The organism is Gordonia sp. Swx-4, from assembly GCF_030316175.1.
In the GTDB taxonomy this organism is placed as follows: Bacteria; Actinomycetota; Actinomycetes; order Mycobacteriales; family Mycobacteriaceae; genus Gordonia; species Gordonia alkanivorans.
In genome coordinates this window covers 3,678,559-3,735,691 of record NZ_CP128197.1, presented here as the reverse complement: position 1 = coordinate 3,735,691, position 57,133 = coordinate 3,678,559, and the positions used below count along the sequence as shown (strand labels likewise).

Sequence of the window (57,133 nt, the reverse complement as noted above, 5' to 3'; positions counted from 1 at the left end):
GCCTACCGTGTACAGACGCTGTTCAACGCCGACCGGACCGCCGCGGTCGTCGGCCGCAAGATCGGGGCCACCTCGGTGGCCGTGCAGACCCAGCTCGGCGTCGACCAGCCCGACTTCGGAGTGCTGTTCGCCGACATGGCCTTCGGCGACGGTGAGACGATCCCGATGGGGACACTCCTGCAGCCCAAGGCCGAGGCTGAGGTCGCGTTCATGTTGAAGAGCGACCTGGCCGACGGCGACCTCGACATCGAGCAGTGCCGCGCCGCCATCGACTACGCCGCGCCGGCCCTGGAGATCGTCGACAGCCGGATCACCGGCTGGGACATCACCTTCGCCGACACCGTCGCCGACAACGCATCCGCCGGGCTGTACGTGGTCGGTGACGCTCGCCGCACCCTCGACGAGTACTCGCCGGTCGACTCGACGATGACCATGACGATCGACGGCGAGGTCGTCTCGGAGGGCAACGGGGCCGCGTGTCTCGGGGATCCGCTCAACGCCGTCGCGTGGCTCGCGCGCCGGGCCCGCCAGTTCGGGGAACCGCTGCGCGCGGGCCAGCTGATCCTGTCGGGTGCGCTGGGACCGATGCGGCCGATCGCCCCCGGTGCCACGGTGACCGCCGAGATCGGCGAACTCGGTTCGGTGACAGCACATTTCACCTCCAATTGACTCTTCCGCACATCCAAGGAGAAGGACCATGACAACAGACACGCCACGGACCAAGGTGGCGATCATCGGCTCGGGCAACATCGGTACCGACCTGATGATCAAGGTGCTGCAGCAGTCGCAGTATCTCGAGATGGGGGCGATGGTCGGTATCGACCCCGATTCCGACGGCCTCGCGCGCGCCCGCGCAAAGGGCGTGCCGACGACGCACGAAGGTGTCGACGGCCTCACGCGCATGGAGGGGTTCGACGAGATCGAGATCGTCTTCGACGCCACCTCGGCCAAGGCTCACGTCGCCAACGACGCCCTGCTCCGCCCACTGGGCAAGCGGATGATCGACCTGACCCCGGCGGCCATCGGCCCCTTCGTCGTGCCCGCGGTCAACCTCGCCGACCACATCGACGCGGAGAACGTGAACATGGTGACCTGCGGTGGGCAGGCGACGATCCCGATCGTCGCGGCCGTCTCGCGTGTCGCGCCCGTCGCCTACGCCGAGATCGTCGCCTCCATCTCGTCACGTTCGGCCGGGCCGGGTACCCGCGCGAACATCGACGAGTTCACCGAGACCACGTCGAAGGCGATCTGCTCGGTGGGCGGCGCACAGCGCGGCAAGGCGGTCATCATCCTCAACCCCGCCGAGCCGCCGCTGATCATGCGCGACACCGTGTTCTGCCTCGTCGACGCGCCCGACGAGGGCACGCACGAGGAGATCCGGTCCTCGATCGAGAAGATGATCGGCGACGTCGCCGCCTACGTGCCCGGGTACCGCCTCAAGCAGGAGATCCAGATCGCCGCGATCCCGGCCGATCAGCCCGTCCACACCCTGCTCGAGGACGGCACCGAGATCACCCCGACGCACCAGGTGTCGGTGTTCCTCGAGGTCGAGGGCGCCGCACACTACCTGCCCGCCTATGCGGGCAACCTCGACATCATGACCTCCGCCGGCCTGCAGGTCGCCGAGCGGATCGCGCAGCAGAAGGACAACGCACGATGAGCAAGATCTTCGTCCAGGATGTGACCCTGCGCGACGGCATGCACGCCGTCCGCCACCGCATCACCCCGGAGAACGTCGGCAAGATCGTGCGCGCCCTCGACGCGGCCGGTGTCGACGCCATCGAGGTCGCCCACGGCGACGGTCTCGCCGGCGGCTCGGTCAACTACGGGCCGGGCAGCAACACCGACTGGGAGTGGATCGAGGCGGCCGCGGCCAACATCACCAACGCGCGCCTGACCACCCTGCTGTTGCCGGGCGTGGGCACCATCGAAGAACTGCAGCACGCGTACGACCTGGGTGTGCGGTCGGTGCGCGTGGCGACTCACTGCACCGAGGCCGACGTGTCGGCGCAGCACATCGCCAAGGCGCGCGAGATCGGCATGGACGTCTCGGGCTTCCTGATGATGAGTCACATGGCCGAGCCCGCGAAGCTGGCCGAGCAGGCCAAGCTGATGGAAAGCTATGGCGCACATTGCGTCTACGTGACCGACTCGGGTGGCCGATTGACCATGGACGGAGTGGCCGACCGGGTTCGGGCGTACCGCGACGTTCTCGACGCGGGCACCGAGATCGGCATCCACGCGCACGAGAATCTGTCTCTGTCGGTGGCCAATTCGGTGGTCGCGGTGGAGAACGGTGTCTACCGCGTCGACGCCTCACTCGCCGGACACGGTGCGGGAGCGGGTAACTGCCCGATCGAGGCCTTCATCGCGGTCGCGAACATCAAGGGTATGCAGCACGGTTGCGACCTCTTCGCCCTGCAGGACGCCGCCGACGACATCGTCCGCCCGCTCCAGGACCGTCCGGTGCGTGTCGACCGCGAGACGCTGACCCTCGGCTACGCGGGTGTGTACTCGAGCTTCCTGCGCCACGCGGAAGCCGCGAGTGCCCGGTACGGCGTCGACGTCCGGTCGATCCTGCTCGAGGCGGGCAACCGCAAGCTCGTCGGTGGCCAGGAGGACATGATCGTCGACATCGCACTGGATCTCGCGGCAGCGGAGACTGCGCAGGCGGGCTGAGTTCGTCCTTTTGATTCAGGTTGCGTTCTGTCCCGGGAAGCGGGACAGAACGCAACCTGAATCAGGGGCTACCCGGCGAGGATCAGCGGCCCTTCCACTCCGGAGCTCGCTTCGTCACGAACGCCATGATGCCCTCGAGGGTGTCGCCGCTGATGATCAGCGAGTCGAGCACGTTGGTGCTCGCGCGGACCGCTTCGACGGTGTCGGTGATCGCGTCCGACTGCTCCATGGTCGCGATGGACGCGCGGACCGAGGTCGGCGACGCGGCGAGGATCTCTTCGGCCACCTCGCGGGCGGTCTCGAGAACCTTTCCGGCCGGGGCGATCCGGCTGACCAGTCCGGCGGCAGCGGCCTCGGTGGCCGAGATCCGGCGACCGGTCAGGATCATGTCGCGGGCCAGTGCCGGCGGGATCAGCCGCGGAAGGCGGACCAGACCGCCTGCGGCGGCGGCCAATCCGACCTTCACCTCGGGCAGACCGAACGAGGCCTCCTCGTCGGCGACGATGATGTGGCAGGCCATGGCGATCTCACACCCGCCGCCGAGAGCGAAACCGTTGACGGCGGCGATGACCGGCTTGGGCAGGCTCGCACGTGCGGTGAGCCCGGCGAATCCGTTCTTGGGCACGGACAGTGCGGCCGGGCTGGCCGTCGCGGCGAGGTCGTTGCCCGACGAGAAGGCCTTGTCGCCCTTGCCCGTCAGGATCGCGACCCAGAGGTCGTCGTCGGCGAAGTAGGCGTCGAAGATCGAGTCCAGTTCGGCGTTGGCGGCCGGGTTGAGTGCGTTGCGCGCGTCGGGCCGGTTGATGGTCACCTCGAGCAGGTGTCCGTCGCGACGGATCTCGACGTGCGCGTAGCTGTCCCGGAACGCCGGTGCGACCACGGGGTATTTGGCGTCCATCGCCGCCTCGGTCAGCTTGACCCGGTTGCCCTTGTCGAAGGAGCGCACCACGATCTCGGTGCCGGCGGGATCGTCCGACGTCAGCAGGAGGTCGAAGAACTCGTCGTCGTCGGAGTCGAGGTTGGCGACGAACCGGGCGCCGAGGCGATCCGGCGCGGCGTCGTCGATGAGGCGGCCGATCACGACGCCGGTTCGCTTGCCGCTCTTCGACGGGATCACCGTGTAGGTCTCGATGATCGCCGGGCCGTCGGCGTCGCCGACGGTGGGAACGGTGGGCACCGCGTCGAGCTGCGCCTGGACCTTGGCGCTGTTGTCGGCGCGCCACGGTGCCGGGGTCGTCGAGTAGACGCCGGCCGCGTGCTTGCTGAGCACACCGCCGTTGGCGATGACGAGACCGAAGTCTCCGGGGGATTGCCTTACGCGCGAGACGACCTCTGCGATGGCATGCAGCGAGTAGTTGTTGCCCGGACCGCCGAAGAACGGCAGGCCGCCGGTGACGGTGAGTCCGCGCGGGTCGTCGGCGGAGAGGCCGAGCCCGTCGAGGATGTTGAAGACCGCGATCGGGAAGCAGCTGTAGATGTCGATGACCGAGACGTCGTCGAGACCGATCTCGGCGACCTCGAGCGCATGCTTCACGGCAGCGGGGGCGGCCGGTGCGGCGCCGAGGTCGGGGCGGTCCAGCGAGGTGCGCTCGACGGTCTCGGCGTGGCCGTGCAGGAAGACCCACTTCGACGGGTCGATGCCGGCGGCCTGCGCGGCCCGGATCGACATGACGACCGCGGCGGCCGACTGGTTCACCTGGTCGCGGGCGACGATGTAGCGCGTGAACGGATCGGCGACGACCCGGTTCCCGTCGGTCGGGGTGACCAGCTCGGCGGCGTCGCGTTCGGTCGGGGCGGCCGAATGCGGGTTCGCCGCGGCGACCTTCGTGAAGGGTGCGAACAGCTCGCCCATCGCGGTGGCGTACGCCTCGCGGCCCAGGCCGGTGTTGTGGCGGCGGGCGTTCTCCAGCAATGCGTACTGCGGGATCACGGAGGCGAGACCGTGACGCATCTCGGCGACGGTGATGATGCCCTTGAGGCCGAAGCCGCGGTCCTCGAGTTGTCCGCCGACGGTCTCGGCGAAGCTGGGACGCTCGTTGTCGGGCTTGGATTGCAGGTGACGCACGGTCGACATGACCTCGACGCCGAAGATGACCGCGGCGTCGGAGTCGCCCGCGGCGATGACGCCGGCGAGTTCGGTGAGCATCGTCTGCGGGGTCTGGCCGCCGGTGACGGCCTGCACGGCGCGGCGGGGGTCGGCGCCGACGCGCTTGCCCACGGCGCGGGGCATGTTGTCCGGGCGGCCGAGCGGCGACGAGGACAACGGGCTCGAGATCTCGAACGAACGGATCGCCGCGATGGTGTCGATGGAATACGCGAGGTCGGAGGCACCTGCGTCGTCGAAGGCGGCGGTGACGGCGCGCGCCGCGAGGTCCGCTTCACCCAGCGCTTCGTATCCGGGATCGGTCAGACGCTCAGAGGCCTGGCCGACACCGACCACGACGGGGGTGTTCGGATCGAGATCAGCGATCGAGATTGGCATACGCCCACAATGGCACAAACGCGTGATCGGCGTCTCAACGTGGTCTCGGATGCGCCATACCTGCGGGTTCGGCCTTCAGTGTGGCGGTGGATCCGGGCCTTGGGAACGTTGCGTTCAGCGCGGTTTCAATCGTGGCCGAAGGGCGGGGCGGCGGCGACACTTCTCGCCGAGAAGTCTGTACCGAAAGGACCATGTGATGACCGCAACCGTGCCCACGAGCACGTCGGCCGCCGGCACCACCGACGACCGGCTCGACGAGGTGTTCGCCCCGATCTTCGCTCGCATCGCCGAAGGCGCAGTGGCTCGCGAAGACGATCGCCGCCTCGCACACGACGAGGTGTCGTGGCTGCGCGAGGCGAAGTTCGGCGCGTTGCGCGTGCCGGTCGAGCTCGGCGGGTACGGCGCGTCGGTGCGTCAGGTCTTCCGGCTGCTCATCGACCTGGCCACCGCGGAGTCGAACCTCCCGCAGGCGTTGCGCGTGCACTGGTCGTTCGTCGAGGATCAGCTCAACGCGTTGCCCGATCCGGAGGCCGAGCGCTGGCTGCGCAAGGTTGCGGAGGGCACGCTCGTCGGGAACGCCATCACCGAGCCCGGTGTCGGCGCGATCGACCGCTACCAGACGCGCCTGACCCGGGACTCCGACAGCGATGACGCATGGCGCCTGGACGGCACCAAGTACTACAGCACCGGCAGCCTGTACTCCCACCACATCCTGGTCGCCGCCGACCAGGACGGTGAGCGCGTCTCGGTGCTCGTCGACGCCGACGCGCAGGGCGTCATTCAGCACGACGACTGGGACGGCTTCGGTCAGCGTCTGACCGCCAGCGGGACCACCGAGTTCAGCGGCGTGCAGGTGTCCGCGGACCGCATCCTCGGCCCGGGTTACGGCGTCTCCGGTCGCACCTACGCCACCTCGTACCTGCAGCTCGTGCAGCTGTCGGTGCTGGCGGGCATCGCGCAGCGTGCCACCGAGGACGTGAGCGAATGGGTGCGCGAACGCAAGCGCACCTTCACCCACTCGACCGCCGACCTGCCCCGCCACGATCCGCTGGTGCAGCAGGTCATCGGCCGGTTGACGGCGGCCGCCTACTCGGCGCGCACCATCGTCCTCGAGATCGCCGATCGGCTCGACCGGCTCGCCGAGACCGGCTGGCAGGACGAGAAATTGCTCGACGAGGTCGAATTCGACGTCGCCCGTGCGCAGGCGACCGTCATCCCGCTGGTGCTCGACGCGACCACCCAGCTGTTCGAGGTCGGCGGCGCGTCGATCACCTCCGAGCGGCTGCGCCTCGATCGCCACTGGCGCAACGCCCGCGTGATCTCGGTACACAATCCGCTGATCTTCAAGCTGCAGGCCATCGGCGACCACGTGCTCAACGGCACCGAGCTGCCCTACGCCTGGAGTGCCGGCCAGAAATAGGGGGCTACCCTGGCCGCATGCAGCGGATGGCGGCGGCGGACGCCGCGTCGTACTGGATGTCGGAACGCATTCCGAACGACCAGCTGCTGCTGTACTGCTTTGCCGCACCGTCGATCTCGCTCGACGAGTGCGCCCGGCGACTGTCGGCGCGGGCGAGGCACGTCGACGACCTGTGTCTACGGGTCCACGACGTCCCGGCGACCGCCGACCGTCCGTACTGGGTCTCCGCCGAACCCGCACCCGACCAGGTCCGCGTCGACACCACGACGCGGACCTGGTTGTCGTGTCTGGACACCGTCGGCGACCTCGTCGCAGATCCGCTGGTGCCGTCCCGAGCGGCCTGGCGTCTGCATCTGTTCGGTCCGGTGACCGACCTTCCGGCCGGTTGTGGTGAGTCGGTCACGGGAGTCGTTGTCGTATTGCAGATCTCGCATGCGATCGGTGACGGTCGGCGCGCATCGCAGATCGCCCGGGACCTGTTCACCGCGCCGTACGACAATCGCCGTGGTGGCGGCTTCGGAATGCCCGGGCCGGTTCGCGATGTCGGAACCCTCGCGCTGGGTGCACTGCGGTTCCCCGGAGAATTCGTCTCGACGGTCCGACGCGGAGTACAGGTCGCTCGGATTGGGAAACCGGCGAATCCGGGAAAGCCGGGTTATCCGCTGACGACACTGAACCGCAGCCCCGGGTCGCGGCGACTCCTACGGGTCATCGTGCTCGACCGCGAGCGTCTCACCGCAGCCGGGTCTCCGGTCACCGTCGCCGTGCTCGTTGCCATCTCGCAGGCGCTACCGCGATACCTGGGCGACGATTGCAGACGTCTCGGTGTAGAGCTCACGGTCGGACGATCAAATAAATCGGAAGCGCGCAACAACTTTCGCAATGTGGGGATCGATCTTCACCTCGAAGTCGACGATCCGCATGAACGAGCACGACTCGTCCGCGCCGAGATCGACGCCGCCCGTGCGGCCGACGCCGACCCCGCACGAGTCGCGCAGCGACGCGTATCGGAGGTCACTCCGGCGATCCTCACGCGCTGGGGCATCCGGGCCTTCGACCTCGACACCCGACCCGAGACGGTCACCGGCGTGACCGTGGTGTCCTCCGTCGACCGCGGTGCCGCCGACTTCGACCTCGATGGCGGCGAGATCCTGTTCACCACCGGCTTTCCCGCCCTGTCGCCGGTACAGGGCCTCACCCACGGGGTGCACGGCATCGGCGACCGCGTCGCGGTGTCGGTGACCACGAGCCCGGACGTCATGCCCGACGTCGACCGGTATGTGGAGTTGCTGCGGGCCGGTTTCGATACGACTCGTCGCTAGGGTCAACTGGAAATCGGACGTGTTGACGTTGGGGCGAGTAGGAAGGGCCGGGTTCACACGAACCCGGCCCGGGTGTTGGTCTAGCGGTGGTTTGGTTCCCGCTCAACCGCTTCCTTCCCGCGGTGTCTGTTTCCTTCCCGCGGGTGCTATCCGGTAAGCGGGAAGGGATCGGCCACGCGGAAACATCTACTACCGAAAGTCGTTGACACATCCAACGATTCGACGATCTCAGCGATCACCGTCGTGGCTAACCGTTGGTGTCTGCATCTGCCGGGGAGGCCCCGTTGCCGTTGCCGCCGGAGCCCTTGGGGCCGCGCGTGAGTCGCTTGGGCAGACGGTCGGCGAGACCGCCGAGGGGAGCCACCGTCTGATTCAGGAGGTCCACGGTCTCGGCGAGTTCGTGGACGGTGTCCTGCATGGCGATCAGGTTGGGTGCGAGCTGACCGATGACCTCGGTCAGCTCGGTGATCCGATCCAGCGGACCGCCCGGCGCGATGGCGCGTTCGACCGCGCCGCCTTCGCCGACCAGCTGATCGAGCAGACCGGCCTCGGCGGCGAACCGGTCCAGGATGCCTCCGGGCGCGGTGACCTTCTCCAGCATGCCGTCGGGTGCGGTGAGCTTGTCGACGACGCCGCCCTCGGAGGTGAGACGTTCGAGGATGCCCTCGTTCTCGGTGAACTGGTCGACGACCCCGCCGGGGCGGGTCAGGCGGTCGAGTGGGCCGTCCTTCGCGGTCAGGCGCATCAGGATGCCGCGTTCGTCGGCCATCTGGTCGAGGAGTCCGCCCTTGGCGGTGAGCTTCTCCAGCGGACCGTCGGATGCGGTCAGCCGGTCGATGACCCCGCCCGGGTTGAGGAGCCGTTCCAACGGCCCGCCCGCGGCCAGGATGCGTCCGAAGGGGCGGTCCGGACCCAGCAACTCGGACAGCTGGTTGAGAAGGGCGAGGGGGGTACGGGCCGCACTGAGTTCGTCCTCGACTCCGAAGGCCTGGGTGATCTCGTGCTGGACGCTGCCCGCGGTGATGCGTGCGATGGTGACGGCGGACTCGGCTGCAGCGAGGACCACACCGGTCACGGTGAACCCCAGCCGCAGCGGCATCTGGAGGAGCGCACGAGTCGGGTCGGTCCCGTAGGGTGCGCTTCGGTCGGGAAGAGACTCCATGGTTCCCGACACTAGGCCACCGGCTCGCGATCGTGGGTGAAGCCTGGGCGATTCGTGGGTCAGGTGACCCACGTCGGCGTCTCTACTCCGTCGCGGCCTTCGCAGCGGCCTTGGCCGCCTTCTTGAAATCGCGGACCTTCTGCAGCGAGTCGGGGTCGACGACGTCGGCGACCGAGCGGTATCCCTGCTTGCTGTAATCGCCGGCGACCTTGGTCCAACCGGACGGCTTCACGTCGAGCTGCTTGGCGACGAGCGCGACGAAGATCTTCGCCTTCTGCTCACCGAAGCCGGGCAGATCACGAAGGCGCTTCATCAGGTCGGCGCCGCTGCTCGCCTCGGTCCAGATGCGGGAGGCGTCGCCGCCGTACTCCTCGGCGACGACCTTCGCGAGCGCCTGCACGCGTCCGGCCATCGAGCGGCCGTAGCGGTGGATGGCCGGGGGAGTGGAGCAGAGGTCCGCGAAGGCCTCGGGGTCGGCGTCGGCGATCTCCACCGGGTCCATCGTGCCGAAGCGGTCGCGGATCTTGGCCGGACCGGCGAAGGCACGCTCCATCGGGAACTGCTGATCCAGCAACATCCCGACGAGCAGGGCGAACGAATCGGTCGAGAGCAGTTCGTCGGCCGCGGGTTCCTGGGCGATCTGGATCTTCGGCATGGGATCGATTCTGGCAGACGCGGTGCGCGCGCCGCTCTAGACTGCCCCCATGATCAGCGGGGAGAGCATGACGGGGCGAGCAGGATCACGAGGCGCGTTCCGCGCGGGTGTCGGAGCGGTCATCGCGGCGGTGGTGGCAATGCTCATCGGCGTCGTCGGGCCGGGGAGTGCGAACGCGATCCCGGACTACACCGAGCCGAACTTCGTCACGACCCTGAACTGCACCTCGGCGAACCCGTGGCCCGCAGGACCGGTGAAGATCCGCGTCGACGTGTTCAACAACATCCGGTTCCCGGCCGACGGTCTGCCCGGGCCGGCGATCGCGCTCATCGGCACCGATCGTGCGAAACCCGTCGCACTGGAATACACCTACGACATCACGGTGTCGTGGCGGAACCTGCGGACCGGGCGCACCGGCACCGTCTTCGTGCCGGGACGCGGATTCACCGTCAAATGGCAGGTCGACATCCATCCCGGTCGTGGTCCGGTCGCGTTCACGATCAAGCAGAAGCTCGGCGCCCTGGCGTTCAACCCGATGGTCAACCCGCAGTACTCGTCGTGCAGCGGGCGCGCGACCGCCTGACCGGTCTCGATCAGCGTCGACGCAAGCGTTCGGCGAGTCCGCCTATGAGCAGGTACTGCGCGGCGAAGTAGCTGGCGAGCACCCACGCCTCGCCCGCCACCCGGACGCGCGGGTCGGTGACGAGGTGGCGGCGGTTGATGATCGCCAGATCCGACAGCAGGAACGTCACGCCGCCGATCCGCAACCGCGGCTGCGGATCGGACATGGCGCTCGCGGTCGCCGACATCGTCGCGAGGGTGTTGCCGTACGTGCCCAGGACGGGCAGCAGCGCCGGCCGGTGACGGGCCAGCACCGCGGCCGATTCGGCGAGCACCCCGACCCGGGGGAGCAGCTGTCTCGCCGACGGCCGGGCACCCGCGCGCCACATCGTCGCGACGTAACTCAACTGGGCTCCGGCGAACAAGGTCGCGCCGAGTCGCAGGTAGCGGTCCTTGGCGACCGGCTCGGTCTCGAACTCCTCGAGCAGCATCAGTCGGTCGCCGGCCATCGAGAATGCCAGTGCGCCCGCCAATCCGGCGTTGTCGAGGGCGTCGCGCTCACGTGCCCCGGCCGCCGCCTGTGCCACCAGCAGCAGCATCGGCAGTGGCTTGGTCAGGCCCGCCGCCCGCCGGTGACCGAGAGCGCCGGTGACGGTGGCCGCCGCTGTCGTCGCCGCATAGGCGAGATCGAACGCCCGTTGCTTAGACAGGCGACGGTCCGGAAGACGGCGACCCATCATCGACTCACTTCAGGACTTTGGCGATGAAGGCGCGGATGTCGTTGTCGGACAACTTCGCCGACTGCGCAGCGTCGAGGGTGAGGTAGGTGCGGGCCTGCACCTTGCGATCGGCACGCGCCTGGTTCAGGTACTTCAAGGACAGCGGCACGACGACCGACGTGTCCTGGAGCGACTGGGTCATGATCACCGGCTTGACGAAGCCACGGCTCGGCAGGGCGGTGGCCTCGGTCAGCAGATTCGTCAGATCCGTGTTCTCCGACACCGGCTTGGCGAAGAGGGATCCCATGGCGAGACCGTCGACGTTCTTTCGGAACTCGGTGATGCATTCGTTGGCGGCCTTGGCCATCCACTTCTTACCGGTGTCGGTGAGCAGCGAGTCGACGTCGAGTCCCGGACGCACATTGCGGATCGCGCTGAGCGTGTACAGCGCGTCGGCGGCGAGACCGGACGGGATGCTCGCCGACGACGGTCCGAGATTGGCGAGGAGCGCTCCGAACTCGGCGGGGATCGACGTAGCCGCCGCGCCCTTGAAGTCCAGCGAGCTGCGCGCCTGCAGCTTCGGCGCGAGGCGAGCCAGCGTGATCGCGGCCGCGGCACCCTGACCCTCGCCGACGACGGCCCACGAGCGCGACACGGTGTCGGAGACGTCGTGTGCGGCGCTCACCGCGTCGACGATGTTGCGGGCGGTGGCCTCGAGGTCGTAGTACTGCGGGGTTCCCGGTGTGCCGACGCCCGCGTAATCGGTGGAGACGACGGCGTAGCCGCGGCCGAGCCACCGGCTCAGTTCAGTGGTGTCGTCCTTGGTCGGACGCTCCGACGGTGCGCACTTGTCGGCGATGCCGCGCGAGCCGTGCGCCCACGCGACGACCGGCCAGCCGCCGGCAGGTGCCCGGCCGGCCGGGACCATCAGCACGCCGGACGACAGGTGCGCCTTGCCGTCGGCGCCGGTACTCCAGTAGGTGAAGTCGTTGCCGGCGGCGGAGCCGGCGACCATGCGGTTACGGGGCAGGTCACGGTTGGCGTAGACGGCACCCGGCGCCTGGCCGGGGCCACGGGTGTCGATCGTGCCCGCGTTGTCGTCGGCGGGTGCGCCCGTTTCCTCGTCGGTGGCGTCGGTGGTTGCGCCGGGCGAGGGGGTGCTGGTCGACGGGGTGGTCGTGGTGGGTTCCGCGGCGGCCTCGGCAACGAGGCCGAAGGAGGTCAGGCCCATGGTGAGGGCTGCGGCGACCGCGACCGTGCGGGCGATGGAGGCACTCCGACGGGTGGAAGAGATGCCGTGCGTGTTCATGTGTCGTCTATTCGTTCGGTGTGGCGGTGGGGGTGGAAAGGTCAACGGCGAGAAGAGATCTCACGCGTAGACCGGGAGTCAGGCGTTGACGATGCCGACGGCCGGGAGGAACCAGCAGTTCTGGGAGCCGTTCTGCGCGGTGCCGAAGACCGCGGACAGGATGGTGCCCTTACCGGTCTTCACCGGGGCGAGACGCACACCCGAGAGCAGGGGCAGGGCGGTGAGGGTGGCGCCGTTCTTCAGCGGTTCGAGGTCGGCGAAGCCGCCCTGCAGAGTGCTGGTGTTGAACCAGGCGACCTGCATGGTGCCACCCTTTCCGGCCTTCGGGGAGGCCGGCACGAAGGCGTATGCGGTCTCGCCGTTCTCGACCACGTTCATCTTGTCCGGGATGCCTGCGATCGGCAGCATGTCGAGGAGCGGCTTGAGCCCGGCGATCGGATCGGTCTTCAGCGGCCACGGGCCCGCGACCGCGCCGGCGCCCGCGGTGACCAGACCGAGCGGGTTGTCGGGGGTGGGGGTCGTGCAGAAGGGGGCGACGGACGGGGTCAAGGTCTGGATGCCCAGGCTCTTCAGCAGTGCCAGCGGATCGGTGGAGGCCACCGGTCGGGGTGTCCCCGCAGCGGGAGCGGCGGCCGGCTGGGGCTGCGATGCGTCGAAGGGCAGCGCACCGGCACGTCCGACGACGTCCTGGACGGACAGCTGTCCGGAGCTGCCCATGACCGCCTGTGCGGCCTGGAGGGCCATCTGGTCGACGCCCGCCGACTTCAGCAGACGGACCGCGCCGGCCAGTTCTGCGTCGAACGGGATGGAATACGCGCTCAGCATGTTCGGCGGGAGGAGGGGGAGCGATGGGGCGGCCGAGGCCGGGGCGGTCGAGGTGACCGCTGCTGCGGCCATCGCCACGCCCACCAGGCCCACGCCGCAGCGCCGGATTCCGCGCCGACCGATCAGTGGACGTGTGAATCGAGACGTGATGGACATGGCACTCCTTCGAACAGCCGAACACCCCGCCACGTGTGGCGGGTGTGACAGATGGGACTTGAGTTAAAAGAGACCACGTGTGAGACGACTGCGGCAAGTCGCGAGTCCGAGCTGTGACATGCGCGCGATCGGTGAGATACCGACATTTCCGACGACCTGGGGTTTTGTCCTCGTAGCGAGTGAGACCGCCGCCACAGTCGGTTCGCGACACGTGGCGCGCGGGACGTCGCCGAGCGGATAACGGTCACAGAGACAACGACACCCCGGCGAAGTGCCGGGGTGTCGGTGAAGGAGAAGTCGACCGCAGGTCAGATGACGGCGAGGCCGATCACCGGCACGATCGTGCAGGACACGACCTGCTCCTTGGTCTTGGTGGTCACGTTTCCGTGGATCGCGGAGATGACGCGGCCCTTGCCGGTCCGGGCGATGCCGGTGAAGGTGCCGGGGCCGTCCTTGACGTTGATCTTCGGGTTCCGCTTCAGCGTGGTGGTACCGGTGCGGCCGGTGTCGACGTTGAGCCAGCTCACGATCAGCGGCTTCGCCTTGTTGTCGATGGCGGGGCCGGTGCCGAGTGCGGTGTAGACGTAGCCGCCCTCGCCGCGCTTCGGGCCGGGTGCCGGTGCTTCCTGGGGGCCTGCGGTGACCAGGGCGCGGCCCAGCGAGCCGCCGCCGGGGATGCAGCCGAGACCGAAGGTCGGGTACAGGAATTCCTGGATCTTCGGAGCGTTGGGGCCCTTCGGGATCTCCGGATCGCCGGGCTTGGGCTCGGCGGCCAGCTGGCGTGCGGCGGCCTTGCGTCCGGGCTCACCGAGGAAGTCGGCGACCGAACGCCAGACCTTGGAGACCTCGGCGGGCATTCCCGGCGTGTTGGCGAAGGCTTCGGCCTGCTGGAGGAGCTGGGCGTTGACCTTGCCGTCGGGGCCGGGGGTGGCCACCGAGCCGATGATCGCCGGGGCGAACGCACCGAGCGAGTCCAGCACGCGCTGGTCGACCTTGGGAGCGGGCGCGGCGCCGGCGACCGCCGGGAGTGCGAGGCCGGCCGCGGCGACGAGGGCCGAGGCGCTGAGGAACAGGCGGTTGCGCCGGGTCCGGTGCGGGCGAGAGGTGGTCGAACGCAACCTCGACGGCCGTGTGAAACGCACTGGTGGTGTCCTATCGGTCGTGGCGCTGCGTCGGCTGGGAGAACAAGCTTCGTGCGCCTCGTGGTCGTGTGGATCCTGGTCGTGGAAATTGCCCGGGGATTGACGGGTGTTCATCGATCTTCCCACCCCGGACGTCGCGGGTCATTCTAAGCCCCTCGATGTCTTCTGTGTCCAGGTAGTCCGGCGGGTTGCGACTGTGACGTATGTGGTTATTGATGCAATTGTTACAGAAGTGATCTTTCGGGCGGCAAATCGTGCGTCGCGACGCCACCTGGTTGGATATGGGGGTGGATGGGACAGGGACAGCGAGTCGCAAGGAGTCGGATGTGACCCAACTGCCGGGCGTGAACGAGCTGCAGGCCGAGAGTGGCGGCCGTCGGCGTGGGTGGTCGGGGATCGCCTCCCGGGCCGTCGCACTCACCGTCGGAGTGGGACTGGTCTTCACGACGGCGGTTGCCTGCGCCGACGAGTCGACGACAGGCGGACAGGTCACCCTGCTGACTCACGAGTCCTTCGAACTGCCCGAATCGGTCATCGACGGGTTCCGCCGGCAGACCGGGCTCACCCTCGAGATCGTGCGCTCGGGCGACGCCGGACAGCTGGCGTCGACCGTGTCGTTGACCCCCGGCGCACCCAAGGGTGATGCGGTCTACGGCATCGACAACACCTTCGCGTCCCGGCCGATCGAAGCGGGAGCCCTGGAGTCCTACGAGTCGCCGCTCGCCGTCGACGGGGCCGACGAGTACGCGGTGCCCGGTGCGGCCGACAAGCTGACCGCCGTCGACCGCGGCGACGTCTGCCTCAACATCGACGACGCCTGGTACGAATCACGATCGCTGACTCCACCGGCGAGCTTCCGCGACCTGGTCAAGCCGGAGTATGCGTCGCAAACGGTGCTGACCGATCCCGCGACCTCCTCACCCGGCACGGCCTTTCTGCTGACGACGGTCGGTGCCCTCGGCGACGGCTGGCAGGACTACTGGAAGCGGGTCGTCGGCGGTGGCGCGACCATCGTCTCCGGCTGGGAGGTCGCCTACAACCAGTTGTTCAGCGCGGGGGAAGGGAAGGGCGACAAGCCGATCGTGCTGTCGTACGCGTCCTCGCCCGCCGCGACCCCCGACACCAGCGCCCTTCTCGACAGTTGCTTCCCGCAGGTCGAGTACATCGGCATCCTCAAGGGCACCCGCAACTCCACCGGTGCGCGCAAGCTCGTCGACTACATGCTGAGCCCGGAGGTGCAGTCCGCGCTGCCGGAGTCGATGTACGTGTACCCGGTGCAGCGCGACGTCGAACTGCCCGAGGGCTGGCCGGCCCGCGCGGCCGTGCCGGAGTGGATGTCCTCGCTGCCGCCCGCCACGATCGCGGAGAACCGCGAGAGCTGGCTCGATCAGTGGCGTGACGCTGTCGGCAGGTGACAACCCGGTGAGCCGGGCAGGGGCGCGGCCCGCGGGCCGGACGGCGACGGTCGCCGGCCGGGTGGCACTACGTCTGATCCCGGCTCTGTTCATCGCAGTCCTCTTCGCCTGGCCGGTGCTCGCTCTCGTCCGCCGCGCGGTGAACCTGGCCGCGGCGTCGGGGGAGCGACTCGGTGAACTCCTCACCCGCACAGACGCACTCGCGCTCCTGGGGGTGACCCTCGGGCAGGCGGCGGCCTCGACCGTGCTGGCGCTCGTCGCGGCCGCACCGATCGCGTGGCTGTACGCCCATGTCGGCGGGCGGGCCTCGGTCCTCCTCGCCGTCGTGGTGACGGTGCCGTTCGTGTTGCCGACGGTGGTCGTCGGCGTCGCCTTCCGGTCGCTGCTGACCGGCCCACTGTCCTTCCTGCACATCCAATCCGGTCTCGGTGCGGTGCTGGCCGCGCACGTGTTCATCAACGTCGCCGTCGTCGTCCGCGTGGTCGGCGCGGCATGGCGGAACCTCGACCCCCGGTTGCTCGAGGCGGCGCGCACGCTCGGCGCCGGGCGGCTGCGTGCGACGCTGACGGTGGTGATCCCTCGACTGCTGCCCGCCATCGCCGGTGCCGCCGCACTGATCTTCTTGTTCTGTTCCACCAGCTTCGGCGTCGTGATCATCCTCGGTGCGGGGGAGTTGCGCACCCTCGAGACCGAGATATACACCCAGGCAATCGGCTACTTCCGTATCCCCGAGGCGGTGGTGCTGTCGATGGTGCAGATCGTCGTCGTGTTCGCGGCGCTGATGCTCACCCGCGTGTTCGCCGACCCCGCCGGGACGGGTTCGGCCCGTGGCGGTGTCGAACGGCGTCGGCGTGATGCGGCATTCGTGCACGGGCGGTTCGTGCGCCCGGCGATGTGGCTGGTGAGCGTGTGGACGGTGGTGCTGCTCGTCGGGCCGGTCGTTGTTCTGATCGCGCGGTCGGTGCGGCCGACGGTCGGCGGGGAATGGACGCTCGCCGGGTATCGCGCCCTCGCCGAACCGGTCAACGGGGTCACGCCGCTGGAGAGTCTCGAGTACTCGCTGGTGTCGGCGGCGTTCGCGACCGTCATCGCGCTGGTGGTGGGCGTGCTCGCCGCCGTCGCGCTCCATCGCTCCCGCGGGGTGGTCGGCGCGATCGCCTCGGCCATCTCCCTGGTTCCGCTCGGGATCAGTGCTGTCACATTGGGATTCGGATACCTGATCGTGCTGGCGTCGATGCCCTATGCCATCGCGGCGTCGCCGGCGATCATCCCGTGCGTGCAGGCGCTGATCGCCATCCCGATGGTCATCCGCATCATGCTCCCCGCGCTGGAATCGGTACCGGTCCGGCTGCGGCAGGCCGCCGCGACGCTGGGCGCCCGGCCCGCCCGCGTGTTCGCGACCGTCGACCTGCCGATCGTCGGCCGTTCGATGGGTGCGGCCGCCGGTTTCGCCTTCGTGATGGCGCTCGGCGAGTTCGGGGCCAGCAGCTTCCTGGCCCGTGCCGACACGACGACCCTGCCGGTGCTGATCGGCTCTGCGCTCAACCGGCCGGGCGCCGCCAACCTCGCGACCGCGATGGCCGCGTCCGTGGTGCTGGTCGCCGCGACGACCCTCGCCGTGCTGGTGGTCGAGGCGTTCCGTCCCCGATCGGAGGTGCCGCTGCTGTGAACGGAGAAGGCCCCGCGACGAGGTCCCATGCCCTCCTCGAGATCTCCGACCTCGCCGTCGCCTACGGCGGGCACACCGTGATCGACGGATTGTCCTGGCAGGTCGGGGGATCGGGGTCGCTGGTGACCGCCGTCCTCGGGCCGTCAGGGTGCGGAAAGTCGACGCTGCTCCGCGCCGTCGCCGGGCTGGAGCAGCCGACCCGCGGGGTCGTGCGCTTCGACGGTCAGGACCTCGCCGGGGTGGAGGTACACCGACGCGACTTCGGGGTGGTCTTCCAGGACGGACAGCTTTTCGGCGGACGCAGCGTGGCGTCGAACATCGGCTACGGACTGCGGATGCGGCGCTGGTCGCGTCGCCGGATCGCCGATCGCGTGACCGAGCTGCTCGACGTCGTCGGTCTCCCCGGCTTCGAGAAGCGTTCCGTCGACACCCTTTCCGGAGGGCAGGCGCAACGAGTCGCACTGGCGCGTGCCCTCGCTCCGCATCCGCGGCTGCTCCTGCTCGACGAACCCCTGGCCGCACTCGACCGACGCCTGAGAGATGAGCTGGCGGTGGAGATCTCGGAGATCGTGCGCGCGGCCGGCGTACCGACCGTCGTCGTCACCCACGATCACGCCGAGGCCGCGACCATGGCCGACGAGATCGCGGTCATGCGCGACGGCGCGATGGTGCAGGTCGCCACGCCCTCACAGCTGTGGCGACGTCCGCTGGACGAGTGGACGGCACAGTTCCTCGGCGTCACCACCGTCGTCGACGCGCAGGTGCGCGCCGGAATCGCCGACACCGTGCTCGGCGAGATCGCCCTCGACCTGCCCGACGGTTCGCGCCGGCTCGGGCTCCGCCCGGAGTCGGTCGAGGTCGTGGGTCCGGCAGGCACGGACGATCCGGGCGGGAGCCTCGCGACGGTCGTGCTCGTCGCCGAACTTCCGGCCGGTCCACGCGTGCGCATCGAGACGGCGGTCGGCGAGATCGACGCCGTGGCAGACGAATCCGTTGCCATCGGCGACCGGGTGCGGATCCGCCTGGTACCCGAGCGGGTCGCGGTCATCGGGTGACGACGGCCGCCTGATGACGGATACCGCGCGACGCGACCTCCTGCTCCCACCGGGATTGATGGTGCTCGGCGCGACGTCGATGTATCTCGGTGCGGCGGTCGCCGTCGGCCTCTTCGACGACGTCGCTCCATCGGCGGTGGCGTGGCTGCGCATCGCCGGCGCCGCACTGGTGCTGCTGATCTGGGTCCGGCCGCCGCGGCAGGCGTGGCAGTGGTCTCGCCTGCGGCTTGCCGGATGCTTCGGCCTGATCACCGCGGGAATGAACATCACCTTCTACGAGGCGCTGGCACGCCTGCCGATGGGTACGACCGTCGCGCTGGAGTTCCTCGGCCCGATCACGGTGGCGGCCTTGGGTTCCCGCACCCGACGCGACATCGCGGCACTCGTGCTCGCGGGGCTCGGCGTCGTCCTCATCGCCGACGTCCGATGGTCGGGGACCGGCGTGGGAGTGCTGCTCGCGCTGGCCGCCGCTGCGTGCTGGGCCGGTTACATCGTGCTGGGGAAGCGGGTCGCGGCGCGCGGGGCGGGCGTCGAGGACCTCGCCACGGGCTTCGTGATCGCCGCCCTCGTGACCTCGCCGCTGGCGTGGTGGGTGCTGGAGGCGGTAGCCGGTCGGGGTTCTTCCGAGGCGGTGGGCGATGGGGTCTCTCCGGTCGCGCTGATCGGCCAGGGCCTGGTCCTGGGCGTGGCGTCGACCGCGATCCCGTACGCCCTCGACCAGGTCGTGCTGCGTCGCGTCGGGCGAGCGCGGTTCGCGATCCTGCTCGCGCTGCTCCCGGTGACGGCCGCGGTGATCGGCCTGATCGTCCTCGGTCAGGTTCCGCGGCCGCTGGAGGCCGTCGGGATCGCGGCAGTCGCGCTGGCGGTGGCGGTCCGATCGGTCGATGAGGACGAGATCCCGCCGAGCTGAGTGCTCAGGCGGCGCGTGCCTTCTTCAGCGCCTTGCTGAGTTCCTTCTTGCTCATGTCCGAGGTGTCGAGCTTGCGCATCCGGTGGATCACCACGGGACACCGCACGCACCGCGTGGTGCTCTTGCAGCATTTCTTCTTGGGCTTCAGAGAGCCCACCTTGGCCGCGTCGACCTTACCCATGCGGCGAGGTTAGCAGACCCTAATAACGGGTGCTCGGAAGCCTGTGATCGCGGTCTCACCACATAAACCGATACTCTGTAGCGTTGAATCCCTAGGTGATCTGCACTTGTCGCCGGTCAGAGCTGTTCGGCCGCGAGCTGAATGCCTGCCGCCGAGGCGGTCCCCATCAACACGAAAGAGAGCCTGTGAGCGCTGCCCCCACCTTCCGGAACGTCGCCATCGTCGCGCACGTCGACCACGGAAAGACCACCCTCGTCGACGCCATGTTGCGCCAGTCCGGCGTCTTCGGAGAGCGCGCCGAGGTCGTCGACCGGGTGATGGACTCCGGCGACCTCGAACGTGAGAAGGGCATCACCATTCTCGCCAAGAACACCTCGGTTCACCGGCGCCAGCCGGATGGCACCGAGGTGGTCATCAACGTCATCGACACCCCCGGCCACGCCGACTTCGGCGGTGAGGTCGAGCGCGGCCTGTCGATGGTCGACGGGGTCGTGCTGCTGGTCGACTCGTCCGAGGGGCCGCTCCCGCAGACGCGCTTCGTGCTCCGCAAGGCCCTCGCCGCCGAGCTTCCGGTGATCGTGGTCGTCAACAAGACCGACCGCCCCGACGCGCGCATCCAGGAAGTCGTCGACGAGACGCAGGACCTGCTCCTCGACCTCGCCTCCGACCTCGACGAGGAAGCCGCGAAGGCAGCCGAGCTCGTGCTCGAACTCCCGGTGCTCTACGCCTCCGGCCGCGCTGGCGTGTGTTCCATCGAGCAGCCGGCCAACGGCGAGATCCCGGACGCCGAGAACCTCGACGCATTCTTCGACGTCCTGCTCGAGCACGTCCCGGCGCCCAAGGGCGATCCGGAGGCCCCGCTGCAGGCCCACGTCACCAACCTCGACGCGTCGGCCTTCCTCGGCCGTCTCGCGCTCGTCCGCATCCACAACGGCACCCTGCGCAAGGGTCAGCAGGTGTCCTGGTGCCGCGAGGTCGACGGTGAGCCCGTCGTCGAGCGCGCCAAGATCACCGAACTCCTCGCCACAGTCGGCGTCGAACGCGCACCGGCGGAGTCGGCGGTCGCCGGCGACATCGTGGCCGTCGCGGGTATGCCGGAGATCATGATCGGCGACACCCTCGCCGACCTCGAGAACCCGAAGCCGCTGCCGCGCATCACCGTCGACGAGCCGGCCATCTCGGTCACCATCGGCACCAACTCCTCGCCACTGGCGGGTCGCGTGTCCGGTCACAAGCTGACCGCCCGCATGGTGAAGCAGCGCCTCGACTCCGAGCTCATCGGCAATGTGTCGCTGCGCGTGCTCGACATCGGCCGCCCGGACGCCTGGGAGGTACAGGGTCGAGGTGAGCTCGCGCTCGCGATCCTCGTCGAGCAGATGCGTCGCGAGGGCTTCGAGCTGACCGTCGGCAAGCCGCAGGTGGTCACCCGCAAGGTCGACGGCAAGGTCCAGGAGCCGTTCGAGCACCTGACGGTCGATGTGCCCGAGGAGTACCTCGGTGCGGTCACCCAGCTGCTGGCCGCCCGCAAGGGCCGCATGGAGCAGATGAACAACCACGGCACCGGCTGGGTCCGCATGGAGTTCATCGTCCCGTCGCGCGGTCTGATCGGCTTCCGCACCGACTTCCTCACCGAGACCCGCGGTACCGGTATCGCCAACGCCGTCTTCGACGGTTACGACGCCTGGGCCGGCGAGATCCGCGCCCGCCACACCGGCTCGCTCGTGAGCGACCGCTCCGGCACGGTGACCCCGTTCGCGATGATCCAGCTCGCCGACCGCGGCACGTTCTTCGTCAACCCGGGCGACGACAGCTACGAAGGTCACGTCGTGGGTATCAACCCGCGTCACGAGGACCTCGACATCAACGTCACCCGCGAGAAGAAGCTGACCAACATGCGTCAGTCCTCCGCCGACGTGATGGAGACGCTGGCCAAGCCCATGCAGCTCGATCTCGAGGCCGCCATGGAATTCTGTGCCGCCGACGAGTGTGTCGAGGTCACCCCTGAGGTCGTACGGGTGCGTAAGGTGCACCTGGACTCGAACACCCGCGCCCGTGAGCGTTCGCGGGCCAAGTCCCGGGACGCCGCGGTCAGCTGACCGCCGAGCCGGTCTCTCGCGCGAGCGGGAGACCGGCACTCGTCCGATCGACCGAGAAGCATCTTCATGGGGGTATCCGAGGTGAAACGCGCGAGGCCACAGGGTCGCGACGCCACGAACCGGACCCGGGGCCGTGTGCTCGGGTTGCTCTCGTGCGGCGCCGCTCTGCTCATCGCCCTGACGGCGTGCACGGCGGATCCGCCGCCGCCCGTCCGCGACACCGGTCCGCCGCCGACGCCGACCGAGTACCCGGTCGCGAAGACGGTCTTCATCGCCACCGACTCGGTCGGCAACGGGTTCAACCCGCACATCGCGGCCGACCAGAATCCGGTGACCACCGCGGTCGCCGCGATGACACTGCCGAGCGCCTTCTCGCCCGTGCAGACACCTGCCGGACCTGTCTGGGAACTCCAGCGCCACTTCGTCACCACCGCGGAGGTGACGTCGCGGCAGCCGTTCACGGTGACCTACCGGATCCACACCGACGCCCAGTGGTCCGACGGCCTGCCGGTCACCGGCGACGACTTCAGCTACCTGTGGCAGCAGATGTCGCGTCAGCCCAACGTGGTGGCCCCGGCCGGCTACCGCCTCATCGACTCCGTGCAGTCCCGCGAGGGCGGCAAGCTCGTCGAGGTGCGCTTCGAGCGGCCGTACCCGGCCTGGCGCGAGCTGTTCACCGGCCTGCTGCCCAGTCACGTCCTCAAGGGCGCCCCCGCCGGCTTCCAGACCGGCATGGACACCGGCAAGCCGGTGTCGGCCGGCCCGTACGCGATCGTCGGGATCGACAAGACCCGCGACGAGGTGCGGCTGGCCCGCAACGACCGCTACTGGGTGACACCGCCCCGACTCGACCAGGTCGTGCTCCGCCGCGCGGGCAACAACGCCCAGATGCTCGACTCCGTCCGTTCCGGCGACTCCGAGATCGTCGCGCTCGGGGCCTCGCCGGCGACCGCCGCCGAACTCTCGGCACTACCCGGCCTGGAGACCGAACGCAGCCTCACCTCGAGGTCACTGGGGATCAGCGTCAACGCCCGCACCGACGCGATGAGCTCGGTCGAGCTGCGGCGCGCGATCCTCGGCCTCGTCGACGCGCGGCTGACCACTTTCGCCGGTGCGGGGGACTGGATCGTGGAGCCGTACGCGAACACCGTCTTCGCGCCGTCCGACCCCGGGTACACGCCCGTCTCGCGGGCGCGACCCGATCGTGCCGCGGTCGACGCGCTCCTCGCCGACGCCGGATACCGCCGGGCGGACCCGGAGACGGCCGGAGAGGCCTCGCCCGTCCCCGAGCCATCCACCGGTGCGCCTGCGTCGGAATCGCCTTCTGCGTCGGGCTCGTCCACGCCGTCGACCCCGGCGGCGACGCCGACCCCCGGTGCGGTCGAGGTCGCCAAGCTGCCCGAGGGCGTCCTGCCGTTCCAGAAGGAGGGCCAGGACCTCCTCGTGCGTGTCGGCGCCGTCGCCGGTGACCCCCGCGCCACGTCGGCCGCGGCGAGCGTCGTCGACCAGCTCCGCAGCGCCGGAATCCGTGCCCAGGTGGTGACGATGCCGAACAGCGAGCTGTACGGCTCGGCGCTGACCCAGAAGCGCGTCGACCTCGTCGTCGGCTGGACCGGACTCGGTGTGCCGCCCGCGGCGTCACTGGCATCGCAGGTCGACTGCAACCAACCCAAACCGAGCACCGAGCCGTCGCCCGCCACACCGCCGACCCCGACCAGCATCGCGCCGAGCGGTGGGGACGTCGGCGACAGCTACGCCAGCAACATCTCCGGTCTCTGCGATCCCACGCTGATCGAACTCGCACGCAACGCGATGTCCGAGAACGACCCGATCTCGACGCTGAAGCAGGCGGAGCCGCTGCTGGCCGCGCAGGCCATCTACCTGCCGCTGTACCAGGATTCGATGATCGTCGGCGTCACGCCCGAGGTACGCGATGTGCCGCTCACCGGCCCGATCCAGGAGTCGATCTTCGGGACCGCGGTCAACTGGGAACTCTCGTGACCGACGCTTCTCCCACCGCCGACCGGCGGCTGCTGCTCGTCCACGCCCACCCCGACGACGAGACGATCATGACCGGCGGGACCATCGCCCGCTACCTCGCCGAAGGCGTCGACGTTCGCGTCCTGACCTTCACCCTCGGTGAAGAGGGCGAGGTCATCGGAGACGAGTTCGCACAGCTCGTCTCCGACGGCGGCGCCGACCAGCTCGGCGGGTACCGCATCGCCGAACTGACCCGTGCCCTCGCCGCACTCAGCCCGGCCGACGGGCCGGCCCTGACGCCCCGCTTCCTCGGCGGGGCCGGCCGCTGGCGTGACTCCGGCATGGCCGGGGCGCCGTCGGCGGACCACCCGCGCGCGCTCGTCCGGGCGCCGTTCGACGAGCCGGTCGGCGTGCTGTTCGACCTGCTCCTCGGCTTCGCCCCGCAGGTCGTCGTCAGCTACGACGCGTCGGGCACCTACGGCCATCCCGACCACAAACTCGTCCACGAGGTCACCGCGGCCGCGGTCGCGCGTGCCCGGGAGGCCGGTGCGGGCCCGGCGAAGCTGTACGAGTCGGTCACCGAGCGCAGCGCCCTGGAGAACGGTCTCGCGGCGGCTCGCGCCGTGCCGGACGGTTGGCGGATGCCGCGGCCCGGCGAACTGCCGAGCTACCCCGACGACCGGATCACCACCGAGGTCGACGTGCGGGCGTACTACTCGCACAAGGTCGCCGGACTCGCCGCGCACGCCACGCAGGTGACCGTCGCGCCGTCGGGGACCGAGTACGCGCTGTCGAACAACATCCTGCAGCCGATCCACGACCACGAGCACTTCATCCTCACCGACCACGATCCGCGTGAGGCCCCCGGCGGCGACCGGGAGACGGACCTCTTCGCCGGGATCGGATAGCGAAGATGCCAGCGCTCGATCCGCATGTCCGCGACCGGCTCCTGCTGGCGCTGCTGACCCTCGACGGCTTCGTGGTGGGCCTGCTCAGCGTTGCCTTCGCGTACCTGCGGTTCGGCGGGGTCGCGTTGCCTGTCGCGGCTCTGATCGGCGGACTTCTCAACGCCGTGCTGCTGTGGCTGGCGGCCGGATACACCTCGTCACCGCTGCGCTATGCACCGCTTGCCGCATGGGGGCTCGTCGTCGTCATCGCCGGCGGGATCCCGGGGCCGGGTGGCGACGTCATCCTGAGCACGTCGGGAAACTACCTGGTGCAGACCCTTTTTCTGCTGGTGCTGGGTGTCGGCCCGGCGGCGTTTCTCGGCTGGACCCATCGGCTTCCCGAAGCCGACGACTGACTTTCCCCGCCGCCGTTCCCTCGGGGCGAAGGGTGTAACCGAACGAGCGTTAGAGTGTGGTCATGGTTCTGCGCGCGTGGGCCGAAGACATCACGGCCCCGATCGAGCGCGTCACGGCGGCCCTGAGTCGTCTCCGTGACGACCCGACAGCCCTCGGCCCCGATGCCCTCGACGACGAGGGCTGGGTCGCGCTGCTGGGCGCCTCCGGCACCCGGCTGGAAGAACTGTGCGAACTCGCCGACACCGTCCGGGCGAGGGTCACCGATCCCGACGCCGTGACCTTCGTCGTGAACCGCAATCTGGACACCGGGGTCGCCGCCCGACTCATCTCGGATGAACGCCGCCCCGGCGAGCCCGCGCTCGCCGAGCTGGTCGGGGAGGCCGTGGAACTCGGAGCCACCGAGATCTGCATGCAGGGCCCGTTGCCCGCCGACCGGCCGGCCACCGACTACGTCCGCCTCGTCGCGGAGATCACCGATGCGGCAGCCGGTCTGCACCTGCACGCGTACCGCGCTGCGGAGATCGCCGACGGTGCGGTCCGGACCGGGGTGCCGATCGTCGAACACCTCCGCCGCCTCCGCGCCGCCGGGCTCGGGTCGATCCCCGGGACCGCCGCCCAGATCCTCGACGACTCCGTCCGCGGGTTCCTGTCACCGACCGGCTCCGCACCCGCCCGCGAGTGGATCGAGGTCATCGAGGCCGCGCACGGCGTCGGACTCTTCTCGACGGCCACCATCGTCTACGGGCACGTCGAGACCCCGGAGCATCAGGTCGCGCACCTGCGGACACTGCTCGGGATCCAGCGCCGCACGGGTGGATTCAGCGAGCTGATCTTGATGCCGATGGTCGCCTCCAACACGCCGCCGCATCTGACCGCCGCCGCGACGTCGACCGCCTCGCAGCGGGAGACCCGCGCACTGCACGCGGTCGCCCGGCTGATGTCCGTCGGTCTCATCGACCACGTGCAGGTCGCCTGGACGAAGCTCGACCCCGACACCGTGGACCTGCTGTTGCGCGGCGGCGCCGACGACATCGGCGGCCTGCTGCTCGACGGTCGGCTCATGCCGGATGCCGGTCCGGAGGTGGGCCGGGTCCTCGACGCCGACACCCTCGTCGCCATCGCCGAACGCGCCGGTCGTACACCGAGTCAGCGCACCACGCGTTATGCCGAGCCGGAAGCCCATCGGTTGCTCCCGATCCCGCAGGTACGTTCGTGACGGTGACGACGACGCAGGGGGGTGAGCGGGTGGACATCGACATGTCGCAGGAGATCGATGTCGCCATCATCGGTGCCGGCTTCGCCGGTCTCGGGATGGCCACGCAACTCGCCCGTCGCGGCCGCGAATCCTTCGTCGTCCTCGAACGTGCCGACGCGGTGGGCGGCACCTGGCGCGACAATGTCTACCCCGGCATCGCCTGTGACATCCCCGCACACCTGTACTCGTTCTCGTTCCGTCCGCCGGCCGACTGGGCCTCGCGGTATCCGAGTGGGCACGAGATCCGCGACTACCTCGAGCTGACCGTCGCCGAAGAGGGCCTGGCCGAGCACATCCTGCTGAACTGCGAACTGCGGCAGGCGGCCTGGGACGAGGCCGCGGCCCGCTGGACGATCACCGCAGGCAACGGTGACGGACCGGGCCGGGCGTTCCGCGCGCGTAGTCTCGTCCTCGCCGTCGGCCGGTTGTCGGAGGCGAAGATCCCCGACATCGAGGGTCTCGGCCAATTTCCCGGTCAGGTCGTCCACACGGCGGCCTGGCACGACGACGTCGCCGTCGACGGTGCCCGGGTCGGTGTCGTGGGAACCGGTGCGTCGGCGGTGCAGCTCATCCCGCACCTGGCCGACGCCGCCGAGGAACTCGTCGTGTTCTGCCGGACCGCTCCCTACGTGGTGCCGCGCGAAGACCGCCGGTACTCGGCCGACGAACGCGCCGCCCTACTCGATCCCGAGGTCGCCGGCGAGGTCCGCCACCGGCTCCTCACCGAGGCCGACGGGGCGTTCCGGCAGCGACTCGGCCTCCACCCCGACATCGACGAGATCCGGGCCCGCGCCCGCAACCATCTTCACGAGCAGGTCGACGATCCGGAGCTGCGTGACCACCTGACACCGGGTTACGAGATCGGTTGCAAGAGAATCCTTCTCAGCGACGACTTCTATCCTGCGTTGCAGCGGCCGAACGTGGTGTTCGAGCCGAGTGCGCTGGAGTCCATCACCGAGTCCAAGGCCACCGCGCGCAGCGGACGCACCTTCGACCTCGACCTCCTCGTCATGGCAACGGGTTTCGAGTCCGCGCGTCCGCCGGCCGCGAGCCGGGTCGTCGGCCGCGCGGGACTGCACCTCGCCGAGCACTGGTCATCGGGCATGACCTCGTATGCCTCGACCGTCGTCAGCGGATTCCCGAACATGTTCGTGCTCGACGGGCCGAACGCGGCGCTGGGCCACAACTCGGCGATCTACATGATCGAGACGCAGCTCGACTACGTGCTCGGTGCGCTGGAGTTCATGGGCGACACCGACGTCCGGGCACTCGAGGTCTCGGCCGAGGCCGAGGCCGCCTACACCCGCGAGATCGACGAGCGCAGCGCGTCGACCGTGTGGCTGACCGGTTGCGACAGTTGGTATGTCGACCCGGAGAGCGGCCGCCTGACGCTGCTGTGGCCGGGGACCGCGGCGTCGTTCCGAGAACGCAACGGCACGTTCGATCCCGCGCCCTATCTGACCATCCTCGATTCATCGGAGGGGGAACGATGACCGACCTCAGCATCCCCGTGGTGCGGACCGAACCGGTGGAAAGTGTTGCCGGGGAACGTCCTTCACGTGAGGCGATCGATGCCGCCCTTGCCGCCGCCGAGGCCCGGGAGTCGATCGACATCGACCGGGCCGTCACGCTCCTGTCCTGTGCCGGAGAGGATCTCGTGCGCCTGCAGTCGCTCGCCGGCGCGATCCGCGACGAGGGGCTCGCCGCGGTCGGCCGGCCGCGGCAGGTCACCTACTCGCGCAAGGTGTTCATCCCGCTGACCCGTCTGTGCCGGGACCGGTGTCACTACTGCACCTTCGTGACCGTGCCCGGCAAACTCGCCCGCGCCGGCGAGGGGTTGTACCTCGAACTCGACGAGGTCGTCGACCTCGCCCGCCGCGGAGCCGACCTCGGTTGCAAGGAAGCCCTGTTCACGCTCGGTGACCGTCCCGAGGATCGGTGGCCGGAGGCCCGCGAATGGCTGGCCGAGCGCGGATACTCGTCGACCCTCGACTACGTCCGTGCGGCCGCGGTGGCCGTGCTGACCGAGACCGGCCTGCTGCCGCATCTGAACCCCGGGGTGATGAGCCTCGAGGAGCTCCTGCACCTGCGGCCGGTGGCCCCGTCGATGGGCATGATGCTCGAGACCACGTCGCGTCGTCTTTTCACCGAGAAGGGGCAACCACACTACGGCAGCCCGGACAAGGACCCGCTGGTCCGCATGCAGGTGCTCCGCGACGCCGGTGCCGCGCGAGTCCCGTTCACGACCGGCATCCTCGTCGGGATCGGCGAATTACTCCACGAGCGAGCCGAATCCCTGCTCGCAATCGCGGAGGTGCAGGCCGCGGGCGGCCACATCCAGGAAGTGATCGTGCAGAACTTCCGGGCCAAGCCCGACACCGCGATGCGATCCAACCCCGATGCGGAGATGAGTGAGTTCCTGGCGGCGGTGGCCGTCGCACGTATAGTGCTCGGGCCGCACATGCGGGTGCAGGCACCGCCGAACCTGGTGTCGCCGGCCGAATGCGCCGCGCTCATCGCCTCCGGAATCGACGACTGGGGCGGGGTGTCGCCGCTGACTCCCGACCACGTGAACCCCGAACGTCCCTGGCCCAACCTGGATGCGCTCGCTGCGCGGACCGCGGAGTCGGATTTCGTTCTCACCGAACGCATCACCGCGCAACCGACGTATGTGCTCGACGCCGCGGACTGGATCGACCCGGCCCTCACGCGGCATGTCGCCGCGTTGGCAGACCCGGCGACGGGCCTCGCCGTGGACACGCGGCCGGTGCCGCGGCCCTGGCCGGCCGTCGCCTAGCGGAGCACCGGCGCGAGCGCCTCGTACCCGCCGATCACGTCGGTTGCGCGATGCAGCCCGAGGTCCTGCAAGGCGGCTGCGGCGAGGCTCGACGTATAACCCTGCTGGCACAGGATGATCCACCGCACGTCGTGGTCGACGGCCTCGGGGATTCGGGCATCGCTGGCGGGATCGCACCGCCATTCGAGGACGTTCCGCTCGATGACGAGCGCCAGATCCGTCTCGCCCTCCTGGGCTCGCTGGGCGGCCGGCCGGATGTCGACGAGGACCGCTCCGTCCTCGAGTTCGGCGGGGACCGATGCGGCGTCGATGCGCTGCAGTCGTGAGCGTGCCTCGGCGAGGACGTCGTCGATGGTGCGTGGAGTCGGCTTGCCGCTCATTCGGGTTCGTCGGTCAGGATCGTGCGGGTACGACGCAGATGGCCGGCGTCGGCCACCTCGTAGTAGGACATCGCGGTGAGCGGCGGGGAGTAGGCGTGGACGCTGAGCGTCGGCCCGGCGACCTGGGTCGTCGGGTTCTTCACGACGTCGTGGACCCACCCGAGAGGGAAGGCCGCCTGGTCGCCGGCGTCAAGGACGCGCACAGCCAGATCGTCCCCCGTCCAGTGGTACTCCCGCAAGGACCCCGAGAGGACGGTCAGTGCGCCGAGCGAACCGGCGTGGTCGTGGAGTTCGGTGGCTTCGCCGGGCGTCCAGCTGATGAGCCAGACGTCGAGATCGTCGTCGGCGTAGAGGCGCGTCGACCAGCGGTGCGTGGTGTCCCATTCGGTGGGGAGCAGGGCGTCGTGCCGGCCGTCGAGGACATCGGCGACACCCTGGTCGGTGATGCGCAGCAGGTCGGCGGGACGCAGATGCGTCGGCAGGTGGGTCCGCGGGCGCGGTGCGTCGGCCGCCACCCGAGTCCGGGCGAGGGGAGGGACGTTCGGCGAGCGAAGAGAGGCAGACGTGGTGCGGGCAAGGGTCGAGGTCATGAAGAGATCCTTGAGGGAAATGGATGTGTGGGTCGGGAGCCGAGGATCAGCGACAGCGCATACACATGTCCCGCGACGCCGGCTCGAGCCCCGACACAGCGCAGAGGCTGGTGCGAGGGCGGCCCACAGCGACCGGATTCACGACGAACATGCCGCCGAGGATGCCCGACGGATCGGCGCTCGTCGAGAGTTGTCGGCACACTGAGCGAAAGTCCGAGTGTCGACGCGAAACGGGGGCGGGCAGCCTGCGACGTCGACTCGGGTTCGATGTGACCGTTCGACCCGTCCGTGATGTGATTCTCGTTACAGCAGGGCCTTATGTGCGCCCTGGAGCCGGGGGTGATTTCGTCGTGGGCACCGCCGGGGCGGATACTCTGGGTTGCGGTTCGACCAGCCCTCGGACCGCAACCGGCGCCGACGCCGGAGAGTCGTTCGACGCCGAACTGATCCTCCGCCTCGCGCCGACAACGATCTTCCTAGCGAAGGAGTGAGTGGTGACCTACATCATCGCGGAGCCTTGCGTCGATGTCCTGGACAAGGCTTGCGTGGAGGAATGCCCCGTCGACTGCATCTACGAGGGTGGACGCATGCTCTACATCCAGCCGGATGAGTGCGTCGACTGCGGTGCGTGCGAGCCGGTGTGCCCGGTCGAGGCGATCTTCTACGAGGACGATGTCCCGGATGAGTGGGAACCCTACGTCAGCGCCAACGCCGACTTCTTCGACGACCTCGGCTCGCCCGGTGGCGCGAGCAAGGTCGGCAAGACCGACGCCGACCCGGCGTTCATCAAGGGCCTGCCGCCCATGAACGAAGAAGACTGACAGCCCGACGACTCACCGTCTTCGAAGTAGACCGCCCGGACGGATAGGACTGACCTCGCAGTGAGCACTCCCACCTCTCGCGCAGCAGCGCCGCTGCGTGTGTCGGCGACGCGCGTGAGCGGTCGGCTGCCCGATTTCCCGTGGGACACCCTCGCGGGTGCCAAGGCCACGGCGCAGTCCCATCCCGACGGCATCGTCGACTTGTCGGTCGGCACGCCGGTGGATCCGGTGCCGGAGCTGATCCGAAACGCCCTCGCCGACGCCTCCGGGTTCCCGGGGTATCCGACGACCATCGGCACCACCGAGCTGCGCGAGGCCGCTGCCGAGTCGCTTGTCCGCCGCCACGGCGTCACCAACCTCGACCAGTCGGGCATCCTCCCGGTCATCGGCACCAAGGAGGCGATCGCCGGCCTGGCGTCGACCTTCGGTCTCGGCCCGGGCGACGACGTGGTGATCCCGGAGGTCGCCTACCCGACCTACGAGGTCAGTGCGTTGCTGGCCGGTGCCCGCGCCATCCGGGCCGACTCGACCGTCGCCCTCGGCCCGATGAACCCGGCGCTGATGTTCATCAACTCGCCGTCGAACCCGACCGGCAAGATCCTCGGCGTCGACCACCTGCGCAAGGTCGTCGGCTGGGCGCGCGAACGCGGCACCGTCGTGGTGTCCGACGAGTGCTACCTGGGGCTGAGCTGGGAGGGTGAGTCGCTCTCGATCCTCGACCCGCGGGTCTGTGACGGCGACCACACCGGTCTGCTCGCGGTGCACTCGCTGTCGAAGATCTCCAACCTCGCGTCCTACCGGGCAGGTTTCTTCGCGGGCGACACCGAGCTCATCGCCGAACTGCTCGCGGTTCGCAAGCACGCCGGCTTCATGCTGCCCTTCCCGATTCAGGGTGCGATGACCGCAGCACTCCGCGACGACACGCACGTCTACGAACAGCGTGAGCGCTACGCGGCTCGGCGTCGTACTCTGCTCGCCGCAGTGCAGTCGGCCGGTTTCCGCGTCGACCACTCCGAGGCCGGCCTGTACCTCTGGGCCACCCGCGACGAGCCGTGCCGCGATACCGTGGCCTGGCTCGCCGACCGCGGAATCCTCTGCGCCCCCGGCGATTTCTACGGACCGGCAGGGGAGAAGCACGTCCGCATGGCAATCACCGCCACGGACGAGCGCATCGCGGCCGCGGCCGCGCGACTCACCGCATGAACCCATCCCTTTCACGTGGAAACGCCACCCCGCGGGGTGGCGTTTCCAGGTAAAGAAGGCGGGTTTGCGGGGGCGTCAGTTGTGCTTGTGCAACGCCTCGTTGAGCGCGATGCCGTCGCCCTTCCACGGCACGACCTCGACCGCGCCGGTCAGGCTGTTCCGACGGAACAGCAGGTTCGACTGGCCCGCCAGGTCGCGCGCCTTGATCTGCGTGCCGTCCGGGCCGGTCACCTTGGTGCCGGCGGTGACGTAGAGACCGGCCTCGATGACGCAGTCGTCGCCGAGCGGGATGCCGCAGCCGGCGTTCGCGCCGAGCAGGCAGCGCTTGCCCAGCGAGATGATCTCCTTGCCGCCGCCGGAGAGCGTGCCCATCGTCGACGCGCCGCCGCCGATGTCGGAGCCGTCGCCCACGACGACACCCGCCGAGATGCGACCCTCGACCATCGACGACCCGAGAGTGCCTGCGTTGAAGTTCACGAAGCCCTCGTGCATCACCGTGGTGCCGGCGGCCAGGTGGGCGCCGAGACGGATGCGGTCGGCGTCACCGATGCGGACGCCGCCGGGGACGACGTAGTCGACCATGCGCGGGAACTTGTCGATCGAGTACACGGTGACCGGACCGCGGGCGCGCAGCTTGGCGCGCACCGACTCGAAGTTCTCGATCGCGCACGGACCGTGATTGGTCCAGACGACGTTGGTGAGCATCCCGAAGATGCCCTCGAGGTTCGCGCCGTGCGGCTCGATGAGCCGGTGGGAGAGCAGGTGGAGTCGGAGGTAGACGTCGTAGGCGTCGACCGGGGCGACCGACAGGTCGGCGATGCCGGTGCGGACCGCGACGGTCTTGACGCCGCGGGCCTCGTCGACACCGACCAGTTCGCGCAGTTCCGCCGGTGTCGACTCCTCGTCGAGGACGACGGTCTCGGCGGTCTCGACGCCGTCGAGTTCGGGTGCGGGGAACCAGACGTCGAGCACGACTCCCGGAGTCGACCCCCCGTCGATCACCGTTGCGATGCCAGTTGCGTGTGCGCCAGTAGTTGTCACGGCACCCGAGTCTAGGCGATCGGCCCGGGTGAACGACGCCGCGCCTCCCGCCGCCCGCCGCCGTCGGCGCATCGGGGCCGACGGGTGCCCGCCCGTCATCCGAATGGCTCAAAGTCCTGGTGGGGGCAGGTTCGGGGCTCGTATCGTCGCTGCCATGACCGGCCACGACCGACCTTCCCCACCCGCCCCGCGGCGCAGGCGTCGCTGGCCCTGGGTGCTCGGCGGCGTGGGCGTGCTGATCGTCGTCGCTGTCGCGGTCGCCGCGGTGATCTTCCAGCCGTGGCTGATCTTCGTCGACACCGAGGTCGACGACGAGATCCCGGTCGCCGTGACGCCGTCGACCTCGCAGGTCGGTCAACCGCCGCCCGCCGCGCCCGTCGTGCTGTCCGAAGGCCGGCTGATCAGCCACGAGCATTCGACCTCGGGAACCGTCACGATCATCGAGAAGCCGGACGGTACACGGGTTCTCGCCATCGAGGACCTCGACACCACCACCGGACCCGACGTCCACGTCTGGTTGTCGCAGGCCGAGGTCGTCGAAGGCTTCAGCGGTTGGCGGACCGCCGCCGATCCGCCCCACGTCGACCTCGGGACGATCAAAGGCAACAAGGGCAACCAGGTCTACGAGATCCCTGCCGACGTCGACCTCGACGCCTATCCCGCGGTGTTCCTGTGGTGTGTGAAGTTCAGCGTCTCCTTCGGCGCCGCCGAGCTGGCCGCACCGAACGCCGGCTGATCCATGTCGGTGGAGCCGAACCTTGCCGGTGGAGCCGAACCTTGCCGGTTGAGCTTGTCGAAACCCCAGATACGGTAGGCGCGTGAGCACCGCACTCGACCTCGCCGCCGATCCCGTCGAACTGACCGCCGCCCTCGTCGACATCGAGAGCGAGTCGCGCAACGAGTCGGCCATCGCCGACGCGGTGGAAGCGGCACTGCGGGAACAGACGACGGGCTTCGAGGTCCTCCGGCACGGCAACCGGGTACTCGCCCGCACCAACCGGGGGAAGGCGCAGCGCGTCATCCTCGCCGGGCACCTCGACACCGTGCCCGTCGCCGGCAATCTGCCGTCGCGACGCGAGAGGCATCCCGAGGAGGGCGACGTGCTGCACGGCTGCGGCACCGTCGACATGAAGTCGGGCGACGCCGTATTCCTGCACCTCGCCGCGACGCTCGAGGATCCCGCCCACGACCTGACGCTGATCTTCTACGACTGCGAGGAGATCGCCGCCGAGTTCAACGGCCTCAACGACATCGAGCGGGAACTGCCGGAGTGGCTCGCCGGTGACGTCGCCATCCTCGGCGAACCCACCGCCGGTCTCATCGAGGCGGGTTGTCAAGGGACGCTGCGCGTTCGGCTCTCGACGTCGGGAACGCGATCGCACTCGGCCCGCTCGTGGATGGGGGACAACGCGATCCACAAGCTCGGGGGAGTGCTGACCACGCTGGCCGCCTACGAGCCGCGCCGCGTCGACATCGACGGCTGCGAGTACCGCGAGGGACTCTCGGCGGTCGGGCTCGGCGGCGGCGTCGCAGGCAACGTCATCCCCGACGCCGCGCACGTCGACGTGAACTTCCGCTTCGCCCCGGACCGTTCCGTCGAGCAGGCCCTCGACCACGTCGGCGAGGTCTTCGCCGCCGACCTCGCCGACGGCACGGTCACCCTCGAGGTCACCGACGCCGCGGCCGGTGCGCTCCCCGGCCTGGCCCACCCGGCGGCCGCCGCGCTCGTCGAGGCCGCGCAGGGACGCTTCCGCGCCAAGTACGGCTGGACCGACGTCTCACGGTTCTCCGCCCTCGGCATCCCCGCGGTGAACCTCGGGCCCGGCGACCCGAACCTCGCGCATCGTCGGGACGAGCGCGTCCCGGTCGAGCAGATCCGCACGGTCACCGAGCTGCTGCGCGCGTACCTGTCCTGAGCCCGGCCGACGCCGGCCGGGAGCCGCATCGCACGCTGCTAGCGTGAGCCGCATGTCGACCGATCCGGAACCTCTCGCCACCGACTCCGCCGCTGACGACGTCTGCTACGTCGGCCCCATCCGCATGCGGCCGGAGCAGCGCGGCAAGACCACGGACCGGCGGCTTCTCGAATGGGTCGACCCGCGCGATGCGGATCGTCGCGCCGAACGCACGATGCGCGACTCGTGGCGGGTCCTGCGCATCCAGTCGGAGTTCGTCGCGGGCTTCGACGCGATGAGCGAGGTCGCCGAGGCGGTGACCGTGTTCGGCTCGGCCCGGCTGAAGCCGGATTCGCCGGAGTACGCACTCGGCGTGCGCGTGGGTCGTGCGCTCGGCGAGGCCGGCTACGCGGTGATCACCGGCGGCGGGCCCGGCGCGATGCAGGCGGCCAACCAGGGTGCGCACGAGGCGGGTGCCCAGTCGATCGGGCTGAACATCGAGCTGCCCTTCGAACAGGGCCTCAACCCCTGGGTCGACCTCGGCATGAACTTCCGCTACTTCTTCGTCCGCAAGACGATGTTCGTGAAGTACGCGCAGGCCTTCGTCTGCCTGCCGGGCGGCATGGGCACGCTCGACGAGCTGTTCGAGGCGCTCACCCTGGTACAGACCAAGAAGGTGGTGCGATTCCCGATCGTGTTGGTGGGCAGCGACTTCTGGGGCGGCCTGCTCGACTGGATGCGCGACGTGCTGGCCGCGCGCGGGATGATCTCGCCCGAGGACCTCGACCTGCTGACCGTCGTCGACGACCCGGACGACGTCGTCGCGACGATCGAGGCCGCCGCCCCGACGCAACCCGGCGTGAACCAGTCGGGAGTCGATGGCACGATTGCCCGGTGAGTGCCGTCTGTGTCTACTGTGCGTCCGGTCCCGTCGAGCAACGCTTCCTCGATCTCGCCTCCGAGGTGGGGGCGGCGCTCGCGCGTGCCGGTCACGTCGTCGTCTCCGGCGGCGGCAACGTCTCGATGATGGGTGCGCTGGTCACGTCGGCGCGCGCGGCGGGCGGCAACACCATCGGCATCATCCCGAAGGCGCTGATCGAGCGCGAGGTGGCAGACCTCGGGTCCGACGAACTCGTCATCACCGAGACCATGCGTGAGCGCAAACGCATCATGGACGAGCGTGCCGACGGTTTCATCACGCTCCCCGGGGGTATCGGAACTCTCGAGGAGCTGTTCGAGACCTGGACGGGTGGGTACCTGGGCATGCACGAGAAGCCGGTGGTCCTGCTCGATCCTTTCGATTTCTACGCGCCGCTCCTCGGCTGGCTGCGAGAGTTGTCGACAACCGGTTTCGTCTCCCAGCGGTCGTTGGATCGACTGCTGGTCACGGCCTCTGTCGACGAGGCGATCGAGTTGGCGACACAGCGGTAGAAACTTCCTACCGGCCGGTAAGGTGGCGCGGTGAGTGCGCGGGGCACTCACGACGCCCAGCGGAGAGCGGAGGCCACATGCCAGAGACCCAGCCCAAGGACGTCCAGACGGACTCGACGACAGACGGTTCGAATCAGGACACGGTGAAGACGGTCGGGGTGGGGGATCTCCTGCGCGGCGTGGCCAGGATGGCGCCACACGCGACCGGGATGATCAAGCACGCGCCGGGCCTGATCCGGCGGCCGCCGGAAGCGAAGAAGACGATCGGCTCGGTCTTCCAGAAGCATGCGAGTGCCCATCCGGACCGCCCGTTCGTCCGGTTCGAGGGCCGCACGACCACCTACGGCGAGGCCAATCGCCGGGTGAACCGTTACGCCGCAGTTCTTTCCGAGGCCGGTGTGGGCAAGGGTGACGTGGTCGCCCTGCTCTCCAAGAACAACACCACCGATCTGCTGCTGATGCTCGCGACGGTGAAGCTCGGCGCGATCGCCGGAATGCTGAACTACAACCAGCGCGGCGAGGTCCTCGAGCATTCGGTCAAGCTGCTCGGGGCCAAGGTCCTCGTCCACGACCCGGACTGTGCCGAGGCCTTCGAGTCGATCCCGGAGTCGGCGCTGCCCGACCATGTCTTCGACTTCGCCGAGTTCGACGCGGTCGCCGAGGGCAAGGCGGACACCGACCCGGAGGTCACCGCACAGCTGCCGGCCTCGACCAAGGCCTTCTACATCTTCACCTCGGGCACGACCGGGATGCCCAAGGCCAGCGTGATGAGCCACAACCGATGGCTGGCCAGCTTCTCCGGTATCGGCGGTCTCGCGGTCCGCCTGCGCCACAGCGACACCATGTACGTGCCGCTGCCGCTCTACCACAACAACGCACTGTCGGTGTCCCTGTCGTCGGTGCTCGCGTCGGGGGCATGCTTCGCGATCGGCAAGTCGTTCTCGGCGTCGAAGTTCTGGGACGACGTGATCCTCAACCGCGCCACCGCCTTCTGCTACATCGGTGAGTTGTGCCGCTACCTGCTGGCGCAGCCGGAGAAGCCCACCGATCTGCAGCACTCGGTGCACACCGTGGTCGGAAACGGGATGCGCCCCGACATCTGGGACGAATTCCGTGAGCGGTTCGGCGTGGACCGCGTTGTCGAGTTCTACGGCGCCAGCGAGCTCAACCTCGCCTTCGTCAACGCCTTCACCGTCGACAAGACGGCCGGGTTCTGCCCTCTGCCGTACAAGATCGTGGAGTACGACGAGGAGGGCAATCCCAAGCGCAACTCCGAGGGCCGGCTGACCGAGGTCGGCAAGGGCGGTACGGGCCTGCTGCTCGCGCAGATCTCCAACCGGGTGCCGGTCGACGGCTACACCGACGAGGAGGAGACCGAGAAGAAGATCGTGCGCGACGCCTTCAAGGAGGGGGACTCGTACTTCAACTCGGGCGACCTCGTCCGCGATCAGGGCTTCGCGCACATCGCCTTCGTCGACCGCCTCGGCGACACCTTCCGGTGGAAGGGTGAGAACGTGGCCACCACCGAGGTGGAGGGTGCCGTCGACTCATACGACGCGGTGGCCCAGTCGGTGGTCTACGGCGTCGAGGTACCCGGCACCGATGGCCGCGCCGGGATGGTGGCGATCAAGCTGCGCGACGGTGCCGACCTCGACCCGAAGCGGCTCGCCGAACACCTCTACAAGGCGCTGCCGTCCCATGCGGTGCCTCTGTTCGTGCGGATCGTCGACGACTTCGAGCAGACTTCGACGTTCAAGAACCGTAAAGTCGAACTCCGTAAGGAAGGTTATGCCGACGCCGAGGCCGATCAGGTCTACGTGCTGGTCGGCAAGGAGAAGGGCTACGTGGAGTACTACGAGGATTACCCCGACGACGTGGCAGCCGCCAAGGTCCCCAAGGGATGACCGTTTCGCCGACCCTGTGCGGTCGTCCGGTGGCCGTCGACCGTGCGCTGGTCATGGCGATCGTCAACCGCACCCCTGACTCCTTCTACGACCGTGGCGCCAGCTTCGACGACACCGCTGCACAGCGGCGCGTCGACCAGGTGGTCGCCGAAGGTGCCGACATCATCGATGTCGGCGGGGTGAAGGCAGGGCCCGGCGAAGAGGTCGACGCGATGACCGAGGCGGCTCGCGTGGTGCCGATGATCTCGTGGATCCGGGAGCGCCACCCGGATGTGCTGATCAGCGTCGACACCTGGCGCAGCGAGGTCGCCGACCAGGCGTGCGCGGCGGGGGCCGACCTCATCAACGACACGTGGGCCGGAGTCGACCCCGAGGTCGTCGCGGTCGCGGCCGAACGGGGTGCGGGGATCGTGTGTTCGCACACCGGCGGTGCCGTCGTCCGGACCCGCCCGCACCGCGTCTCCTACGGCGATTCCGTCGACGCGGTGGTGGCCGACGTGCTCGACGAGGTGACCGGGGCGGCGGAGCGGGCCCTGGCAGCGGGCGTACATCGAGACGCGATCGTTATCGACCCGACGCATGATTTTGGCAAGAACACTCACCACGGGCTCGCACTGTTACGCCGTGTAAAAGATCTTGTTAATACGGGTTGGCCAGTCCTGATGGCGCTGAGCAACAAGGACTTTGTGGGGGAGACTCTGGGTACAGACCTGGAGCAACGGTTGGAGGGAACCCTCGCCGCGACCGCTCTGGCCGCCGCCGAAGGCGCCCGGATCTTTCGCGTACACGAGGTCGCCGCCACCCGTCGTGTGGTCGACATGGTCGCTGCCATCGCGGGAACGAGACCGCCCGCCCGAACAGTCAGGGGACTTGCATGACCAAGCAGAAGCGACGTAACCCCATCGGTCGCGATAAGGCCGCCGTCTGGCCGACGCCGGCCGAGGAGCTCGGTACCAAGCGGCAGTGGTCGGCGACCCACACCTGGGAGCAGCCGGACTGGACCATCGACGAACTCGTCGCCGCCAAGGACGGACGCACCGTATCGGTGGTGCTGCCCGCCCTGAACGAGGAGGAGACCGTCGCCGACGTGATCGCCTCGATCATGCCGCTGTACGGCACGCTCGTCGACGAACTGATCGTCCTGGACTCGGGCTCCACCGATGCCACCGCCGAGCGTGCGCTCGCGGCCGGTGCGCAGGTCATCAGCCGTGAGGAGGCGGTGCCCGAGCTCGAACCCGTCAAGGGCAAGGGTGAGGTGCTGTGGCGTTCGATCGCCGCGACCACCGGCGACATCATCGCCTTCGTCGACTCCGACCTCATCGACCCGGACCCCATGTTCGTGCCGAAGATGCTCGGCCCGCTCCTGGTGAATCCGGAGATCCACTTGGTGAAGGGCTACTACCGCCGTCCGCTGCGTACCGGCGGCACCCAGGACGCCAACGGCGGCGGCCGCGTCACCGAACTCGTCGCCCGCCCACTGCTGGCCTCCCAGAAGCCCGACCTCACCGCGGTCCTGCAGCCGCTCGGCGGTGAATACGCCGGCACCCGCGAGATGCTGTCGTCGGTGCCGTTCGCGCCCGGCTACGGCGTGGAGATCGGTCTCCTCATCGACACCTACGATCGGTACGGCCTCGGCGGCATCGGACAGGTCAACCTCGGCGTCCGCACCCACCGCAACCGTCCACTCATCGAGCTCGGCGTCATGAGCCGGCAGATCGTCGGCACGCTGATGCGCCGATGCGGCATCGAGGACTCCGGCGTCGGACTCACCCAGTTCACCGCCGAGCCCGACGGCTCGTTCACCCCGCACACCACCGAGGTCTACCTCGAGGACCGTCCCCCGATGAACACCCTCCGCTCCATCGACTCCAAGGTGATGGCCTCCTAGGCGACTTCGTCCGGGAACCGACCACTCCTCGACTCCGGCGACACGTGACACGCCCTCGGCGTGACGCAGTGTCGCCGGTGTCGTGTGCGGACCGGTCGTCCGACGAGACGGCCGGGTGCCGCGAGGGCCGCCCGACGCCGGTCTGTCAGGATGGGACGTATGCAGACCCTGCTGCTGTACCTGCTGATCATGGCGCTCGTCGCCGGGGCAGTGTTCGCCATCGTCTGGTTCGTCTTCGGGCGCGGGGAGGAACTCCCCCCGGTCGAACCCGGCACCACCCTCACCCGTCTGCCGACGGTCGGGATCAGTGGCGACGACGTCCGGGCGCTGCGCTTCATGCAGACGTTCCGGGGCTACAAGCAATCCGAGGTCGACTGGGCGCTCGCGCGTCTCGCGCGCGAGGTCGACGACCTCCGAACGGTCATCGCGCGTCTCCGCGAGCGCGAGTCGGGTACAGGTGTGACCCCCGGCACGACGGGCGTTCCCGACCTTGCCGCAGAGGGTGTCGACAACCCCGAGAACGGCCGGGAGCAGGCGGTTTACGACGATCAGGACCCCAATCCCGCCTCGCGCGAAGCTGGTCCGTCGACAGCCTTCGACAGGTAGTCGGGGCACCTCGGAACAGAGCTTGTGTCGCGCACTCGCATTCGATCGAGACGACGACACGTATCATGTTCGAAGCAGGACACTGTGAAGGGAGCTTGAGAATGGCGGCAATGAAGCCACGTACTGGGGACGGCCCCCTCGAAGCGGCCAAGGAAGGGCGTGGAATCGTTGTCCGGATTCCGATCGAGGGCGGAGGTCGCCTCGTCGTCGAGCTGACCGCCGACGAAGCCGCCGCACTGGGTGAGGAACTCCGCGGGGTCACCGGCTGAACGGAGATCTCGCCGACGTCGTCGAGCTGCTTCGATGCCCGGTGTGTGCCGGGGCTTTCGAGACCGCGCCGCCCGGGACCGGGCACGACGAGACTTCCCCGGCAGGAGCCGGGTCCGGGCCGTCACCGCGTGGAGGATCACTCCGCTGCGGTGGCGGTCATTCCTTCGACGTCGCCAAGCAGGGTTACGTCTCGCTGCTCGACGGACGTTCGGGTTCACTGCGTGCCGACACCGCGTCCATGGTCGCGGCCCGCGCACGTGTCCACGACGCCGGATTCTTCACGCCGGTGCTCGACGCGGTGGCCGACCGGGCATGCGAATTCGGTGCCGGCGTGGACAAACCCGTCGTCCTGGACGCGGGAGCCGGTGGCGGCCACTACCTTCGCGCCGCGGTCTCCGCGCTGGCCGAATCATCTGCGGTCGAGGCACGGGGAATAGGCATCGACCTCTCCAAGTTCTGTGCGCGGGCGATCTCCCGCGGCACCCCACGTCACGCGGCGATCGTCGCCGACATCTGGCGCGGCCTACCGATCGCCGATGACGCTGTCACCGTTGCGCTCTCGGTGTTCGCACCACGCAATGCCGCGGAGTTCGCGAGGGTACTGCAGCCCGGCGGAGGCCTCGTCGTCGTCAGCCCGGCCGCAGATCATCTCGCCGAGATCATCGAACCGATGCAGATGCTGCGCGTCGACTCCGGCAAATCCGAACGACTGCAGGCCGCCTTCGCCGACGGATTCGAGGTAGTCGACTCGTCTCCGATCCGTTCCGTCACCGAACTCGACGCACAGACCGTGGGCGACCTCGTGGCGATGGGCCCGTCGGCCTTCCACGCCGACGACGCCGACATTCGCTCGCGTGCAGAGGCATTGGTAGGGGACGGCACGGTCGATGTGACGCTGTCGGTCGTCGTCACGACCTGCCGGCCGACCGTCCGGAGCTGACCGCCTGCTGCGCGGGCGGTGCGTCAGCGCAGTGCGGAGCGGTACACCCCGAGGGTCTGTTCGGCAATCGTCGCCCAGGAGAACTCGGCCTCGGCACGTTCGCGGCCGGCCACACCCATCGCCGTTGCCATGACCGGATCGGCGACGACGGCGTTGACCGTCTGGGCGAGATCGTGCTCGAAGGCCTGTGGATCGACGGGGTCATACGGCACCAGCCGGCCGGTGACGTGATCGCGAACCACCTCGGGGATGCCGCCGACCTCCGACGCCACGACCGCGGTCCCGCAGGCCATGGCCTCCAGGTTCACGATGCCCAGCGGTTCGTACACCGACGGACACACGAAGACCGATGCCGCGGTGAGGATCTCGCGGATTCTGGGGAGCGGGAGCATCTCCCGGACCCAGTGCACACCGGGCCGGGATGCGGACAGCTTGCCGACCGCCGACTCGACCTCGGCGCCGATTTCCGGGGTGTCGGGCGCACCGGCGCAGAGCACCAGCTGGACGTCGGGGTCGAAGTCGTGGGCGGCCGTGACAAGATGTGCGACACCCTTCTGCCTGGTGATGCGCCCGACGAAGGCGACGATCGGGCGCCGGGGATCGACGCCCAGCGCGGCCAGCGTCGACTCCGGTCCGAATGGGTCGTCGACGGGATACCACTGGGTGGTGTCGATGCCGTTGCGCACCACGTGGACCCGCTCGGGATCCAGCCGCGGGTAGGTGTTGCAGACGTCGTTGCGCATGCCCGAGCTCACCGCGATCACCGCGTCGGCGTATTCGACCGCGTTGCGTTCGACCCAGCTCGACACCCGGTAGCCACCGCCGAGTTGCTCCGCCTTCCACGGGCGTGAAGGTTCCAGTGAATGTGCCGTGAGGATGTGCGGTACGCCGTACAGCTGCGCGGCGACGTGTCCGGCGAGCCCGGTGTACCAGGTGTGGGAGTGCACGACATCGGCGCCTTCGGCTCCGACAGCCATGCGCAGGTCGGCGGAGAGTGTCGTGATCGCCGCATTCGCACCGGCCAGGCCCGGATCCGGTGAATAGACCGCTGCGGTGTCGCGTTCGGCGCCCATGCAGTGCACGTCGACGGTCGCGAGATCTCGTAGGTGGCGGACCAATTCGGTGACGTGTACACCGGCGCCGCCGTACACCTCGGGCGGATACTCCCGTGTCATCATCGCCACCCTCATGATGACGACGCTAGTGGCATCGCGGGCAGTTCGCCATCGCTGTGCGAACACGGCCGCGAATCCGTTGGTGCCGTCATCTGGCCGAGGCTCTCGATCGCGGTTAAGTTGGGGGAGTGAGATCACAGCCGCACGTCCTCGGCATCGTCCTCGCAGGCGGCGAAGGTAAACGCCTCTACCCGCTGACGATGGACCGGGCCAAGCCTGCGGTGCCCTTCGGCGGTGCCTACCGGCTCATCGACTTCGTGCTGTCGAACCTGGTCAACGCCGGATACGAGCGCATTTGCGTGCTGACGCAATACAAATCGCATTCGCTGGACCGGCACATCTCGCAGACCTGGTGGACGTCGGGTTTCCACGGCGAATACATCACGCCGGTGCCCGCGCAGCAGCGCCTCGGGCCCCGCTGGTACACCGGCAGCGCCGACGCGATCTTCCAGTCGATGAACCTCATCACCGACGAACAGCCCGAGTACATCGTGGTCTTCGGCGCCGATCACGTGTACCGCATGGACCCGTCGCAGATGGTCGAGGCGCACATCGCATCCGGTGCCGATGTCACCGTCGCCGGCATCCGCGTACCGCGTGCGGAGGCGGTCGCCTTCGGCTGCATCGACTCCGACGCCTCCGGCAAGATCACCCGTTTCCTGGAGAAGCCCGCGGACCCGCCCGGCACGCCGGACGACCCGGACTCGACCTTCGCCTCGATGGGCAACTACGTGTTCACCACCGAGGCACTCGTCGAGGCGCTGCGCGAAGACGCCGCCGACTCCGACTCCGACCACGACATGGGCGGCGACATCATCCCGGCGTTCGTCGCCCGCGACACCGCCTACGTCTACGACTTCAAGGACAACGAGGTGCCCGGCGCGACCGAGCGCGACAAGGGCTACTGGCGCGACGTCGGCACCCTCGACGCGTTCTACGACGCGCACATGGATCTCGTGTCCGTGCACCCGATCTTCAACCTCTACAACGGCCGCTGGCCGATCCGCGGCGAGACGCACAACCTGCCGCCGGCCAAGTTCGTCCAGGGCGGCGTGGCCGAGGACTCGGTGGTCGGTTCGGGCTGCATCATCTCGGGTGGGACGGTACGTAATTCGGTCCTGTCGTCGAACGTCGTCGTCGAGGACGGGGCGATCATCGAGGGCAGCGTCCTCATGCCGGGCGTACGCATCGGCAAGGGGGCGGTCGTCCGCAAGGCGATCCTCGACAAGAACGTCGTCGTCGGCGACGGTGAGCAGCTCGGCGTCGACCCCGACGCCGACCGGGAACGGTTCTCCGTCAGCACCGGTGGCGTCGTGACGGTCGGCAAGGGGATTCGGGTCTAGCGTCCGACCCTGCCAACCGAGTAGCGGCGCCCGAGCGGAGCGGAGACGCCGCGTGTCGAGGTCAGCTCGCCAAGGCCGCGCGGATCAGTTCCGGGATGTCGGCGTCGGCATCCGGGGGCAGGTCATCGATGGGCCACCACTGCAGGTCCACGGACTCCTCGCTGCGTGCGAACTGCGGCAGGCCACCGTCGGCGGTCGGGCCGGCGACCACCCGGTAGCGCACGTCGAGATGCCGGGTCGGCACGCCGAGCGAGCAGGTGATCGGGTGGGTGTGCAGGTGGACGATGCCACCGCCGGCGCCGATCTGGTCGAGATCGAGCCCGGGGATGCCGGATTCCTCGCGGGCCTCTCGCAGTGCGGCGTCGGCCAGGGTCTCGTCGGACGGTTCGCAGTGTCCGCCGAGCTGAATCCACTTGCCGACGCGCGGATGCAGGGTCAGCAGGACATGGCTGCGATCGGCGTCGAAGACGATGGCCGACCCGGTGACATGTCCTGCCGCACAGGCCCGCAGGCACGCGTCCGGGGCAGCGGCCAGGAACGCGAGGTAGGCATGCCGGAGGCTGTCCTGTCCCGAGTCGGGCGCCTGCCAGGCGGTCAATGCCTCGACAGCGGAGGCGTGCAGGGATTCCGCGCTCACAGTTCGATCACCCACGCGTCGGTCGGCGCCGCGTCGCGTAGCGGGGCAGCTTCGAGCGGGTGTCCGATGGCGACCGCGCCCAACGGCTCCCACGACGCGTCCACTTCGAGGACACGACGTACCGTAGGTGCGGCGAAGATCGTCGAGCCGACCCAGCAGCTGCCGATCTCGCGGACCGACAGCGCGATCAGCAGGCTCGCCACGGCACCGCCGGCGGCCACCGTGAACATGGTGTGCTCGGCCGCGTTCCGACGCTCGTCGGGGTACTCGTGCACGCCGTCGGGTACCAGGAACGGGATCACCAGTTCCGGTGCGTCATAGAGGATCTGCCCGCGGCGGAGTCGCTTCTCGATCGATTCGGGTGTCTTGGAATCGGATTCGAGGTCGGCGCGCCATTCGGCGGTCATCGCGTCGAGCAGCGCACGACGCCGCTGCTCCGAGCGCACCCACACGAACCGCACCGGATGGGTGTGGTGCGGCGCGGGCGCGGTGAGGGCCTCACCCAGGGCGGTGCGGATCAGTTCCGGGTCGACCGGCCGGGTATCGAAGGCGCGTACGGACCGTCGGGTGCGGATGGCCTCCCGACGACCCAGGGCGATGGCCTCCTCGGTGCCGAGCCGGAACAGGTCCTCGTCGGCGGGCCGGATCAGATCGGCGGCGGTCGAACCGTCGTCGACGGGCGCGAACCCACGCACGACGGCCACCGGCACGGCGGCGAGCTTGCCCTTGACCAGATCTGCGGCCGCGGACAGTTCGTCGGCGACCGCGATGTCGGTCACCACCAACGGGTTCCCGTAGTCGTCGGTGCCACCGTCGTAGGGGTGGGTGACGGCGATGCCCGCCGACCCGATCGCGACATCGGTCTGTCCGGTGCGCCAGGCACGGCCCATCGTGTCGGTGATGATCACCGCGACCTCGAGTCCGGCACGCTCGGCGATGACGGCCCGCAGTCGTCTCGCGCTGCCGTCGGGATCCTCGGGGAGCAGGGCCAACTGGTCGGAGCGCACATTGGAACCGTCGATCCCGGCCGCGGCCTGGACAAGACCCAGACGGTTCTCGGTGATCAGTGTGCGGTTCTTGCGGGCGAGCACCCGCACCGACTCGGCTTCGACGAGCCTGCGTCGCAGCGCATCACGTTCGTCGGGATCGGCCGGTGCATCCACCATGCGGCCCTCGGCCTTGGAGATGATCTTGCTGGTCACGACCAGTACATCACCGGATTCCAACCACGGTGCGGCGGCGAGGATCTCGGCGGCGACGTCGGATTCGGCGGTGAACTCGGGGAGCCCGGTGACGGGTCGGATCTCCAGGCCGTCCGGGGCGCGGTGATCGGCGAGGTCGCTCACTCGGTGCCCACGTTCTGTTCCGGCATGGCCACGTCGACGAGTGCGCAGGCAGCTCGGATCATCTGTGCGGTCGCCTGCGGGTCGGTCATCAGCAGCGGTGCGGAGCCGATGGCGATGCCGTCGACCTGTGCCCGGTCGCCCTCGGCGATCAGCCAGCCGTCGAGGATGCCGTTGCCGCTGCGGGCGCCGTAGTGGGCGGCGACCGCCTCGGCCGACGACTCGACACCGATCACCGACAGGCATTCGTCGGCCATGCCGCGCAGCGGCCGGTTGTCGATGATCGGCGACACACCGACCACCGGGGCCTTGGTGGTGCGCAACGCGCTGCGCATCCCGGGAACGCTCACGATCGCACCGATGCTCACCACCGGATTCGACGGTGCGAGCAGGATGACGTCGGCGTCGGCGATCGCGTCGAGGACCCCGGGTGCCGGGGTGGTGTCGTCCGAACCGACCTGCGCGAAGCCGAAGGTCGGGATCCGGGCGCGGTGGCGCACCCACCATTCCTGGAAGTGGATCGCGACGCGCTCGCCCTCGTCGCCGTCCGGCTTGGCGATCACCACATGCGTCTCGTGCCGGTCGTCGGTCACCGGCAGCAGGCGCACGCCCGGATTCCATCGGCGGGACAGCGCAGCGGTCACATCGGACAACCTGTACCCGGCGTCGAGCATCTGCGTACGGATCAGATGGGTGGCGAGATCGCGGTCGCCGAGGCCGAACCAGTCCGGGTCGGCGCCGTAGGCGGCGAGTTCCTCTTTCGCGTGCCAGGTTTCACCGCGCCGGCCCCAGCCGCGTTCCGGGTCGATGCCGCCGCCGAGGGTGTACATGCACGTGTCGAGGTCGGGGCAGATGCGCACTCCATGCATCCACGCGTCGTCGCCGACGTTCACGATCGCGGTGAGCTGATGTTCGCCGAGACCGAGCGTGGGGTCGTCGGGATGCGGCGGGAACGGGGTGGCACCGAGCAGTTCGCGCAGTCCGAGGAGGAAACGCGCGCCCCCCACGCCGCCGACGAGTACGGTCACCTTCACAGCAGGTACTCCTTCACACCGCCACTCTAGTGGTCGGCCGTGAGGCCCCGTACGCCGCTGTCGCACCCGTCCTGCGGGTGGGGAGGAGGGCTCGCCGAGTGTGATCTTCACTTCGCCTTCGAGCCGTCGTCGTGTCGAGTCACAGATTTGACGGCAGGCGATGGTAAAGGGAATTCTTCGATTCAACTTGACCGGGACCGCCCTCGGCGTGTCTAATCACATCAGTGTCATTCCGAGTTTGAGATCGAGAACATTCGAGGTCGAGAACCACTGGCCTCCAAGGGATTCGATCATATGTTCGAACGCGGACAGAGGGTCGGTGCCGGCAGAGAAGGGCCGTCGCTCGGGCGCTGTGTACAACGGATGTAGAGAGTCACTGCACCCCGAGTACAAGTGGTGTGGCAGCAGTGGTGGGTACGGCAGCACGTCGTGTTCGCAAAGGACAGTCAACGACCAACATCCCGAGCTAGGAGGCGCCGACGATGGCTTTTGACAATCCGATCGGCAATCCGCTTGAACCGCATATTCGCCCGCAATTCATCGCAGAGTCGCACGTGATGACATCCACCCCGGACATCGGCGCCACAGAGTTTCGCACCCTTGGGCCCGTTGACGATTCGATGATCGGTGGCACCGCGCGTGCGGCCGCAATCGAATCCGTCGCCGACGCAACCGTTCTCGTCGAATCCGACGCAGACGATGCCGCCGGCCGTCGTCATCTGGCCTTGGTGCCCAACGACTTCGACGACCTGTTCGATTCCGTCGAAGAGCAGTGGCAGGACCGCGCATTGTGTGCGCAGACCGACCCGGAGGCGTTCTTCCCCGAAAAGGGTGGATCGACACGTGAGGCCAAGCGCATCTGCCAGGGCTGCGAAGTCAAGGCGGAGTGCCTGGAGTACGCGCTGCACAACGACGAACGCTTCGGGATCTGGGGCGGGCTGTCGGAACGTGAGCGCCGTCGTCTCAAGCGCGGCATCATCTGAGGAGGTCGCCGGAACGGCGACGTCCGAACAATCGAATTCCCCAGCGAGAGCTGGACGCTCGACGCTGCGTCGTCGGACGCGATCATCGACCGCGGATCACTCAGGTCCGCGGTCGATCGTGTCTTCGTCGACGCCCAGGTGAGTGGCGACCTGCTGGACGAGGACCTCGTGCACGAGCTCGAGCAGGTCCGTGCCCTTCTTGGCCCGCGACTCCAGCGGCCGGCGGAACAGGATGATCTGCGCCCGTGTCGGCACCCCGTGGACGTCCATGCCCGCGGGGATCAATCGTGCGAGCGGCACCGCGCCGTCGGCGGTCACCTCGTCTGGCCACTCGACGGTCTCGGGATCGCGGGGGAGCAATCGCGGGATCTCGTCGACGGCGATGTCGAGTCCGGCCAACTGATCGTGCCACTGCGCGTCGATCTCGGCGAAGGCCTCGAGCGCGACGGCGTCGAACTCGTCGGAGCGGGTGTTGTAGGCGGGGACGTTCTGCGGCAGCAGCGGGGAGCGCAGGCCGCGTCCTCGCCGATCTCGGTACCGTCCGACCCGGCGTCGGCCACGACGGATTCCCGGCTGGCCGAATGAGCCGCGCGGCGTCGGCTTCGGGTGGATGCGCATGGCGCGAGTCTATGAGGTCGCGGTGGCCGATGTCGCCCCCGCCCGCCCCCGTTCTGAGCGTGTCGAGTCTGTGGTTGCGGACAGTGCGGGCTAATCTCGTCACGTGAAGCTTCCCCGTCTGTGCTGCCGACCCGGCTGCGCCCGATCCGCGGTGGCTACCCTGACCTTCGTCTACGCCGAATCGACCGCGGTGATCGGTCCGCTGGCGACCTCGGAGGAGCCGCATTCCTGGGATCTGTGCGATGACCACGCTCGCCGGATCACCGTGCCGCGGGGATGGGAGATGCTGCGCAGTGAGCGGGGATTCTCGGTACCGGCCGAGGACCATGAGCTGACCGCCCTCGCCGAGGCCGTTCGCGAGGCCGGCGCCGTCGCCGGTGGAGGACGCCCGGGCTTCGTCGATCGCGGCTCCCTCGGCCGTGGCTCGGACCGGACGCCGGCCGATTCCCCCGATGCGTTCGACTCACGGTCGCTGGACGAGGCGCGCGCGGCCGATGCCGCGTACGAGGCCGCACTCGCCGACCGTCGCAGCGGTCGCCATCGCGCCGGACCCGTCGATTCGCCGTCTCAGCCGTCGGCCACCCCGGGTGTGCCCCGCCACCAGACGCGGCCCCGGCCGGGTCGCCGCGGTCATCTGCGGGTTCTCCCGGACCCGATCGACTGACCGGAGACCACCACGCGGGGGGCGTGGAACCCGTTGTCGCCGTCGGGGGCCGCGAATCGTCGGAGTTCGGGGCCGGCCTCCCGTCCCACCTCGCTGCGGGTACCGAACGAGTGACTGTGTCGCGTACCCGGGCGTGTGTCCGCGCGGCTGGCTACGCTGGTCCCATGCGCACCGGTACACCCGACCTCGATGATGCCGAGGAGTTGTTCTCCGCGGACGTCGACGGACTGTTGCGGGCCGTCGCGCTCGCCGGGGCGCAGGTTCGGGCAACTGCCGAGGCCGTCCGCGAGGGCGTGCTGGCGCCGCTCGCGGATCTACGGCCACGCAGCGTCGTGATCGTCCACGGTTCCAGCGAGGTCTCGCACCGTGCGGCCGAGCTGGGGGTCGCCACCCTCGCGGCACGCGTCGACGTCCCGGTCGTGACGGGCCCCGTCCTGCCGGGGTGGGTCGGTCCGCTGGACGTGGTGATCGTGGCCGGTGAGGACGCGGGCGACATGGCACTGGCCGATGCCGCCGCGCGTGCGCTGCGTCGTCGGGCCGAGGTGGTCGTAGCCGCACCCATCGCCGGGCCCCTTCAGGATGCGCTGGGCGGCAACGGGATCGATCTCTCCCCGCGGTTCGACGTCGAGCCGCGCTTCCGGTTCGTCGGATTCGTCGCCGCGCTGCTCGCGGTATTCGGTGGTCTCACCCAGGTCCGTGTGACCGGCCCGGTGCCCGCACTCGACGACCTGGCCGATGCGCTCGACGCCGAGGCCTCGGGCTCGCATCCCTCGCGGGAGACCTTCCACAACCGGGCCAAGTCACTGGCCGTGCGCGTGCAGGGGCGTCCTTCCGTCTGGACATCGGATTCACCGGCGGGTTCGGTGCTGGCCGTACATGCCGTGTCGAGCATTCTCGCCTTCGCCGGGATCGTCGGCGCCGTCGCCGAACTCGGGGACGTGGCGCGGATGTCCCGGCTCCGGGAATCGCGACCGGGCGCTGCTCCGGCCGCCGACTCGATCTTCTACGACCCGGAGTTCGACGGTCCGGCGCAGGAGCCCGCTCCGCGCATCATGATCATGTCGACCGCCCGGCGTGAGTGGTACACCCGGCAGCGGGTGATGGGACTCGGCGACGTCGATCTGGTGGTCGGCGCCGACGAGGGAGACGCGTTGCCGCAGAACGGCGGGCGACCGTGGGACGACCGACGGCCGGTGCCGGGTGAGGACCCGGTGGCCGACGGGCCGGGCGACCTGCTCGATTTCCTGGTCGCCGCCTTGCGGGTCGAGATGGCGGCGGTGTATCTCCGCCTGATTGGGAACACGGTGCAATGAGGATTCTCGACGGAGTGGTGCGCCCCTATGCGTGGGGCTCACGAACAGCCATCGCGTCGATCCAGGGGAGGCCTGTCCCGTCGGCGCATCCGGAGGCCGAGTTGTGGTTCGGCTCGCATCCGGCAGGCTCGGCGCGGTGCGTCGACCCCTCGGGTCCGGAGCAGGACCTGGTCGAAGTGATCGACGCCGACCCGGTGGCGACCCTCGGCGCGGCGAGCGCAGCCGAGTTCGGCAACCGACTGCCGTTCCTGCTCAAGGTCCTCGCCGCCGAGGAGGCGTTGTCGCTGCAGGCGCACCCGTCCGCGGACCAGGCGCGCGAGGGGTTCGAGCGGGAGAACGCCCGCGGCCTCGCTCTCGAGGCCCGAGACCGCAACTATCGCGACCCGTGGCACAAACCGGAGCTGATCGTCGCCACGACGCCCTTCGACGCGCTGGCCGGTTTCCGTGATCCGCACAAGACCGTCGCCCTACTGCGCGAACTGCAGGTCAGCGAACTCGACCACTACCTGGGAATGCTGGCCGGACAACCCGATTCCGAGGGTTTGCGGGCGGTGTTCACCACGTGGCTGACGCTGCCGGAGTCATCGATCCGGCAACTCGTTCCCGCGGTCCTGCACGGCGCGATCGAGGTGTTGAGCGCGGGCCGCACGGAGTTCGCCGCCGAACTGCGCACGGTGTGTGAGCTCGGTGAGGACTACCCGAACGATCCCGGTGTGCTCGCCTCGCTGCTGCTCAATCATGTGCATCTCGAACCGGGGCAGGGTCTGTACCTGCCCGCCGGCAACCTCCACGCGTACCTGCGGGGCACCGGTGTCGAGATCATGGCCAATTCCGACAACGTCTTGCGCGGCGGCCTCACGCCCAAGCACATCGACGTGCCGGAGTTGTTGCGCGTCCTCGATTTCACCCCGGTCGATGCTGCCCAGATGGCGCCGCCGGTGCGCATGGTCGGCGCCGAACGCGTCTACCTCACGCCGGCGCCGGAGTTCCGGTTGTCGCGGATCGAGTTGGACGGCACCGGATTACACCACTCGTCGTCGATCTGCTTCGACATGCCCGGACCGCAGATCCTCGCCGTGCTCAGCGGCGCGGTCGAGGTCCGCCCCGCGGACGGTGCGCCGCTGACCGTGAAATCGGGTCAGGCTCTGTGGATCACGAACGAGGACCCGGACGTGATCGTGCGGGCCGCCTCGGCGCGCGCGGTCTTCTACCGCGCGCTGGTGCCGGTCGCGGTGTCGGCCGCCGGAGGTGTGTCGGCGTCCGCGCCGGCCGCGGTGACCGCCACCGACTGAGCCCCGCTATCGCCGGACCGGCGCCGCGGGTGTCTGCGCGGCGGGCTCCGGATACCCGCCGATGAGATTCCATTCGTCCGGGGTCGCGACCATCGTCACCAGCACCGGCTGACCGCCGGCGTCGAGCGAGAGGTCTTGTGGCGCACGCGCATTCTGGGTCAGGGCAACGGTGGGGGCGTGGGTCGGCTCGTGGACGCCGGGAGCGGACACGATCATCCGCGTCGTATCCGGTTGCGGTGACGGGGGAGTGACGCCGTCGACGATGACGAGCGCGGGCCCCGGCCGGGCCGGTGTGCGGTCGCCGGCGAGTGACAGTGCGCTCGGGTCTGCGACGGCGCGGACCAGCGATGCCCAGCGATGCGGGCGGTCGGTGTGGACGCGCACCGAGGCGCCGACGGCGACCGCTCGCAGCGCGATCTGTGCGACGACGTGGATACCGGCGGCGACCGACACGGTGGCGATGCCGGGACCGACCAGTCGGGTGGCGACGGCGCGACCCGTGTGGTCGGCGCCGATCAGCTGACCGCATCCACCGGCCGGGAGGCGAACCGAGCCGAGGAAGTCCTGCGCGTCCTCGCCGGTGAGCGTCGGCAGGTTCCGGTCGAGGCGGGCGGGGGTCGCGATGGGGAGGCTGACGGAGAGGGCGTCGAACTGTCGGCCGTCGAGCGGTTGCAGACCGGCCGGCCACGAGGGCACCGATCGGCGCGCATCCGGGAACTCGTTGAATCGCACGAATGCGGAGACCTCGACCTCGGGCCGCCCGTTGCGATGGCGGCGGTCGGCGGTGCCGTGCCGGAGTCGGACGGTGAGGGTGGTGGAGACGGCCGAGTTCACCCACACGTCGCGGACGACGGTCGGCAGCGCATCCGGTTCCACTGCGGCACTGCGGATGCGGAGCCCGGAGACCCCGACTGATTCCCATTCCTCGGTCAACGACCCGATGCCGGCGCCCTCGGTCAGTTGGGTGGTGACCGAGGTGATCTGCGCGGCGGACAGGATGGTGGTGGCCAGTCCGTGTTCGGCAAGGCGTTTGGCCACCCGGCGGGTCGTGACCGTCGCGGTCCGCAGGGCGCCGGTCGCGCCGCCGCCGCGTCGCGCCACGGCGTCGGGACATTTGAGCGGATCGAGCCGCAGCACGACGAACACCGAACGCTGGGCCGTCGCCGACAAAGGGCCGAGGGTGCGGTCGTAGGTCGCCGGTGCCACACCCGAACCCCACATGCGCACACCGTGACTGATGATCTCGATCGAGCTGAGCGCGATGTCGTATCGGTCGATGCACTCGGCGAGGGCGTCGAGGGGGACGAGTTGTCCGTTCTCGTCGCCGAGGGTGCTGTTGCCCGGGGTCAGGTAGGTGACGGCGGGGCCACCCGGGTCCACGCGGACCACGGTGACCAGGGTGTCGCCGACCCAGCGGGCGCCGATGGTGGTGGGGGTCGGCGACCGGCGTGCCGACGGCCGGGTCGAGGGCCCGGACATGGGGACGTCGAACGGGGCGGGGTTGAGGTCGGCGTCGCTCCGGCGCATCCGCGACCAGGAGAACGACATCCGCACGGCGAGTCGGCCGAACAGTGACTGCCGACCGCCGACGCTCACCAGCCCGGACGCGATCACCATCGCCACGACGAGGGCCGACAGCCCCCACACGCTGCCGGACAACGCCCATACGACGAGACCGAGGGCCAGGATCACCTCGATCACCACGAGTGTGCGCAACCCCGTCGCACGCGTGTTCCGATCCACGATCCCCCCTCGATCCCGGTGCCGCGCCCGATGCGGCGTCGCCCGTCGGTGTCTCCACAGGCGGCGAAGCCCCACACGTGAGGGGCTCATATGTCGGTTAGGCTACTACCGCGCGGCAGGGGGTACGCCGCAGGAGATCACAACCGATCCACACCGAAGCCCGTTCGCGGGCGCGTGAGATCGGCGCGGACAGGGGGAGTCGTGGCACGTCAGCTGACGACCAAGGCTCAGGTCAACGGCTACCGTTTCCTGATCAAGCGGCTCGAGCACGCGCTCGTGCGCCGCGACGTGCGGATGCTGCACGACCCGATGCGGTCTCAGCTGCAGGCACTGGTGGTCGGAACCGTCCTCGGCCTGCTCGTCCTCGGTGGCTGCGGTGTGTACGGCCTCGTCCGGCCGCAGGGGTCGGTCGGGGACGCCACCATCATCGTCAGCAAGAACAGCGGCAGCACCTACGTTCTCGTCGAGGACACCCTGCACCCGGTGCTCAATCTCGCCTCGGCCCGACTGATCACCGGGAGTTCCGAGAAGCCGACCTCGGTGGCCGACACCAAACTCGAGCCCTACGCGCGCGGCCCGCTGCTGGGTATCCCGGGCGCGCCTGCGTCCCTGCCGGGTTCGGCGCACAAGAGCACCTCGATGTGGACGGTGTGCGATTCGTCGGCGGTCTCGTCGGACTCGTCGAGCGAGTCGATCCGACAGACGGTCATCGCCGACAAGCCCGTGCTGGGGTCGTCGACCGTCGAGACCGCCCGTCCGGAAGACGCGTTGCTGGTCCGTACCGGCGACAAGACCTTCTTGATCTATCAGCTGTTCCGCGACGGGAGGTGGAGCCCGGTCCGGGCGGAGGTCGACACCGACAGTGCGCCGGTCATGCGTGCCCTCGGCCTCGACGACGTCACACCGCGCGGGATGACCCCCGGACTCCTCAACAGCTTCCCGCTCGTCGAACCGCTGGAGGTGCCCACCGTCCCCGGTGCGGGGCAGCCGGGCGCAGTCGGCTCGACGACCGTCGGTTCGGTCGTGAAGTCGGTCGACGTCGACGACGAGACCACCTACCACGTCGTGCTCCGTGACGGTGTCCAGGAGATCAGTGCCCCGGCCGCGGAGATCCTGCGTCTTGCCGACCGCGACGGCGCCGCACCCGTCAGGACGGTGGCGCCCGGCGAGCTCGCCACCCTGAAGGTGGTGGAGGAGTTGCCGATCGGCGACTTCCCACAGGTCAACCCGACGATACTCGGCCTCGCCACCGATCCGACCCTGTGCCGCAGCTGGTCCCGCGGCACCGACGAACCGCGGGCCGAGACCGCCCTGCTGGCCGGTCGCGCGCTTCCGCTGAAATCCGGTGCCCGGCCGGTACGTCTGACGTCGGCCGACGGTGCCGGGCCCGGTCTCGACGAGGTCTATCTGCCGCCGGGGTCGGGGGAGTACTTACAGGTGACCGGCAACGAGGCCGACAGCGCCCGCACCGAATCGCTGTTCTACGTAAACGATTCGGGTGTACGCTTCGGCATCCCGGACCTCGAGACGGGCGGCACCCTCGGGCTCGGCGACTCGCCCTCGCGTGCACCGTGGTCGGTGGTGTCCCTGCTCGCACCTGGTCCGACGCTTTCCGCCGAGGCCGCGCTGGTCGCGCACGACGGACTCAGAACTGCCGGGATCGACCGGGACGGTGAGTAATCCGGGTCGGCCCCGTCTCAGGACGTGAGCGGGCCGCCGACGATGTTGCCGACGATCCCGCGGATGATGTTGGTGCCGTCCTCGCCGCGCAGTTCGTCGTACCAGGCGGCCGTCTTCTCCGGGTCCTTGCCGTGGGTCACGTCGCAGCGCTTGCGGGCGCGCAGCACGAGGTCGCCGGCACGCTCGGTGCGCGCGGACTGATAGGCGGCCAACGCGGCGAGCGGGTCGTCGGGATGATCGCGGAACGCGAACTGCAGGGCGACCGCGTCCTCCATCGCCAGACAGCCGCCCTGCCCGACGTCGGGGGTGGTGTTGTGCGCGGCGTCGCCGAGCACGGCGACGCGTCCCTTGACCCAGGTGTCGAACGGGTCGAGGTCCAGGATCTCGACCCGATTGGTCGTCGTGGGATCGAGCGTGCCGATGAGGGTCTGGACTCCGGGTGCCCAGTCGGCGAACTCCTCGGCCAGCACCTCGCGTGCAGTGCCACGTTCGAACGGGACGCCCGCGGGCATGGGGACGTCGAAGAAGAAGTAGAAACGGTTGCCCGCCACCGGCATCACCGACACACGACGCGAATCGCCCACGTAGGTGGTCCATTCGGTGGCCGGACCGATGTTCTCGTCGACCTCGACGAGTCCGTTGAAGTTCACGTATCCGGCGTAGCGGCGCTGGACCGGGCCGCCGAGCACGTACTCGCGGGTCAGTGACTTCGCCCCGTCGGCACCGATCACGATGTCGGCGGAATCGGTGGTGCCGTCGGCGAATTCGACGGTCGCACGTTCTGCGCCGTCGTGTACGGCCACCATCTTCTTGCCGAAGTGGATGTCGTCGTACCCGTAGGCGTTCATCAGCATCAGCTGAAGCTCGGCCCGGGCCATCGGGTAGGGGCGCTGGCCCACCTCGTCGATGAGCGGCTGCATGCTGAAGCGGCACATGGTGTCACCGGTGAAACCGTCGACATAACTCATCGAGTCGAGTATGCCGCCGAGTTCGGCGGCCTCTCTCTCCAGGCCGAGGTGGTTGAGGCATTTGACGCCGTTGGACCACACCGAGATCGCCGCACCCACCGGCTTGTTCTCGGAGACCTGCTCGTAGACCTCGACGTGGACACCGAGTTGCCTGAGGGCGATGGCCGCCGACATGCCGCCCATACCCGCGCCGACGATCACTGCCTTCACACTCACCACCGCTCTCTCGAGATCACCTGCCGGCGACTGGTGCTGCCGGCCCGACACCAGGCTAGGG

The 57,133-nt window shown here is 69.1% G+C and carries 53 protein-coding genes (1 of these 53 cut by a window edge); 35 read left to right on the top strand and 18 right to left on the bottom strand.

Annotation, left to right across the window (positions count from 1 at the left end):
• The 3 genes in view from PWF70_RS17070 to dmpG are tightly spaced (at most 28 nt apart) and all read left to right on the top strand, a layout consistent with a single transcriptional unit that may run on beyond the window.
• On the top strand, positions 1-669 hold the 3' portion of the coding sequence (locus PWF70_RS17070) for a 2-keto-4-pentenoate hydratase (protein WP_035751151.1). It extends 144 nt beyond the left edge of the window; the window shows 669 of its 813 coding nt (coding positions 145-813); its start codon lies off the left edge, out of view; the stop codon is at positions 667-669.
• A 28-nt stretch (positions 670-697) separates the two neighbouring features.
• Positions 698-1,660 carry an acetaldehyde dehydrogenase (acetylating) gene (locus PWF70_RS17065; RefSeq protein ID WP_035751154.1) on the top strand — a complete coding sequence of 321 codons (963 nt, stop codon included), beginning with the start codon at positions 698-700 and terminating at the stop codon, positions 1,658-1,660.
• On the top strand, positions 1,657-2,679 hold the full coding sequence (dmpG, locus tag PWF70_RS17060) for a 4-hydroxy-2-oxovalerate aldolase (protein ID WP_035751157.1): 1,023 nt from the start codon (positions 1,657-1,659) through the stop codon (positions 2,677-2,679). Before PWF70_RS17065 ends, dmpG begins: the two co-directional genes overlap by 4 nt.
• Positions 2,680-2,761: 82 nt before the next feature.
• Here dmpG and PWF70_RS17055 read toward each other — a convergent pair whose 3' ends face one another.
• Positions 2,762-5,161 carry an acetyl-CoA acetyltransferase gene (locus tag PWF70_RS17055; protein ID WP_155225441.1) on the bottom strand — a complete coding sequence of 800 codons (2,400 nt, stop codon included), beginning with the start codon at positions 5,159-5,161 and terminating at the stop codon, positions 2,762-2,764.
• Between the two features lie 196 nt (positions 5,162-5,357).
• Between PWF70_RS17055 and PWF70_RS17050 the strand changes: the two genes are divergently transcribed.
• Positions 5,358-6,581, top strand: coding sequence for an acyl-CoA dehydrogenase family protein (locus tag PWF70_RS17050; protein ID WP_241548771.1), 1,224 nt, complete (start codon positions 5,358-5,360; stop codon positions 6,579-6,581).
• 17 nt (positions 6,582-6,598) lie between these two features.
• On the top strand, positions 6,599-7,903 hold the full coding sequence (locus tag PWF70_RS17045; protein WP_006357455.1) for a WS/DGAT domain-containing protein: 1,305 nt from the start codon (positions 6,599-6,601) through the stop codon (positions 7,901-7,903).
• 247 nt (positions 7,904-8,150) lie between these two features.
• On the opposite strand, the gene PWF70_RS17040 is transcribed toward PWF70_RS17045, so the two are convergent.
• Entirely contained in the window at positions 8,151-9,065 is a 915-nt protein-coding gene (locus PWF70_RS17040; protein WP_006357456.1) for a hypothetical protein, read from the bottom strand.
• 82 nt (positions 9,066-9,147) lie between these two features.
• On the bottom strand, positions 9,148-9,720 hold the full coding sequence (locus PWF70_RS17035) for an HhH-GPD-type base excision DNA repair protein (protein WP_006357457.1): 573 nt from the start codon (positions 9,718-9,720) through the stop codon (positions 9,148-9,150).
• Between the two features lie 139 nt (positions 9,721-9,859).
• Between PWF70_RS17035 and PWF70_RS17030 the strand changes: the two genes are divergently transcribed.
• Entirely contained in the window at positions 9,860-10,303 is a 444-nt protein-coding gene (locus PWF70_RS17030) for a hypothetical protein (RefSeq protein WP_196813020.1), read from the top strand.
• A gap of 10 nt (positions 10,304-10,313) precedes the next feature.
• Here PWF70_RS17030 and PWF70_RS17025 read toward each other — a convergent pair whose 3' ends face one another.
• The 4 genes from PWF70_RS17025 to PWF70_RS17010 form a co-directional block, all read right to left on the bottom strand.
• Positions 10,314-11,018, bottom strand: a complete 705-nt coding sequence (locus PWF70_RS17025) for a lysoplasmalogenase family protein (RefSeq protein WP_035751167.1) — start codon at positions 11,016-11,018, stop codon at positions 10,314-10,316.
• Between the two features lie 7 nt (positions 11,019-11,025).
• Positions 11,026-12,309 (bottom strand): alpha/beta hydrolase, encoded by a 1,284-nt coding sequence (locus PWF70_RS17020; RefSeq protein ID WP_286352680.1) that lies wholly within the window; start codon positions 12,307-12,309, stop codon positions 11,026-11,028.
• A 78-nt stretch (positions 12,310-12,387) separates the two neighbouring features.
• A complete protein-coding gene (locus PWF70_RS17015) occupies positions 12,388-13,290 on the bottom strand; it encodes a hypothetical protein (protein WP_035751171.1) in 903 nt (300 codons plus the stop codon).
• Between the two features lie 308 nt (positions 13,291-13,598).
• Positions 13,599-14,432 carry an Rv1157c family protein gene (locus PWF70_RS17010; protein WP_155225437.1) on the bottom strand — a complete coding sequence of 278 codons (834 nt, stop codon included), beginning with the start codon at positions 14,430-14,432 and terminating at the stop codon, positions 13,599-13,601.
• Positions 14,433-14,758: 326 nt separating this feature from the next.
• Between PWF70_RS17010 and PWF70_RS17005 the strand changes: the two genes are divergently transcribed.
• Genes PWF70_RS17005 through PWF70_RS16990 form a run of 4 tightly spaced genes read left to right on the top strand, consistent with a single transcriptional unit; the run spans position 14,759 to position 19,481 of the window.
• Positions 14,759-15,847: a thiamine ABC transporter substrate-binding protein gene (locus PWF70_RS17005; RefSeq protein WP_279938976.1), complete on the top strand. Its 1,089-nt coding sequence runs from the start codon at positions 14,759-14,761 to the stop codon at positions 15,845-15,847.
• 7 nt (positions 15,848-15,854) lie between these two features.
• Positions 15,855-17,516, top strand: a complete 1,662-nt coding sequence (locus tag PWF70_RS17000; RefSeq protein ID WP_155225436.1) for an ABC transporter permease — start codon at positions 15,855-15,857, stop codon at positions 17,514-17,516.
• The gene (locus PWF70_RS16995) at positions 17,513-18,571 is read left to right on the top strand and encodes an ABC transporter ATP-binding protein (RefSeq protein ID WP_127962697.1); all 1,059 of its coding nucleotides are present in this window, start codon (positions 17,513-17,515) and stop codon (positions 18,569-18,571) included. Before PWF70_RS17000 ends, PWF70_RS16995 begins: the two co-directional genes overlap by 4 nt.
• Positions 18,572-18,584: 13 nt before the next feature.
• Complete coding sequence (locus PWF70_RS16990) at positions 18,585-19,481, top strand: EamA family transporter (protein WP_286352679.1); 897 nt, start codon at positions 18,585-18,587, stop codon at positions 19,479-19,481.
• A 4-nt stretch (positions 19,482-19,485) separates the two neighbouring features.
• Here PWF70_RS16990 and PWF70_RS16985 read toward each other — a convergent pair whose 3' ends face one another.
• Positions 19,486-19,662: a hypothetical protein gene (locus PWF70_RS16985; RefSeq protein WP_005198672.1), complete on the bottom strand. Its 177-nt coding sequence runs from the start codon at positions 19,660-19,662 to the stop codon at positions 19,486-19,488.
• A gap of 185 nt (positions 19,663-19,847) precedes the next feature.
• Here PWF70_RS16985 and typA point away from each other — a divergent pair, with 185 nt between their 5' ends.
• From typA to cofG, 7 genes are all read left to right on the top strand, one after another.
• On the top strand, positions 19,848-21,758 hold the full coding sequence (typA, locus tag PWF70_RS16980) for a translational GTPase TypA (protein WP_006359473.1): 1,911 nt from the start codon (positions 19,848-19,850) through the stop codon (positions 21,756-21,758).
• A 66-nt stretch (positions 21,759-21,824) separates the two neighbouring features.
• Entirely contained in the window at positions 21,825-23,759 is a 1,935-nt protein-coding gene (locus PWF70_RS16975; protein ID WP_286352678.1) for an ABC transporter family substrate-binding protein, read from the top strand.
• Positions 23,756-24,646, top strand: a complete 891-nt coding sequence (mshB, locus tag PWF70_RS16970; RefSeq protein ID WP_127962700.1) for an N-acetyl-1-D-myo-inositol-2-amino-2-deoxy-alpha-D-glucopyranoside deacetylase — start codon at positions 23,756-23,758, stop codon at positions 24,644-24,646. The genes PWF70_RS16975 and mshB overlap by 4 nt, the downstream gene beginning before the upstream one ends.
• A 5-nt stretch (positions 24,647-24,651) precedes the next feature.
• The gene (locus PWF70_RS16965) at positions 24,652-25,041 is read left to right on the top strand and encodes a hypothetical protein (RefSeq protein ID WP_006359470.1); all 390 of its coding nucleotides are present in this window, start codon (positions 24,652-24,654) and stop codon (positions 25,039-25,041) included.
• 62 nt (positions 25,042-25,103) lie between these two features.
• Entirely contained in the window at positions 25,104-26,258 is a 1,155-nt protein-coding gene (locus tag PWF70_RS16960; protein WP_286352677.1) for an FO synthase, read from the top strand.
• Positions 26,259-26,299: 41 nt separating this feature from the next.
• Positions 26,300-27,790 (top strand): flavin-containing monooxygenase, encoded by a 1,491-nt coding sequence (locus PWF70_RS16955; protein WP_286352983.1) that lies wholly within the window; start codon positions 26,300-26,302, stop codon positions 27,788-27,790.
• The gene (gene cofG / locus PWF70_RS16950) at positions 27,787-29,094 is read left to right on the top strand and encodes a 7,8-didemethyl-8-hydroxy-5-deazariboflavin synthase CofG (RefSeq protein ID WP_286352676.1); all 1,308 of its coding nucleotides are present in this window, start codon (positions 27,787-27,789) and stop codon (positions 29,092-29,094) included. The genes PWF70_RS16955 and cofG overlap by 4 nt, the downstream gene beginning before the upstream one ends.
• Here cofG and PWF70_RS16945 read toward each other — a convergent pair.
• Positions 29,091-29,474 (bottom strand): rhodanese-like domain-containing protein, encoded by a 384-nt coding sequence (locus PWF70_RS16945; RefSeq protein WP_006359466.1) that lies wholly within the window; start codon positions 29,472-29,474, stop codon positions 29,091-29,093. The two genes, cofG and PWF70_RS16945, sit on opposite strands and share 4 nt — an antisense overlap.
• A complete protein-coding gene (locus PWF70_RS16940) occupies positions 29,471-30,064 on the bottom strand; it encodes a cysteine dioxygenase (protein WP_006359465.1) in 594 nt (197 codons plus the stop codon). Before PWF70_RS16940 ends, PWF70_RS16945 begins: the two co-directional genes overlap by 4 nt.
• Positions 30,065-30,555: 491 nt before the next feature.
• On the opposite strand from PWF70_RS16940, the gene fdxA reads away from it, so the two are divergent.
• Together fdxA and dapC are read left to right on the top strand one after the other, a co-directional pair.
• Positions 30,556-30,885, top strand: coding sequence for a ferredoxin (fdxA, locus tag PWF70_RS16935; protein ID WP_004019217.1), 330 nt, complete (start codon positions 30,556-30,558; stop codon positions 30,883-30,885).
• Positions 30,886-30,945: 60 nt separating this feature from the next.
• Positions 30,946-32,088: a succinyldiaminopimelate transaminase gene (gene dapC, locus PWF70_RS16930; protein ID WP_006359463.1), complete on the top strand. Its 1,143-nt coding sequence runs from the start codon at positions 30,946-30,948 to the stop codon at positions 32,086-32,088.
• A gap of 75 nt (positions 32,089-32,163) precedes the next feature.
• Here the strand turns inward: dapC and dapD are convergent, their stop codons facing one another.
• Positions 32,164-33,129, bottom strand: a complete 966-nt coding sequence (gene dapD, locus PWF70_RS16925; RefSeq protein WP_075863833.1) for a 2,3,4,5-tetrahydropyridine-2,6-dicarboxylate N-succinyltransferase — start codon at positions 33,127-33,129, stop codon at positions 32,164-32,166.
• Positions 33,130-33,343: 214 nt separating this feature from the next.
• Between dapD and PWF70_RS16920 the strand changes: the two genes are divergently transcribed.
• The 10 genes from PWF70_RS16920 to PWF70_RS16875 all read left to right on the top strand — a co-directional run bounded on the left by PWF70_RS16920 (position 33,344) and on the right by PWF70_RS16875 (position 42,063).
• Complete coding sequence (locus PWF70_RS16920; RefSeq protein WP_035751180.1) at positions 33,344-33,865, top strand: DM13 domain-containing protein; 522 nt, start codon at positions 33,344-33,346, stop codon at positions 33,863-33,865.
• 82 nt (positions 33,866-33,947) lie between these two features.
• Positions 33,948-35,045 (top strand): succinyl-diaminopimelate desuccinylase, encoded by a 1,098-nt coding sequence (gene dapE, locus PWF70_RS16915; RefSeq protein ID WP_006359460.1) that lies wholly within the window; start codon positions 33,948-33,950, stop codon positions 35,043-35,045.
• 52 nt (positions 35,046-35,097) lie between these two features.
• Entirely contained in the window at positions 35,098-35,922 is an 825-nt protein-coding gene (locus PWF70_RS16910) for an LOG family protein (RefSeq protein ID WP_006359459.1), read from the top strand.
• On the top strand, positions 35,919-36,455 hold the full coding sequence (locus PWF70_RS16905) for an LOG family protein (RefSeq protein ID WP_006359458.1): 537 nt from the start codon (positions 35,919-35,921) through the stop codon (positions 36,453-36,455). The genes PWF70_RS16910 and PWF70_RS16905 overlap by 4 nt, the downstream gene beginning before the upstream one ends.
• A 77-nt stretch (positions 36,456-36,532) precedes the next feature.
• Positions 36,533-38,359, top strand: a complete 1,827-nt coding sequence (locus PWF70_RS16900) for a long-chain-acyl-CoA synthetase (protein WP_286352675.1) — start codon at positions 36,533-36,535, stop codon at positions 38,357-38,359.
• The gene (folP, locus tag PWF70_RS16895) at positions 38,356-39,237 is read left to right on the top strand and encodes a dihydropteroate synthase (protein WP_006359456.1); all 882 of its coding nucleotides are present in this window, start codon (positions 38,356-38,358) and stop codon (positions 39,235-39,237) included. Before PWF70_RS16900 ends, folP begins: the two co-directional genes overlap by 4 nt.
• Positions 39,234-40,247 carry a glucosyl-3-phosphoglycerate synthase gene (locus PWF70_RS16890; protein WP_006359455.1) on the top strand — a complete coding sequence of 338 codons (1,014 nt, stop codon included), beginning with the start codon at positions 39,234-39,236 and terminating at the stop codon, positions 40,245-40,247. The genes folP and PWF70_RS16890 overlap by 4 nt, the downstream gene beginning before the upstream one ends.
• Before the next feature lie 159 nt (positions 40,248-40,406).
• Positions 40,407-40,853 carry a DivIVA domain-containing protein gene (locus PWF70_RS16885; protein WP_286352674.1) on the top strand — a complete coding sequence of 149 codons (447 nt, stop codon included), beginning with the start codon at positions 40,407-40,409 and terminating at the stop codon, positions 40,851-40,853.
• 101 nt (positions 40,854-40,954) lie between these two features.
• The gene (locus PWF70_RS16880) at positions 40,955-41,122 is read left to right on the top strand and encodes a DUF3117 domain-containing protein (protein ID WP_004019232.1); all 168 of its coding nucleotides are present in this window, start codon (positions 40,955-40,957) and stop codon (positions 41,120-41,122) included.
• 41 nt (positions 41,123-41,163) lie between these two features.
• Entirely contained in the window at positions 41,164-42,063 is a 900-nt protein-coding gene (locus tag PWF70_RS16875) for a putative RNA methyltransferase (protein WP_286352673.1), read from the top strand.
• Between the two features lie 23 nt (positions 42,064-42,086).
• On the opposite strand, the gene glgA is transcribed toward PWF70_RS16875, so the two are convergent.
• Positions 42,087-43,253, bottom strand: a complete 1,167-nt coding sequence (glgA, locus tag PWF70_RS16870; protein WP_279938993.1) for a glycogen synthase — start codon at positions 43,251-43,253, stop codon at positions 42,087-42,089.
• A 113-nt stretch (positions 43,254-43,366) separates the two neighbouring features.
• On the opposite strand from glgA, the gene glgC reads away from it, so the two are divergent.
• Positions 43,367-44,581: a glucose-1-phosphate adenylyltransferase gene (gene glgC / locus PWF70_RS16865; protein ID WP_286352672.1), complete on the top strand. Its 1,215-nt coding sequence runs from the start codon at positions 43,367-43,369 to the stop codon at positions 44,579-44,581.
• Between the two features lie 61 nt (positions 44,582-44,642).
• Here glgC and PWF70_RS16860 read toward each other — a convergent pair whose 3' ends face one another.
• The 3 genes from PWF70_RS16860 to cofD are packed head-to-tail and all read right to left on the bottom strand — an operon-like array spanning position 44,643 to position 47,595.
• Positions 44,643-45,218, bottom strand: a complete 576-nt coding sequence (locus tag PWF70_RS16860; protein WP_035751189.1) for an NUDIX hydrolase — start codon at positions 45,216-45,218, stop codon at positions 44,643-44,645.
• Positions 45,215-46,564, bottom strand: coding sequence for a coenzyme F420-0:L-glutamate ligase (locus PWF70_RS16855; RefSeq protein ID WP_286352671.1), 1,350 nt, complete (start codon positions 46,562-46,564; stop codon positions 45,215-45,217). Before PWF70_RS16855 ends, PWF70_RS16860 begins: the two co-directional genes overlap by 4 nt.
• Entirely contained in the window at positions 46,561-47,595 is a 1,035-nt protein-coding gene (cofD, locus tag PWF70_RS16850; RefSeq protein ID WP_006359448.1) for a 2-phospho-L-lactate transferase, read from the bottom strand. Before cofD ends, PWF70_RS16855 begins: the two co-directional genes overlap by 4 nt.
• Positions 47,596-48,314: 719 nt before the next feature.
• Here cofD and PWF70_RS16845 point away from each other — a divergent pair.
• Positions 48,315-48,578: a WhiB family transcriptional regulator gene (locus tag PWF70_RS16845; protein ID WP_187346529.1), complete on the top strand. Its 264-nt coding sequence runs from the start codon at positions 48,315-48,317 to the stop codon at positions 48,576-48,578.
• 96 nt (positions 48,579-48,674) lie between these two features.
• Here PWF70_RS16845 and PWF70_RS16840 read toward each other — a convergent pair whose 3' ends face one another.
• Positions 48,675-49,196 carry a metallopeptidase family protein gene (locus PWF70_RS16840; protein WP_006359446.1) on the bottom strand — a complete coding sequence of 174 codons (522 nt, stop codon included), beginning with the start codon at positions 49,194-49,196 and terminating at the stop codon, positions 48,675-48,677.
• A 103-nt stretch (positions 49,197-49,299) separates the two neighbouring features.
• Between PWF70_RS16840 and PWF70_RS16835 the strand changes: the two genes are divergently transcribed.
• The 3 genes from PWF70_RS16835 to manA all read left to right on the top strand — a co-directional run bounded on the left by PWF70_RS16835 (position 49,300) and on the right by manA (position 52,465).
• Positions 49,300-49,860, top strand: a complete 561-nt coding sequence (locus tag PWF70_RS16835; protein ID WP_286352670.1) for a DUF3499 domain-containing protein — start codon at positions 49,300-49,302, stop codon at positions 49,858-49,860.
• 164 nt (positions 49,861-50,024) lie between these two features.
• Positions 50,025-51,173 carry a hypothetical protein gene (locus PWF70_RS16830; RefSeq protein WP_286352669.1) on the top strand — a complete coding sequence of 383 codons (1,149 nt, stop codon included), beginning with the start codon at positions 50,025-50,027 and terminating at the stop codon, positions 51,171-51,173.
• Positions 51,170-52,465, top strand: coding sequence for a mannose-6-phosphate isomerase, class I (manA, locus tag PWF70_RS16825; protein WP_286352668.1), 1,296 nt, complete (start codon positions 51,170-51,172; stop codon positions 52,463-52,465). Before PWF70_RS16830 ends, manA begins: the two co-directional genes overlap by 4 nt.
• Before the next feature lie 6 nt (positions 52,466-52,471).
• Here the strand turns inward: manA and eccE are convergent, their stop codons facing one another.
• The gene (gene eccE, locus PWF70_RS16820; protein ID WP_286352667.1) at positions 52,472-54,208 is read right to left on the bottom strand and encodes a type VII secretion protein EccE; all 1,737 of its coding nucleotides are present in this window, start codon (positions 54,206-54,208) and stop codon (positions 52,472-52,474) included.
• Positions 54,209-54,409: 201 nt separating this feature from the next.
• Here eccE and eccB point away from each other — a divergent pair, with 201 nt between their 5' ends.
• Positions 54,410-55,888 (top strand): type VII secretion protein EccB, encoded by a 1,479-nt coding sequence (gene eccB / locus PWF70_RS16815; RefSeq protein ID WP_006359441.1) that lies wholly within the window; start codon positions 54,410-54,412, stop codon positions 55,886-55,888.
• A gap of 17 nt (positions 55,889-55,905) precedes the next feature.
• On the opposite strand, the gene hpxO is transcribed toward eccB, so the two are convergent.
• Complete coding sequence (gene hpxO, locus PWF70_RS16810) at positions 55,906-57,066, bottom strand: FAD-dependent urate hydroxylase HpxO (RefSeq protein ID WP_035751206.1); 1,161 nt, start codon at positions 57,064-57,066, stop codon at positions 55,906-55,908.
• Positions 57,067-57,133: the final 67 nt, after the last annotated feature.

Coding starts and splice junctions, on each gene's coding strand:
- PWF70_RS17065 (WP_035751154.1), top strand. CDS start 698: ATGACAACAGACACGCCACGGACCAAGGTGGCGATCATCGGCTCGGGC.
- dmpG (WP_035751157.1), top strand. CDS start 1,657: ATGAGCAAGATCTTCGTCCAGGATGTGACCCTGCGCGACGGCATGCAC.
- PWF70_RS17055 (WP_155225441.1), bottom strand. CDS start 5,161: ATGCCAATCTCGATCGCTGATCTCGATCCGAACACCCCCGTCGTGGTC.
- PWF70_RS17050 (WP_241548771.1), top strand. CDS start 5,358: ATGACCGCAACCGTGCCCACGAGCACGTCGGCCGCCGGCACCACCGAC.
- PWF70_RS17045 (WP_006357455.1), top strand. CDS start 6,599: ATGCAGCGGATGGCGGCGGCGGACGCCGCGTCGTACTGGATGTCGGAA.
- PWF70_RS17040 (WP_006357456.1), bottom strand. CDS start 9,065: ATGGAGTCTCTTCCCGACCGAAGCGCACCCTACGGGACCGACCCGACT.
- PWF70_RS17035 (WP_006357457.1), bottom strand. CDS start 9,720: ATGCCGAAGATCCAGATCGCCCAGGAACCCGCGGCCGACGAACTGCTC.
- PWF70_RS17030 (WP_196813020.1), top strand. CDS start 9,860: ATGCTCATCGGCGTCGTCGGGCCGGGGAGTGCGAACGCGATCCCGGAC.
- PWF70_RS17025 (WP_035751167.1), bottom strand. CDS start 11,018: ATGGGTCGCCGTCTTCCGGACCGTCGCCTGTCTAAGCAACGGGCGTTC.
- PWF70_RS17020 (WP_286352680.1), bottom strand. CDS start 12,309: ATGAACACGCACGGCATCTCTTCCACCCGTCGGAGTGCCTCCATCGCC.
- PWF70_RS17015 (WP_035751171.1), bottom strand. CDS start 13,290: ATGTCCATCACGTCTCGATTCACACGTCCACTGATCGGTCGGCGCGGA.
- PWF70_RS16990 (WP_286352679.1), top strand. CDS start 18,585: ATGACGGATACCGCGCGACGCGACCTCCTGCTCCCACCGGGATTGATG.
- PWF70_RS16985 (WP_005198672.1), bottom strand. CDS start 19,662: ATGGGTAAGGTCGACGCGGCCAAGGTGGGCTCTCTGAAGCCCAAGAAG.
- PWF70_RS16975 (WP_286352678.1), top strand. CDS start 21,825: ATGGGGGTATCCGAGGTGAAACGCGCGAGGCCACAGGGTCGCGACGCC.
- PWF70_RS16965 (WP_006359470.1), top strand. CDS start 24,652: ATGCCAGCGCTCGATCCGCATGTCCGCGACCGGCTCCTGCTGGCGCTG.
- PWF70_RS16960 (WP_286352677.1), top strand. CDS start 25,104: ATGGTTCTGCGCGCGTGGGCCGAAGACATCACGGCCCCGATCGAGCGC.
- PWF70_RS16955 (WP_286352983.1), top strand. CDS start 26,300: ATGTCGCAGGAGATCGATGTCGCCATCATCGGTGCCGGCTTCGCCGGT.
- cofG (WP_286352676.1), top strand. CDS start 27,787: ATGACCGACCTCAGCATCCCCGTGGTGCGGACCGAACCGGTGGAAAGT.
- PWF70_RS16945 (WP_006359466.1), bottom strand. CDS start 29,474: ATGAGCGGCAAGCCGACTCCACGCACCATCGACGACGTCCTCGCCGAG.
- PWF70_RS16940 (WP_006359465.1), bottom strand. CDS start 30,064: ATGACCTCGACCCTTGCCCGCACCACGTCTGCCTCTCTTCGCTCGCCG.
- PWF70_RS16910 (WP_006359459.1), top strand. CDS start 35,098: ATGTCGACCGATCCGGAACCTCTCGCCACCGACTCCGCCGCTGACGAC.
- PWF70_RS16900 (WP_286352675.1), top strand. CDS start 36,533: ATGCCAGAGACCCAGCCCAAGGACGTCCAGACGGACTCGACGACAGAC.
- folP (WP_006359456.1), top strand. CDS start 38,356: ATGACCGTTTCGCCGACCCTGTGCGGTCGTCCGGTGGCCGTCGACCGT.
- PWF70_RS16890 (WP_006359455.1), top strand. CDS start 39,234: ATGACCAAGCAGAAGCGACGTAACCCCATCGGTCGCGATAAGGCCGCC.
- PWF70_RS16885 (WP_286352674.1), top strand. CDS start 40,407: ATGCAGACCCTGCTGCTGTACCTGCTGATCATGGCGCTCGTCGCCGGG.
- PWF70_RS16880 (WP_004019232.1), top strand. CDS start 40,955: ATGGCGGCAATGAAGCCACGTACTGGGGACGGCCCCCTCGAAGCGGCC.
- glgA (WP_279938993.1), bottom strand. CDS start 43,253: ATGAGGGTGGCGATGATGACACGGGAGTATCCGCCCGAGGTGTACGGC.
- PWF70_RS16840 (WP_006359446.1), bottom strand. CDS start 49,196: ATGCGCATCCACCCGAAGCCGACGCCGCGCGGCTCATTCGGCCAGCCG.
- PWF70_RS16830 (WP_286352669.1), top strand. CDS start 50,025: ATGCGCACCGGTACACCCGACCTCGATGATGCCGAGGAGTTGTTCTCC.
- manA (WP_286352668.1), top strand. CDS start 51,170: ATGAGGATTCTCGACGGAGTGGTGCGCCCCTATGCGTGGGGCTCACGA.